50 protein-coding genes, 1 pseudogene and 1 riboswitch (2 of these 52 only partly in view) are annotated in these 57,671 nt (G+C 39.6%); of the genes and pseudogenes, 12 read left to right on the forward strand and 39 right to left on the reverse strand.

The annotated features are described in order from the left end of the window. The 4 genes in view from QLQ22_RS20340 to QLQ22_RS20355 are tightly spaced (at most 36 nt apart) and all read left to right on the forward strand, a layout consistent with a single transcriptional unit that may run on beyond the window. A protein-coding gene (locus QLQ22_RS20340) for an SDR family oxidoreductase (RefSeq protein ID WP_420828881.1) crosses the window boundary here: on the forward strand, nucleotides 1-765 show its 3' portion. It extends 9 nt beyond the left edge of the window; only the last 765 of its 774 coding nucleotides appear in the window; its start codon lies off the left edge, out of view; its stop codon occupies nucleotides 763-765. A 22-nt stretch (nucleotides 766-787) separates the two neighbouring features. Next, entirely contained in the window at nucleotides 788-1,210 is a 423-nt protein-coding gene (locus QLQ22_RS20345) for a hypothetical protein (RefSeq protein WP_223437557.1), read from the forward strand. Nucleotides 1,211-1,246: 36 nt separating this feature from the next. Further along, a complete protein-coding gene (locus QLQ22_RS20350; protein ID WP_284015429.1) occupies nucleotides 1,247-2,260 on the forward strand; it encodes an alpha/beta fold hydrolase in 1,014 nt (337 codons plus the stop codon). An 18-nt stretch (nucleotides 2,261-2,278) separates the two neighbouring features. Next, nucleotides 2,279-2,428: a hypothetical protein gene (locus QLQ22_RS20355; protein WP_223437560.1), complete on the forward strand. Its 150-nt coding sequence runs from the start codon at nucleotides 2,279-2,281 to the stop codon at nucleotides 2,426-2,428. Nucleotides 2,429-2,858: 430 nt separating this feature from the next. Here QLQ22_RS20355 and QLQ22_RS20360 read toward each other — a convergent pair whose 3' ends face one another. The 4 genes from QLQ22_RS20360 to tenA are packed head-to-tail and all read right to left on the reverse strand — an operon-like array spanning nucleotide 2,859 to nucleotide 6,438. Then, a complete protein-coding gene (locus QLQ22_RS20360) occupies nucleotides 2,859-3,596 on the reverse strand; it encodes an energy-coupling factor transporter transmembrane component T family protein (RefSeq protein WP_223437562.1) in 738 nt (245 codons plus the stop codon). Further along, on the reverse strand, nucleotides 3,586-5,181 hold the full coding sequence (locus QLQ22_RS20365) for an ABC transporter ATP-binding protein (protein WP_223437564.1): 1,596 nt from the start codon (nucleotides 5,179-5,181) through the stop codon (nucleotides 3,586-3,588). The genes QLQ22_RS20360 and QLQ22_RS20365 overlap by 11 nt, the downstream gene beginning before the upstream one ends. Then, nucleotides 5,159-5,755, reverse strand: coding sequence for an ECF transporter S component (locus QLQ22_RS20370; protein ID WP_223443630.1), 597 nt, complete (start codon nucleotides 5,753-5,755; stop codon nucleotides 5,159-5,161). The genes QLQ22_RS20365 and QLQ22_RS20370 overlap by 23 nt, the downstream gene beginning before the upstream one ends. Beyond that, on the reverse strand, nucleotides 5,755-6,438 hold the full coding sequence (gene tenA, locus QLQ22_RS20375; protein WP_223437566.1) for a thiaminase II: 684 nt from the start codon (nucleotides 6,436-6,438) through the stop codon (nucleotides 5,755-5,757). The genes QLQ22_RS20370 and tenA overlap by 1 nt, the downstream gene beginning before the upstream one ends. A 114-nt stretch (nucleotides 6,439-6,552) precedes the next feature. Further along, nucleotides 6,553-6,656: riboswitch (TPP riboswitch) on the reverse strand. Between the two features lie 572 nt (nucleotides 6,657-7,228). Here tenA and QLQ22_RS20380 point away from each other — a divergent pair. From QLQ22_RS20380 to QLQ22_RS25235, 7 genes and pseudogenes are all read left to right on the forward strand, one after another. Beyond that, a complete protein-coding gene (locus QLQ22_RS20380) occupies nucleotides 7,229-7,990 on the forward strand; it encodes a MurR/RpiR family transcriptional regulator (protein WP_284015431.1) in 762 nt (253 codons plus the stop codon). 309 nt (nucleotides 7,991-8,299) lie between these two features. Continuing rightward, nucleotides 8,300-9,859 carry a maltose/glucose-specific PTS transporter subunit IIBC gene (gene malX, locus QLQ22_RS20385; protein WP_223437570.1) on the forward strand — a complete coding sequence of 520 codons (1,560 nt, stop codon included), beginning with the start codon at nucleotides 8,300-8,302 and terminating at the stop codon, nucleotides 9,857-9,859. A gap of 18 nt (nucleotides 9,860-9,877) precedes the next feature. Then, a complete protein-coding gene (locus QLQ22_RS20390; protein WP_284015432.1) occupies nucleotides 9,878-11,071 on the forward strand; it encodes a MalY/PatB family protein in 1,194 nt (397 codons plus the stop codon). Between the two features lie 24 nt (nucleotides 11,072-11,095). After that, the gene (locus QLQ22_RS20395) at nucleotides 11,096-11,482 is read left to right on the forward strand and encodes a RidA family protein (protein WP_223437573.1); all 387 of its coding nucleotides are present in this window, start codon (nucleotides 11,096-11,098) and stop codon (nucleotides 11,480-11,482) included. 281 nt (nucleotides 11,483-11,763) lie between these two features. After that, on the forward strand, nucleotides 11,764-12,678 hold the full coding sequence (locus tag QLQ22_RS20400) for a class I SAM-dependent methyltransferase (RefSeq protein WP_223437575.1): 915 nt from the start codon (nucleotides 11,764-11,766) through the stop codon (nucleotides 12,676-12,678). Between the two features lie 253 nt (nucleotides 12,679-12,931). After that, on the forward strand, nucleotides 12,932-13,666 hold the full coding sequence (locus QLQ22_RS20405; RefSeq protein WP_252207311.1) for a polysaccharide deacetylase family protein: 735 nt from the start codon (nucleotides 12,932-12,934) through the stop codon (nucleotides 13,664-13,666). A gap of 162 nt (nucleotides 13,667-13,828) precedes the next feature. Further along, nucleotides 13,829-13,908 (forward strand): annotated as a pseudogene (locus QLQ22_RS25235) (Nif3-like dinuclear metal center hexameric protein); the annotation flags it as partial. 160 nt (nucleotides 13,909-14,068) lie between these two features. On the opposite strand, the gene QLQ22_RS20410 reads toward QLQ22_RS25235, so the two are convergent. From QLQ22_RS20410 to QLQ22_RS20525, 24 genes are all read right to left on the reverse strand, one after another. Beyond that, complete coding sequence (locus tag QLQ22_RS20410) at nucleotides 14,069-14,194, reverse strand: hypothetical protein (protein WP_275976722.1); 126 nt, start codon at nucleotides 14,192-14,194, stop codon at nucleotides 14,069-14,071. 173 nt (nucleotides 14,195-14,367) lie between these two features. After that, nucleotides 14,368-14,703: a hypothetical protein gene (locus tag QLQ22_RS20415; RefSeq protein ID WP_223437578.1), complete on the reverse strand. Its 336-nt coding sequence runs from the start codon at nucleotides 14,701-14,703 to the stop codon at nucleotides 14,368-14,370. Next, the gene (locus QLQ22_RS20420) at nucleotides 14,703-15,248 is read right to left on the reverse strand and encodes a DUF4352 domain-containing protein (RefSeq protein WP_223437580.1); all 546 of its coding nucleotides are present in this window, start codon (nucleotides 15,246-15,248) and stop codon (nucleotides 14,703-14,705) included. The genes QLQ22_RS20415 and QLQ22_RS20420 overlap by 1 nt, the downstream gene beginning before the upstream one ends. A 520-nt stretch (nucleotides 15,249-15,768) precedes the next feature. Then, nucleotides 15,769-16,062: a hypothetical protein gene (locus QLQ22_RS20425; RefSeq protein WP_223437582.1), complete on the reverse strand. Its 294-nt coding sequence runs from the start codon at nucleotides 16,060-16,062 to the stop codon at nucleotides 15,769-15,771. A 95-nt stretch (nucleotides 16,063-16,157) separates the two neighbouring features. Then, the gene (locus tag QLQ22_RS20430) at nucleotides 16,158-16,316 is read right to left on the reverse strand and encodes a hypothetical protein (protein WP_284015434.1); all 159 of its coding nucleotides are present in this window, start codon (nucleotides 16,314-16,316) and stop codon (nucleotides 16,158-16,160) included. Nucleotides 16,317-16,496: 180 nt separating this feature from the next. Then, nucleotides 16,497-16,949 (reverse strand): SRPBCC family protein, encoded by a 453-nt coding sequence (locus QLQ22_RS20435; protein WP_284015435.1) that lies wholly within the window; start codon nucleotides 16,947-16,949, stop codon nucleotides 16,497-16,499. 30 nt (nucleotides 16,950-16,979) lie between these two features. Next, nucleotides 16,980-18,731 carry a M28 family peptidase gene (locus QLQ22_RS20440; RefSeq protein WP_223437584.1) on the reverse strand — a complete coding sequence of 584 codons (1,752 nt, stop codon included), beginning with the start codon at nucleotides 18,729-18,731 and terminating at the stop codon, nucleotides 16,980-16,982. Nucleotides 18,732-18,784: 53 nt separating this feature from the next. After that, the gene (locus QLQ22_RS20445; RefSeq protein ID WP_223437585.1) at nucleotides 18,785-20,221 is read right to left on the reverse strand and encodes a YfcC family protein; all 1,437 of its coding nucleotides are present in this window, start codon (nucleotides 20,219-20,221) and stop codon (nucleotides 18,785-18,787) included. A 60-nt stretch (nucleotides 20,222-20,281) separates the two neighbouring features. Next, nucleotides 20,282-21,478 carry a M20 family metallopeptidase gene (locus tag QLQ22_RS20450; protein WP_252207312.1) on the reverse strand — a complete coding sequence of 399 codons (1,197 nt, stop codon included), beginning with the start codon at nucleotides 21,476-21,478 and terminating at the stop codon, nucleotides 20,282-20,284. A gap of 212 nt (nucleotides 21,479-21,690) precedes the next feature. Further along, nucleotides 21,691-22,581: a LysR family transcriptional regulator gene (locus tag QLQ22_RS20455; protein WP_223437588.1), complete on the reverse strand. Its 891-nt coding sequence runs from the start codon at nucleotides 22,579-22,581 to the stop codon at nucleotides 21,691-21,693. A gap of 279 nt (nucleotides 22,582-22,860) precedes the next feature. Further along, nucleotides 22,861-24,432 (reverse strand): SagB family peptide dehydrogenase, encoded by a 1,572-nt coding sequence (locus QLQ22_RS20460; RefSeq protein ID WP_284015436.1) that lies wholly within the window; start codon nucleotides 24,430-24,432, stop codon nucleotides 22,861-22,863. Between the two features lie 24 nt (nucleotides 24,433-24,456). Continuing rightward, nucleotides 24,457-26,397, reverse strand: coding sequence for a TOMM precursor leader peptide-binding protein (locus tag QLQ22_RS20465; protein WP_284015437.1), 1,941 nt, complete (start codon nucleotides 26,395-26,397; stop codon nucleotides 24,457-24,459). After that, nucleotides 26,394-28,331: a putative thiazole-containing bacteriocin maturation protein gene (locus tag QLQ22_RS20470; RefSeq protein WP_223437592.1), complete on the reverse strand. Its 1,938-nt coding sequence runs from the start codon at nucleotides 28,329-28,331 to the stop codon at nucleotides 26,394-26,396. Before QLQ22_RS20470 ends, QLQ22_RS20465 begins: the two co-directional genes overlap by 4 nt. A gap of 164 nt (nucleotides 28,332-28,495) precedes the next feature. Further along, nucleotides 28,496-28,792 (reverse strand): heterocycloanthracin/sonorensin family bacteriocin, encoded by a 297-nt coding sequence (locus QLQ22_RS20475; RefSeq protein ID WP_223437594.1) that lies wholly within the window; start codon nucleotides 28,790-28,792, stop codon nucleotides 28,496-28,498. A 275-nt stretch (nucleotides 28,793-29,067) separates the two neighbouring features. Further along, complete coding sequence (locus tag QLQ22_RS20480) at nucleotides 29,068-30,147, reverse strand: Gfo/Idh/MocA family protein (protein WP_284015438.1); 1,080 nt, start codon at nucleotides 30,145-30,147, stop codon at nucleotides 29,068-29,070. Between the two features lie 4 nt (nucleotides 30,148-30,151). Further along, nucleotides 30,152-31,030: a sugar phosphate isomerase/epimerase family protein gene (locus QLQ22_RS20485; protein WP_223437597.1), complete on the reverse strand. Its 879-nt coding sequence runs from the start codon at nucleotides 31,028-31,030 to the stop codon at nucleotides 30,152-30,154. Nucleotides 31,031-31,049: 19 nt separating this feature from the next. After that, on the reverse strand, nucleotides 31,050-31,865 hold the full coding sequence (locus QLQ22_RS20490) for a carbohydrate ABC transporter permease (RefSeq protein WP_223437598.1): 816 nt from the start codon (nucleotides 31,863-31,865) through the stop codon (nucleotides 31,050-31,052). 18 nt (nucleotides 31,866-31,883) lie between these two features. Next, a complete protein-coding gene (locus QLQ22_RS20495) occupies nucleotides 31,884-32,831 on the reverse strand; it encodes a carbohydrate ABC transporter permease (RefSeq protein WP_420828799.1) in 948 nt (315 codons plus the stop codon). Between the two features lie 65 nt (nucleotides 32,832-32,896). Next, complete coding sequence (locus QLQ22_RS20500; RefSeq protein WP_223437599.1) at nucleotides 32,897-34,153, reverse strand: ABC transporter substrate-binding protein; 1,257 nt, start codon at nucleotides 34,151-34,153, stop codon at nucleotides 32,897-32,899. 10 nt (nucleotides 34,154-34,163) lie between these two features. Further along, the gene (locus QLQ22_RS20505; protein ID WP_284015439.1) at nucleotides 34,164-35,147 is read right to left on the reverse strand and encodes a Gfo/Idh/MocA family protein; all 984 of its coding nucleotides are present in this window, start codon (nucleotides 35,145-35,147) and stop codon (nucleotides 34,164-34,166) included. Continuing rightward, nucleotides 35,144-36,127 carry a Gfo/Idh/MocA family protein gene (locus QLQ22_RS20510; protein WP_284015440.1) on the reverse strand — a complete coding sequence of 328 codons (984 nt, stop codon included), beginning with the start codon at nucleotides 36,125-36,127 and terminating at the stop codon, nucleotides 35,144-35,146. Before QLQ22_RS20510 ends, QLQ22_RS20505 begins: the two co-directional genes overlap by 4 nt. A gap of 43 nt (nucleotides 36,128-36,170) precedes the next feature. Further along, nucleotides 36,171-37,163, reverse strand: a complete 993-nt coding sequence (locus tag QLQ22_RS20515) for a Gfo/Idh/MocA family protein (protein ID WP_284015441.1) — start codon at nucleotides 37,161-37,163, stop codon at nucleotides 36,171-36,173. A gap of 12 nt (nucleotides 37,164-37,175) precedes the next feature. Beyond that, complete coding sequence (locus QLQ22_RS20520) at nucleotides 37,176-38,018, reverse strand: sugar phosphate isomerase/epimerase family protein (RefSeq protein ID WP_284015442.1); 843 nt, start codon at nucleotides 38,016-38,018, stop codon at nucleotides 37,176-37,178. Nucleotides 38,019-38,062: 44 nt separating this feature from the next. Further along, entirely contained in the window at nucleotides 38,063-39,274 is a 1,212-nt protein-coding gene (locus QLQ22_RS20525) for an ROK family transcriptional regulator (protein WP_284015443.1), read from the reverse strand. Between the two features lie 1,202 nt (nucleotides 39,275-40,476). Between QLQ22_RS20525 and QLQ22_RS20530 the strand changes: the two genes are divergently transcribed. Then, nucleotides 40,477-41,835, forward strand: coding sequence for a glycosyltransferase family 2 protein (locus tag QLQ22_RS20530; protein WP_284015444.1), 1,359 nt, complete (start codon nucleotides 40,477-40,479; stop codon nucleotides 41,833-41,835). 158 nt (nucleotides 41,836-41,993) lie between these two features. Here QLQ22_RS20530 and QLQ22_RS20535 read toward each other — a convergent pair whose 3' ends face one another. The 11 genes from QLQ22_RS20535 to QLQ22_RS20585 all read right to left on the reverse strand — a co-directional run. Continuing rightward, on the reverse strand, nucleotides 41,994-42,287 hold the full coding sequence (locus QLQ22_RS20535; protein WP_284015445.1) for a hypothetical protein: 294 nt from the start codon (nucleotides 42,285-42,287) through the stop codon (nucleotides 41,994-41,996). A gap of 139 nt (nucleotides 42,288-42,426) precedes the next feature. Then, nucleotides 42,427-46,119: a GH32 C-terminal domain-containing protein gene (locus QLQ22_RS20540; RefSeq protein WP_284015446.1), complete on the reverse strand. Its 3,693-nt coding sequence runs from the start codon at nucleotides 46,117-46,119 to the stop codon at nucleotides 42,427-42,429. Between the two features lie 100 nt (nucleotides 46,120-46,219). Beyond that, a complete protein-coding gene (locus QLQ22_RS20545) occupies nucleotides 46,220-47,188 on the reverse strand; it encodes a carbohydrate kinase family protein (RefSeq protein WP_223437614.1) in 969 nt (322 codons plus the stop codon). Between the two features lie 7 nt (nucleotides 47,189-47,195). Continuing rightward, on the reverse strand, nucleotides 47,196-48,668 hold the full coding sequence (locus QLQ22_RS20550; protein WP_223437616.1) for a glycoside hydrolase family 32 protein: 1,473 nt from the start codon (nucleotides 48,666-48,668) through the stop codon (nucleotides 47,196-47,198). Nucleotides 48,669-48,763: 95 nt separating this feature from the next. Next, nucleotides 48,764-50,368, reverse strand: coding sequence for an ABC transporter substrate-binding protein (locus QLQ22_RS20555; protein ID WP_284015447.1), 1,605 nt, complete (start codon nucleotides 50,366-50,368; stop codon nucleotides 48,764-48,766). A gap of 23 nt (nucleotides 50,369-50,391) precedes the next feature. Continuing rightward, a complete protein-coding gene (locus QLQ22_RS20560; protein ID WP_223437628.1) occupies nucleotides 50,392-51,270 on the reverse strand; it encodes a carbohydrate ABC transporter permease in 879 nt (292 codons plus the stop codon). An 18-nt stretch (nucleotides 51,271-51,288) separates the two neighbouring features. Beyond that, nucleotides 51,289-52,260 carry an ABC transporter permease gene (locus QLQ22_RS20565; protein ID WP_223437630.1) on the reverse strand — a complete coding sequence of 324 codons (972 nt, stop codon included), beginning with the start codon at nucleotides 52,258-52,260 and terminating at the stop codon, nucleotides 51,289-51,291. Nucleotides 52,261-52,726: 466 nt separating this feature from the next. Continuing rightward, nucleotides 52,727-53,221 (reverse strand): DUF2798 domain-containing protein, encoded by a 495-nt coding sequence (locus QLQ22_RS20570; protein ID WP_284015448.1) that lies wholly within the window; start codon nucleotides 53,219-53,221, stop codon nucleotides 52,727-52,729. 374 nt (nucleotides 53,222-53,595) lie between these two features. Next, the gene (locus QLQ22_RS20575) at nucleotides 53,596-54,939 is read right to left on the reverse strand and encodes an ABC transporter substrate-binding protein (protein ID WP_223437633.1); all 1,344 of its coding nucleotides are present in this window, start codon (nucleotides 54,937-54,939) and stop codon (nucleotides 53,596-53,598) included. Further along, nucleotides 54,936-56,552: a response regulator transcription factor gene (locus tag QLQ22_RS20580; RefSeq protein ID WP_223437635.1), complete on the reverse strand. Its 1,617-nt coding sequence runs from the start codon at nucleotides 56,550-56,552 to the stop codon at nucleotides 54,936-54,938. The genes QLQ22_RS20575 and QLQ22_RS20580 overlap by 4 nt, the downstream gene beginning before the upstream one ends. Then, a protein-coding gene (locus QLQ22_RS20585; RefSeq protein ID WP_223437637.1) for a cache domain-containing sensor histidine kinase crosses the window boundary here: on the reverse strand, nucleotides 56,527-57,671 show its 3' portion. 661 nt of this gene lie beyond the right edge of the window; the window shows 1,145 of its 1,806 coding nt (coding positions 662-1,806); its start codon lies off the right edge, out of view — the gene reads right to left on this strand; its stop codon occupies nucleotides 56,527-56,529. Before QLQ22_RS20585 ends, QLQ22_RS20580 begins: the two co-directional genes overlap by 26 nt.

Genomic DNA, 57,671 nt, shown 5'->3' on the forward strand with positions numbered 1-57,671 from the left:
CTTTCCTATTTCGATTTAAAAAACAAAACCGCTATTGTTACTGGAGGAGGTAAAGGTCTTGGATCCCAGATTGCAATAGCTCTTGCTGAAGCTGGCGCTAATATTGTCTTATGCTCACGTGACATAAAAGCATGTGAATCGATGTGTGATGAGCTACAGAAAACAGGTACAAAAACACTTGCCCTTAAATGTGACGTTACTAACCACCAGGACATAAAAAATGTATTATCTGAAACAATGAAGGTATTCGGAACAGTAGATATTTTAGTAAATAACAGTGGTACATCTTGGATATCTCCATCACTTGAACTGCCTGAAGACAAATGGGACAAAGTAATGAATGTAAATTTAAAAGGAGTATTTTTATTTAGTCAGGAAGCAGGAAAAGTCATGGTGAAGCAAGGAGGAGGAAAAATTATTAACATCGCATCTGTCACAGGTTTTGGAGGGACTGCTCCAGAGCTTCTCGACACAATTGCCTATAACACAAGTAAAGGGGCCGTTATGACATTTACGAAAGATTTAGCCGTTAAATTAGCACGCAGCAATATCCAAGTAAATGCAATTGCACCAGGGTTCTTCCCGACTAAGATGACTCAAGAAATTCTGAAAGGAAGTCAGAGTATATTGGGAAAAGTACCTGCAAAACGTTTTGGAAATGATTCAGACCTAAAAGGAGCGGCTATTTTCTTAGCATCTAATGCTTCCAATTATGTGACTGGTCATATTCTAGTTGTCGATGGTGGAATAACCGCACAAGTTTAGTTTAATTAAAGGGGGATAAAATTTGGACAACAAAAAAGATACTCCATTGGCCGATATTATTAAGAAATATGGACTTAAGACAGAGAGGGAACTAAACGCTCATATTCAAAAAAGATTAAATAATGAAAAGGTAATTAAAACACTTTCAGAGAAAAGCAGTTTACAAGCAAAGAAAATAGTTCAACTCCAACAGATTATGGAAATTATTTCTAATATCCTTAACTTTCCTACAAAGAACGATATTGCTAATACATCAAAACTCGTTATCCAATCTGAAGAAAAAATAGATTCATTGGAAGAAAATATGATGCAGCTTAATAAATCAATTGAGGATGTTAAAAGGCTCCTGATAAAAGAAGAAAAAGAAGGAATTAACCTTCAAGAGGACAAACAAAGAAATGATACTCTCATCCTAATGAAAAATACAAAAAGAAGAAGAGGCTAAAAAGCTAATATTATTGAATTGAAAAGTGGTGGTAAGATGAAAAATAAAAATCAAATATTAGGTATTAATAACATATTCTCTTCTATTGATACCAAAAATTCTAATTTGTCTAGATACTCTATATGGAAAAGGAATAAAGCTACTTTATGGTATTATCCATCTCCAGAAAAGAAATATATTACTCCTATTTTTCTTATATATTCTCTGGTTAACCGACCTGATATCTTGGACCTTCACCCTGGTCTCAGTGTGATCGAATCATTTATATTAAATGGATTTGACGTGTACTTGATTGATTTTGGAACACCTGGGTATGAAGATAAGGATATAACTTTGGATGATTATATTGAAAAGTACATTCAAAAAGGTGTTCAGAGAGCATTGTTACACTCTAATGCTAAAGAAATTACTGTAATAGGTTACTGCCTGGGAGGAACATTAGCTGCAATTTATACAGCAATTGCTAAAGAACCTGTAAAGAACTTAATTTTATACGTAACACCTCTAGATTTTAGCACAGTTCCATCCTTTGATACCTGGGCTAAAGCATTAAGAGAAGACGCTGTGAATTTTGATGAAATTATTACTGTTTTCGGAATCCTGCCGCCTGCATTTGTAAAAGTAGGAATGCGCCTTCTTACCTCACCTGTCTACATTACTCCTTACCTCTCCCTTATCAGCCGTGCAAATGATGAAGCTTATGTACGAAAGTGGCTGAGCTTTAACAGATGGATGAAAAGTTATCTTCCTCTTGTAGGAGCTACAGTTAGAAATCTTATGAATGACTTAGTGAAAGATAATAAACTTGTTAAAGGAAAACTTTTAATAAATGGCAAGAAAGCTAATCTAAAGAATATCACGTGTAATTTACTGGTTATATCTTCAGAGGAAGATCGGCTAGTATCAAAAGAGCAGACATATTCAATTATTGAACTTGCTTCCAGTAAGGATAAAACGTACGCACTAAGCAAATATGGTCATGCCGGCTTTTCAGTGAAAAAGGGACATTTACCTGAGTATATAGATCAATGGCTTCCCCCAAGATCTTAAGTAAGAAAGGAGATTAATTTGGAGAACATGTATCAATATTACGAAACAGATCCATACATTGAATTGACTGGGTTTTCTGGCATCGTATATTACAGTTTCCTTGCTGACCTCAAATTAGCTGCATTAAATAATAAATATGACATTCATTCACTAGCTTTCACTGTTTAAAGAAAATAAAGTACCATTTTACTGCATGTTCAAGGTGTAAGTGTAAATGTTCCATCAGGTGCTTCTACTATTAGATAAGTAAAGTAACACCTTTTAATCCAGGTTTTACTAAAGATCCAATATTTTTAATTAGGAGCGCAACAAACAACCCAATACGCCTAGCTGTTTGCTGCGTTTTCTGAATACTTAAGAAAAGTTAATTAACAATACCATAATGCCATTTACGAGCTTTATCTATTTTACAAATTCTGCTCTCAATGAAGAAGGGAGTCACCGCTTCATAAAGCGTTATTTAATGAAATTTTATTTGAATTGATTCTTTTTTAATAGCATTTGATGCGGGTTTAACTGTCCAGTTTACAAGATTAATAATAAGTATAATCAACTTTCCTCATTAGGAAAACTATCAGCCAGTTTGCGAAAGGCCTCATTATTCAATAAAAATAAGAATTCCCAGTACAACTATTAACAAAGAAAATAAATAGACCAAGTCTTTTGCTGCTATTTTAGTTGTTTGATAATACGTTCGGTGTCTTGTACCCGTAAATCCACGTGCTTCCATTGCTATAGCAATTCGTTCTGATTTTCGTATTCCTTGAGTAAACAGCGGTAAAGAGTACCTCATAAAAGCTTTCCAACTATTTTTTTGCTTATAGCCTCTTACTTTATGAGCAGTCTTCATTTGGTTTAGTTCAGATTGGAATAATGGGATAAAGCGGAACCCTGCTAATAGCCCATACGCCCATTTAGGTGAAAGTTTACATTGATGAATCAAACTCATAATGAACAAAGTTAAGTCTGTTGTAGAGGTGAATAATAATCCATACGTTACAAACCCTAACATACGTAATGCTAAAGTTAAGCCATGATTCATACTCTCTTGGGTAATATGAAACCAGGCCCATTTCCAAATTGTTTCTTGCCCTTCACCAAATGCCGCCATCATCCAAAATACAAGAATAAAAAATCCTAAATAAGGAAAAAGCCTTTTCATAAGGAATGAAATTCGCCATCCGCCTAAAAATATCCCGAGTAATACCGCAAAAAACCATATCAATAAAGTCACTTTTGGATGTGAAATTGTCATCAATATAAACATAATTAAAAAATGGGAAAGTAATTTGCATGAAGGATTTAGAGTAGCGAGAAATGAATGGTTAGCCTTCATAAAAAATACTCTCCTTTCGTGCATGCATCAATTGGTAATGGAGCGGCGGAATTAACGCACTTTTACATAGAAGATTTTGATCAGAAAACAACCGATATGGTGTCCCTTGATAGGTCACTCTCCCTTTGTTGAAGAGAATTACTTTATCTGAAAAATCATCAACTAAATCCATATCGTGAGTCACCATTACAATGGTTGTTCCCTGTTCCTGTCTCTCTTTCAGGCGTTTAATAAGCTCTCTGGCTGTCTTTTCATCCTGACCGAAAGTTGGTTCATCAAGTAATAATAAATTTTGATCAAACAACAACATAGTCGCTACACTTAACCGCCGTTTTTGTCCTAAACTCAATGTAAAAGGGTGAGCATTGTGATAAGATTCCAATCCAAACTCCTGTAGTAATTGGTTCGTTTTTGTATGAATCAGCTCTTCAGGCCAATTTCTTTGTCGGCCGCCAAAGGCAATTTCATCAAATACCGTATCCGTTATAAATTGAAGTTCTGGATTTTGAAAAACAAAGCCCGCTTTTTCATATAATTCTCGATCTGACCATTTTTTCAGTTCAGTATCTTGAAAGTGAATTTCCCCTTTTTTAATTGGCTCCAAGCGAATAAGACTTTTTAAGAAGGTGCTTTTCCCGCTTCCATTTTCACCTACAATCGAAATCCATTCCCCTTTATGGATTTTTATATTAATGTCTCTCACTATTGCCTTCTTCCTATAACCAATTTCAACATTTTCGATGCTGATAAAAATATCCTCTTTTTTGTATTCTTTGGTTTTTGAAATTGACTTCGTTTCTATCATATTTGAAAGTTTGATAGATAACGGGTGTGAGTTATTATGAACAACTTCCATCCATTTTTCCGGAAATAATTTCGGCCTCCAAATACCAGCTTCTTTCATTTGATTATTAAAATTCAGCAGAATCTCTTTCGGCTTCCCATCCCCGATAATACTCCCGCTTTCATTTATGATCACGACCCTATCCATCCATTCGATGCAGCCGTCTAATACATGTTCTACAAAAACCATCGTTTGGTTTGTCTTTTGCGAAATTTGATTCAATAAATCAAATATCTCGTTCCTGCCAGCAGGGTCTAATTGGGCTGTTGGTTCATCAAAGAACAAGACTTCTGGTTCTAATGCTAATAAACAAGCTAATGCCAACCTTTGTTTCATACCACCGGATAATGTTTCAATTGGTGTTTTCTTATCTATCTTTAGCCCTGCTTTATCCATCAAGTCAGAAATCATTTTGTCCATATCGTTTCGCGGAATAGATCGGTTTTCGAGACTAAAAGCAATCTCCTCACCCACATGAAGCATACAAAATTGAGAATCAGGATCTTGAAACATAACGCCGGCATCTTTCCTGAGGAATACTTCACCACTCACTTCTGCCTCAATATGCTCAGGGATAATACCTGCAAGAGCGGAAATCAAAGTAGATTTCCCACTCCCGCTAGGCCCTAGTATTAATACTTTCTCACCTTTATTTATTGATAATGTGATATTGCTTAGTATTTTTTCAGAACGATTATAAAAGCGAATAGATAGATCCTTACATCCCAGAAACATTTCCATTTAAGTGTTCCCTTTTCCTTTTTTCCTTCATAATTTCATATTGTTCTAAAACACCTGTTTTTGCCAGTGAGTCCACGACTGCTTTCGCTAACCAGCCACCGAGAATCATTCCGCTTATCACATGAATTACTAACGTAACAAAAAATACTTCTGTCGTGTAATATCCAAAACCGTTGGCGATTAAGTTATAGATCATGCTTCCAACCGCTGCAAGAGCCCCAGACAGCATTAATGTAAACAGGTTGTAGCGTTTATATCTGAATATCGCGAATGCGATTTCTGAACCAATACCTTGAAAGACGCCAATTAAAAGGGCCGATAGACCAAAATGACTTCCTGTTAATAACTCTACTGCTGCCGCTGCAACCTCTGCAATAAGCGCCGCACCCGGTTTTCGGATAATATACGCTACTATTGGACTGGCAATCACCCAAATCCCAAACATAAATCCTGCGCCCACCGGCCCCACAATAGCGGAAATCGGAATCCAAAGAGTAGACCATCCTAAATAAATAACTCCACAAGCCACCGCTAGAATGACAGCAAGAACTACTTCTTTCATCTTCCAGCTCATCACTTAACTACCTCCATTTTCACAGGCCATTCTTCGAGTTTATAGGCCATATCCCAAAACATATATTCAAGCTGACAACTTATTAAAAAATGTTCTTTCATCTTTTCTTTTTCTCTCTCTGTTGCTTCCTTTGCCCACTCATCTATCCGGTCACAAAATTTGGTTGTAATCGAATCTGTACGATTCCCATAAAAATTTATCCAATCATAAAATGGATGAGAGCGGTCTGGATTAACTTCATTTAATATTCTTTTCCCAATCTCCCAATATGTCCACGGACATGGTAATAAGACAGCTAAAATTTCCCCTAGTGTTCCTTCGTGTGCAACTGTAAGCATATGACGTATGTAATGATGGGAAGATGGTGATAACGGATACCCTTGTAATACTTCATATGGAACTCCCGCTACTTGACAAAAGTTATTATGCGGGTGGATTTCACTTTTTAATATAAATGAAATTTGCTGATTAAACATATCCATATCTTCACGATTCTCACACTTCGAGACCGCTATTCCATAGATTCTGATAAAGGAACTCAAATATTCAAAGTCCTGTTTAACATAATGAATTAATTGTTCCTTTTTTAATTCCCCATTGGCAATTCCTTGGACAAAAGGATGTTCGAAAATCGCATGAAAGATAGGATTTGCTTCTTTTCTTAGTTCTGCTGAAAAACTCATATATTTAGCCCCCTTATTGGTTATAACGGGAAGACACTATAGGGAGCGGCTACTATAAGTTAAATACGAAAAAAACCGCTCCAAAAATGGAGCGGCAGAATAATTGTATATATTCATACACGGACTCCACTTTCCTACGCTAGTATGAACTAGATCAGGTTCAAAGGGTCCAGGATAACTCCTGTCTCAGCCATAAAATGGCTCCCCTAGTGGTCTTCCTATTAATTTAATATTTACTGTACACATGCTTTCTATTAAAGTCAATCAATTTATAATTACAGGATTAGTATGAAACTTTGTTAACTCCATTTGTTAAAGAGCCCTGAAGTTATGATTAGAAGTTTCGGGATAATGAGACACCTTTAATAAGAATCATTTCAAAATCTCCATAAATCCCACAAGAAATTCTTCGATTAATTGGCCTCAATATAATTAAAGAGCGCAATTCTAGCTGTATATTTGCAGCTGACATCAGATTTTACAGCAATCAAAAAGTGCAGTTCTCACTGCTCTCAACATTGATGGCAGAATCTTTACGTGCTTACCTTTTAGTTTTCCTTCGGCAGGAATCAATTTATTATCCACCGTACCACTTTGATTCCATCAGAAATGATCCTGACTCTTTTTTCTGGAATTTGCATAAAATGACATTGGTAATGTGATTAACTAAAATGGAACTGAAGATGAAAAAAAGATGATCCCAAGATTACTGTATACCAATAAAAGCTTTTGTTTTAGAGTTTCATGGATATGCTATAGTATAAGGAATAATATAGAGTGGTGATGAACGATGAAAACATTCTTAAAGCGATTATCTCAACGCAGAGATCAATTAAGCCAGTTAGAGAAACAGGTATTAGACTATATTTTAATAAACCCGAATCTCGTTGTTCAGTCCAATGTGAATGATCTTGCCAAAGAATTATTTGTATCAACCGCAACGATTAGCAGAACTTGTAAACAGTTAGGCTACGAGGGATTCCAAGATTTAAAATACACGTTAAGTAAATATGTTGATTATGATAAAGATGATGAAAATATTATTTCTTCTAATACGATATTGACTCAAATAGATCGAGTAAAAAAAGAAATGGAGCAAACCTTACAGAATCTCAATGAAGAAAAGATTCAAAAAGCTGCAGCGTATATTAAAGAAAGTAATTATGTTGAGTTTTTTGGGGTTGGGGCATCACTTCCAACTTGTGTGGAAGCTGCTAGAAAGCTTACCTTTTCAGGAAGAATCTGCAGTGCACGTGAAGATTGGGATGAACTAAGATGCGTGGCCAATAGTTTATCTGAAAATGATTTAGCCATTTTAGTATCATATAGTGGAGAAACATTACATATACTAGAGTTTGCAAATATATTAAAAGAGAAGAACGTAAAGACAATAGCCGTCGTTGGCCGACGGAATAGCCGGTTGGAACAAGAAGTTGATCTCACTTTTCATGCACATATTACAAACGGATATTATGGCGAATTAGATATGAGTTCGAGATTTCCGTTAAGCATTATTTTGGATTTCATTATCCTGACGTATATGAATCATTAGTACTAAGAGGTTTCTAGTAAATACTAGAAACTTTTTTTTATGAAGGCAAAGGGAACGAAACTTAAAACTTCAATAAAAGAAACCCTTTCAGACTTAATTTTTGAGGTGAGGTAAAGAATATGAGAGGGATTTCAGAACTTCTATACTCTTTTTGTATGTAAGCTCGTTACAAAAAAAGTAACTGTGTACAACAAACATGAAAGCGATTGCAACACAGTACTAATAAAGCTATGCTATACCCGTAAGTTGATAGAAAACTTACATGAGCAGCTAGCTCGCAACCTGACTTTGGAAAAAGGAGAGTCCAGTATGAAAAAGAAAAGCATGAAATCGAATTTTTGGGAGTTTTTTCAAGGCTTAGGGAAAACTTTTATGCTACCTGTGGCACTGTTAGCATTCATGGGATTAATGTTAGGGGTCGGAAGTGCATTTACAAGTCCAACTACGATTGAAACCATCCCCTTTTTAGGAAATCCTATTTTACAAATACTCTTTAGTTTTATGTCTACAATCGGCGGTTTTGCATTCACCTACTTACCAGTATTATTCGCAATGGCCATTCCATTGGGACTTGTAAGGTATGAAAAAGGTGTAGCTGCTTTTTCTGGATTTATCGGTTATGTGATCATGCATTTATCTATTAACTTTTATTTAACTGAAACCAATCAGCTTGCTGAAGCAGAAAAGTTGCGCGAGGCTGGACAAGGAATGGTAATGGGAATTCAAACCTTAGAAATGGGAGTCCTCGGCGGGATTATTGTTGGGGTTATCGTTTATCTCCTGCACAATAAGTTTTACGATATCCAGCTGCCAGACGCATTTGCATTTTTTGGAGGAGCACGCTTTGTTCCAATTATTACTTCTTTGACATTGGCGGTTGTTGGGATTCTGCTTCCGATCATTTGGCCAATATTTGCACTTGGAATTGCAGGAGTAGGGTCAATCATTCAACAATCAGGCGCATTCGGCCCATTTTTATTTGGTGCCGGGGAGAGATTGCTGCTTCCGTTTGGATTACACCATATTCTTGTAGCGATGATTCGTTTTACAGAAGCAGGCGGTACGCAAATTGTTGATGGTCAAACGATATCCGGTGCATTAAATATTTTCTATGCTCAGTTAAAAAGTGGAGAAGCAATTAGTCCTTCCGTAACAGCCTTTTTATCTCAAGGTAAAATGCCATCATTTATGTTTGGATTACCAGCAGTTGCATTAGCGATCTATCATACTGCTCGGCCTGAGAATCGCAAGAAAATTAAAGGGCTATTAATTTCTGGTGTTCTTGCTGCTTTTGTAACCGGAATTACAGAACCTATTGAATTTTTATTCTTGTTCGTTTCACCAGTGTTATATGGAATTCATGTAGTCCTGACAGGATTAGGATTTATGGTTATGTCTTTACTTGGAGTGGTTATTGGCAACACGGATGGCGGTGTATTAGACTTTTTAATCTTCGGGATATTACAAGGCACCTATACTAAATGGTATCTCGTACTCGCAGTAGGGATCGTGTGGTTTGCTGTTTATTACACAGTGTTTCGGTACGCAATTGCAAAATTCAATTTGAAAACTCCTGGACGTGAAGAAGCAACCGAAGAAATTAGTGAAGAAATCATTACTAATAAGAAAAAAGGGAAATATGATGCAGATCGAATTTTAAGTGCGTTAGGCGGAAAAGAAAATATTGAGTCATTAGATAACTGTATTACCCGTTTACGTCTTGTCGTGAAAGATATGGATAAAGTAAATCAACCCGTCTTAAAAGAGTGTGGAGCACTTGGTGTTGTTGTACTTGATGAACATAATGTACAGGTTATTATAGGAACACAAGTAGCATCTGTTAAAACACAATTGGATAAATTAGCATAAAGATGAGGTTTGATTAAAATGAACTATTCATTTGATGAAGTAGTAAATAGATTAGGTACCTATTGTACTCAATGGGACTATATTGAAGATCGATTTGGAGAAAAGGACCTTTTGCCATTCTCTATATCAGATACAGATTTTCTATGCCCGCCCGAAATACTAACGGCAATAAAAAAGCGTGTAGACCATGGGATTTTTGGATATACGAGATGGAATCATCTAGAGTTTAAAGGTGCAATTCAACAATGGTACCTGAAGAGATTTTCTACATCAATTAAAGAGGATTGGATTATATATAGTCCTACAGTTATTTATACGATTTCAAAGCTGATCGAACACATGACAGAAGAGGGGGATCATGTCGTTGTCCAAACTCCGGCGTATGATGCTTTCTTTAAACTAGTAGAAGAAAATAAGCGGGTTTTTTCTGGGAACAAGCTGCTTTATGAAAATAGCTCTTACTTCATTGATTTTCAGGATTTAGAGAAAAAACTTGCTCATCCTCGTGCAAAAGTTTTTCTATTATGCAGTCCTCATAATCCGACTGGACGTGTATGGTCAAAAATAGAATTAAAAAAAATAATTGCTCTATGCAAGAAATATCAGGTTTATGTTATTTCCGATGAGATTCATATGGATATTGTAAGCAAGCCTAATGTGCATATTCCAATTGTAAATGCTGCAGAAAATCTAGATCATGTGTGTATCTGTACGTCAGCCAGCAAAACATTCAATACACCTGGATTAGGAGGATCCTATGCGATTATACCTAATCAAGAATTAAAGGAGCGTTTCCTCATAACCTTGAAGAATATAGATGGACTTTCTTCCACAAGTACTCTAGGTGCAATTGGATTAATGACTGCTTATCTTGACGGTGGTCAATGGGTGGATGAATTAAACGCTTATATTGAAAAAAACATGGAACTAGTGAAGGGATTTCTTGATACCCATATCCCTTCTGCCCATTTAGAAATTCCTGAATCAACCTATTTAGCATGGATTGACATATCTAGGCTGCCATATACTGATGAACAACTGCAAGATGCACTGATTCATCATGGTAAAGTAGCCATAATGCCGGGGGAGATGTACGGAAAAGATGGAAAAGGATTCTTGCGTATGAATGTGGGATGCCCCTCTTCAAAAGTAATCGATGGATTACAGAGATTTAAAAAAGCTTTAGATTATCTTGAAAATAAATATAAATAATTACCTTTAAGAGGAGAATGAAGCGTGTTAACAACAATTTTCACTAAAGAAGCACCAGCAGCAATTGGACCTTACTCTCAAGCAATAAAGTTAGATAAATTACTCTTTACTTCAGGCCAAATCCCAGTTAATCCTAATACAGGAGAAGTAGTAGATGGAGAGGTTACTGAGCAAGCACATCAAGTCATGAAAAATGTTCAAGCTGTTTTAGAAGAAGGCAATGCTTCGTTTAATACTGTGATTAAAACGACTTGTTTTATAACGAATATGGCTGATTTTGCAGACTTCAACAGTGTGTATGAGCAATACTTCACTGAGAATAAGCCGGCACGTTCTTGTGTAGCAGTTAAAGAGCTGCCTAAAGGTGTATTATGTGAAGTCGAAGTTATTGCTTTGGCGGAAGACAACTGACATCAGATCTTTGCTCCATCCAATGAAGGTAAAGGTTACTTCATATATGGAATGCATAATGAAGTAGGTGTAAGCGAAGTTGTTCAGGCTTCGCTTACACCCCTTTTACTAAAGATAATAAGAATTACGCCCTTTAATGGCAATATATTAGATTTAAAATAGGTATTTTTATTGACAAAAAAATTTATTTATGCTATAATTTACCTTTTAAAAATTCCTGTGTATAATAAGATTCTCCTGGCCGGGGAATCTTATTTTTGTTTATACGGGAGGATAATTGTATGAAGCATAATGAGTCCAGTTTAACTTCCATAATAGCAGCTTTTGGTCGAGCCTATCACAGTAAATATGACACACTAAAAATTTTCGATGATTTTATTTTAAAAGATCTCATATCCCAAAAAGAGTTTTCAGACATTAGTGAGAATATGATTCAAGGAATACAGTTTTTCAACAAAGATATTGCTCTAAGGTTTCAAAATGATCCAGATGAAATTTTAAAATGGATTACCCAAGTCCAGCTTTCTCCAACGCCTCTAGCACGAGCTGCGTATTGCGAAAAAGTATTACTTAATGAAGTAATGTTAGGATTAAAACAATATGTCATACTTGGAGCTGGGTTAGATACTTTTTGTTTCCGACATCCAGAATTGAAAAACAGCTTAGAAATATTTGAAGTTGATTATCCAGCTACACAGGATTTCAAAAAGAAAAAGTTGGATAATGCCAATTTTAAAATCCCGAGTAATCTTCATTTCGTTTCTATGGACTTTACCGATAAGTTTTCTTATCAAAATCTAATAGATGAAGGATTCAATAACAAAAAAACTTTCTTTAGCTTATTGGGCGTTTCTTATTATTTAACTAAAGAAGAAAATTCAAGCTTGATAAATAATTTATTTGCTAAAGTCCCATCAGGAAGTTCTATAGTTTTTGATTATGCAGACGAAAAACTCTTTAAAGAAAAAGGTATGTCTAATAGAGTTGAAAATATGGTGAAAATGGCTTCAGTAAGTGGAGAACCAATGAAATCGTGTTTCACTTATTTTGAAATCGAGAATATGTTAGAGAAATCAGGTTTACTAATTTATGAACATTTATCGCCAGCTGCGATAAATGACCTTTTCTTTAGTAATCGGACAGATTATTTGTCTGCATTCGAAACGATTCATTATATCCATGCTATAAAAAAATAATATTTCAGTGAAACAGACTTGCCTCTCAATCTATCCTTAAGGATTGGGAGGTTGTTTATTATTTAAGCTTATTCGCAGTCTAATATGTCTAAAATCATATGCTTTTTTATTGAAATAAACTGCTTATGTTACTTTAAGTTCAAAACTTTACAATCATGGAAGCTGAATGAAATATAGGAAAAATCATAATAGAACTATCCCTTTGAGGAACAATAAATAAAGAGAAATAAAAAGGATACAAACGAGGAGTTTTATGAAAAAGGCCGCAATTTTTTTCCTATGTTTTCTTATCTTAATTCTTCCATCCCAAGTATTTGCTCAACGAAAAGTACCTATTTTAATTTATCATTCGATTGACGAGTTTAATGGGCACGGTTCTAAAGAGTTATATGTAACCCCGAAGAATTTCGAGAAACAAATGATTTATTTACGAGACCATGGCTACACCTTATTAACTTTTGATCGTTGGCAAGACATTTATAAAGTAAACAAACCCATATTCATTACCTTTGATGACGGATACAAAAACAATCTGAATGCATTTGCAATCTTTCAAGAACTGAAAAACGAACGTTTTAAACCAGCTGGTACCATTTTTGTTATTTCTGACTTTATCGGTCGCTCCAACCGATTATCGAAATCGGATATAAAAATAATGGCTGATTCGGGTATAATCTCATTCCAGTCTCATACTGCTACACATCCTGATTTGACGAAAATAAAAAATTATGAATATGAACTTAAAGGGTCCAAAGATAAAATTCAAAAAATTACGGGCAAACCAGTTCATGCTCTTGCGTATCCATACGGTAACTTCAATAACAAAGTCACAGCAGAAACGAAAAAATACTATTTGTTTGGACTAACGACAACTCCTGAACCATTTTCTGAGAAGGGCATTAAAGACGAACTCTATCTTTTACCACGAATCTATATCAAGTATTCAACTACTCTTGATGACTTTGCAAAAATAGTTGACGGAGAATGAAGAAGGGTTCCTTTTGGAACCAAAGGGAACAGTGCATAATATCGTAAAAAACTTGATCAGTGCTTCAGAGGGCAGAAAATCGTGATCAATGGGTAACATATATCACATAATGAAGGCTGGTTATATTAGCGAGCGTATGGATTTATATTCACGGATTTTCAAGAACCCGAGGAAAAAGGGGCACAGGCATAATTACAGGAGAAATACATTGTCACATTGATAATGACTACGAAAATACAAAAACAACTGTCTGTTTCTCAAAATAAGAGACAGGCAGTTGTTTTAATGATTGTTATTTTTTTACTTAATCCCTAACGCACTCTTAATAGCAGCAATTGTTTTTCCTTTATATGTCTTTATTGGTTTAGGAGTAAGAGGCCCCATCAAGGGACCTCTTGTTCATTATTCCATTTGAACCAAGGAATCTGTTTCTTCTCCATCGATATAAGAACCGCTTACCTCATCTCCTTCCTTAAAGTCGCGGCAATAATCTCTTTCTTCTTCAACATTAATAACATCTTCATCCAATATATCTCCTTCTTGCAACCGGATATACAAGCAGCAACTAAAAGAAGGGTCACTGAGACCAATCGTTCACATCTGTTATTACTGCATTTGCAAATGGCCGCACTTCACCTTTTAACTTGCCACAGCCTGACACTATCAAAGTTAGCAATATCAAGGTCAATAATGTTTTCACGTTATACGGACACAGAATTATTTTTATTCTTTTGGGATCCGTAACGAGTGGCCATGATACCGGCGATCAATAAGAATATGAAAGCAAGAGCAAAGAATAACCCGTTCATGATTAAACCAATTACAGATATAGCAATTAATAACCAGCCGGAGATTTTAGACCATTTCCATGCTGTAAATCCAAGAACAATTGCTAGAAAGGATATGAAGAACACCCAGCCACCTGACTCGGCCATGTTTCCATCACCGAACACACCGCCAGCTACACCAACTAAAGCTCCACTAACTACACCACTAATACCGCCAAGGATTGCTAGAATAGGAATCCAAGTTTTCATTATTTAATCTCTCCTGTCGGAACAATCCATTTCACTTCTGCATTTTCTTTAAAAGTGAATGAAGGTTCGTAATAAATTTCATATGTCTCCGTTTCTGGAACATCAAACTCTAGAGCACCTGCTGATTGCTTTCCTTGTTTCAGTTCTCCACCAAACATATTTGCGTCATTGTTGCCGAAGTACATTTCTAATTTATTTCCTTCTTTATCGTAAACTTGGAATTCGCTAGAATCCACAAACCCATTGTCAGATGAATTATTTTTTGCTGATACTTCAATTCGCAAAATTTTCCCTTTTTCTGCAGGCACACCATCGATAGGTTTTCCCCAAGATAATGACTTAATCGTAACTTCCATTCCATCGATTGAAACAGTTTCACCAACCTTATATTCAGTTTTAGCTCCTGCTGCTTCTTTTTTGTTCGATTCATCTGTTTGTTTGTCGCCAGAGCTAGATACTTCCTTAACCTCTGCATCGCCACAACCTGATAGTAAACCGCCGAGTAAAAATGCTGTTGATAAAACTCCGAATACTTTTTTGTTCATTTCTCCTCTCCTCCATTAATTTTTTGGTATTCATCCCGAGAATAATGTTAGAATAAAAATTTCATATTAAGTACATATTTTCCACTTTTCCTAAAAAATTAAAATTCAAACCTTTTTGATAAAAAATGAACACTTTATCATAGTATCCATTAAAAAAAATTATGCGGCACTTCGAGCGAGATTTTTAATGATAGTATGACTATTCGCATAATTTATTAATGTCCCAGAAACGAACAAATATCTTACAAAGAAAAAGCTGTTTAATTTTATAGTATTTGTTTCAAAACCAATTCATTTAAAATTTTTAACTTCGAGCGATTTAATTTAGATATTTTTCGTGTATTTTTAGTGGAAATTAGTCTAAAAGATTGTCTATAACAAAAGGTATAAAAGATGTTAATTTAGTTTATTTATTTATTTAACTTAGTCAGATGTACACTCCTTAATTTTATCCTGTAGACCGCCTAATGTAAAAAGAAGATCCCAACCATTAACTGGTTGAGGATCTTCTTTTTTATGATTAAAAAACCCTTAGTTGCTGCTTTGTCTTTTCAAACTTAAGTCTTGCTTGATAATAAACTTCTATAAGGTTACTTATTTTTAATTTGATTTCTTCTACATTCCCATCACAATTTGAAATTACCTGTTCAATATTGCAGTGAAGGAATTCACTTAGAAGGTTGTTTATTCTTTCGCTGTAAACATTTTTAAAGTATTTTTCAGAACCAAATTCGACTTGTTCCTGCTCTTTTTCAAAAGTGAATAAATGAGGCAGCTCAATTTCTTCAATTGAAACGCTTTTTTCTGTATCCATGCAATCTCCCCCTTCGTAAACAGTACCATTAAGAATATGAAGGGGAAGATATCTTTATAACCTAAGATTTGACTATAGAATTGGAAACTGAAAGATCATAATTCATCTTGATTCTTCACCACAATTTCATTTGGATCAATACCGTTTTTCTTTTTTTTATTTTCAGCCCAATTTTTCACAAAAAATATTATGATAAAAATCCCAGCTAGGAACAGGATTATCCCCAATAAAAGCGGCACTGATATTATGTCCATTGATACCACACCAATCTTTAATTTGTCTATTATCATTGGCTGTTTTACAATTTTCATACAAATGAATGTGAAGTTTTACGAATTCAGATTGTATATGTGACTGCACAGTTTCATCCTGATATGCACTAAAAAAAGCCAACAAGTATATGTCGGCTTCATCCTATTGGGTGGTATGAATGTTTAGGACCTTTCCTTCACACGTATTTCCAACTGTTCAAGTACAATCGGCCAAGCTTCTTTGTGTTGAGTCCTTGACTCATCATCTGGAAACCCTGTGTGTGTAAGACGCAGTTTGGTTCCGACTCCATTTGGTTCAAACTCTACTTTGACAACTGTTTCAGCACCATTTGTTCCCCCAGCCCCAGTAACCCATGTAAGTTCTACAAGCTGGTCTTCCTCAATCCTTAAAAACCTTCCATAATGGGGGTGACGTTTTCCCTCAAATGAAGTCTCAAAGTAGAAAACCGTGTTGATTTCTCCTTGCATGATAACGCTGCCCGGTGCAGCGAACCAGATGTCAAACTGTTTCGTCCATGCTTTGAACAGAACCTCGGGTGATGAATCCATTACTCGTTCTACCGACAAAGAAAATGGTCTTAATGATAGATCAGGAATAGAAATTGACAATTTCATTTTCATCCTCTCGCATTACGTTTATATCTATTATGAGCTTGTAATTTTCAGGCATGTCAAATCAGACTTTATATATTCATTAATCTTCCAGCATGCCTCTCTGACTTCATTCACAAAACGATTTCTTTGCCTGACATAATAAGTTTTTGCAAACAAAAAATCTTCTGATGATATATTAGCCGAGTAGATATTTTTCACTTTTGCTAAACCTGGATATGGGTGAAATGGAAAGGTACTATCAAATTCATACTTGCTGGAATAAGAAAACATTAGTCTATTTAATGTTCCAGCCACTGCTTTTAACATGTTGTTATACGCATCAGCATGTACAATTTCAGTTTCTGAGAGTGTTTTTACTTGTTCTGTCAGTACATTGAGGGATTCATAAATCGGTGTGAAATCAAATTGCTCATCTGAATTCCCATCAATTTCTTCGATGATTTTTCTGCCATTATAGATAAATGCTGTTAGATTAATCGGCAGAGTTTCCAAATTGACTAGTTCATGGACAAGCGAAGCATGCATCTTCGTATCTCTCATTAATAGCTCTAAATCTATTTTGTCATACAAATCTTCCTCTGTATGCCACCACCAATTACCGCCAGGAGTATTATAGACTTTATCCGTTTCAATCGGTTCATACTTAAACTGAATATGAATCGGGACATTCGTCCCCCAAAAGGATTGGTCTGCCCCGCGAGGGAGGTATGCGGAATGATTTGGCTTTTTACCTGTAAAATAAGCGATAATGCTTTCTGGTAACCTTTCATCCTCGATGGAGCTTGACCTTGGAATGACATTGATTCCCCCCATGGTTCCAGGGAAATCCACATTGATGTGTGCCATACATTTTTCATTGATTTCATGCCAAAAATGATCACAATACCATGTAGAGCCTGCATATCTTCCATTTGAATGTCCAGGCCACCATGCCAATTTGATCCCTCGAGTCAAACCTCCTTTTTTATTCGAGAATATCCGTGCCAATTCAAGCAATAAGGCATTCCCGCCAGCATTATCGGTTGCGCCTTTATGCCATGAATCGTAATGACCTGAGACTAAAATGTATTGATCAGCCTTACCTGGTATCGATGCAATCGGTAAACTTACTCGTTTGATTCCAGTCTGTACGGCCGTTTTCACGACAACTTTGATTTCCTCTTTTTGCATCCGTTCCAATAATTTCATACCATCTTGAAAAGTAATCCCAACGACAGGTATTTTTGTTAACTGATCCACATTTTCAATTGTAGGCGTTCCCCATACTGCTCCAACCGTTTCTTCATGGATGACCTTTTCAGGTGATGGCCAAATATGAATTAACCCCCTCGCACCAGCACTTTCAATTTTCTTGACATAATCCTCATAAAAATTCCAGCTGACAACAATCTTCCCTTGTAAATGTGTATAACGATCAATTGGATCCGCACCGTTATGACGTTCTTCACTATAGAAGTCATAAACGGCATTTCCTTCGATGCCTTCTGGACAATGAAGACTAAATGATCGTGATTTTGCCTTTACACTAAAAATATCCGAAGAAATCACATTGACTTCTCCATGTAATGGATCACTGAAATATCCATCAAATTCATATCGATCATAATGCACGCCAAACTTGTTCAGCTGTTCTAAAATATAATCAGCTGCTGCTTCTGCCTCTTTTTCACCACTTAATCTTTCCCATTGGGTCAACGCTTTTACATGCTGATCCAATTGTTCTTTCTCTATCAATTGGATCAGTTCAGCATATTCTGAGGGATTGAATTTATAATTAACCAAATTTCTTCACCCTTTGCTTTCGTACAGAATTCATATTAGACATGTACCAATTTTTAATATTGAATAAAATCTGCAAACAAAACAAATCCAGCCCCAATGACCATCCAAATCAGCAGCAGCGGCCAGAAAAACTTGACCCACTCCTGATATTTAATTTTTGAAACAGCCAAACTTCCCATTAGCATAGCAGAAGTAGGAAGGATACAATTTGATAGGCCGTCTCCTAATTGAAAAATCAAAACCGTCGTTTGTCTTGTTACATTAATTAAATCAGCGAGCGGTACTAAAATTGGCATGGTTGTTGCAGCTTGTCCGGTTCCAGAAGTAATAAAAATGTTCATGATGTTTTGCACAATATAGATCCCTAAAACTTGGATCTGAGTTGGTAAATGAGCAATAGAGGTAAACAAACCATTAACTACAGAATCAATAATAGCTCCCTGCTCTAAGACGACAACAACCCCTTTGGCAATTCCGACGATAAAGGCGCCAAAGGTAATTTCCTTTGCTCCAATAACAAACTCACTGGCAATTTTACTGGGTCCATACTTTGCTAAAAATCCGACAATAATTCCTAATGATAAGAAAAACGCTGCAAGCTCCTCCATCCACCAGCCTTTGCTGGAGACACCCCAAATTAAGACACCGAAACCTGCAGCCACAGCAATGATTGTTAAATAATGAGCTGTTTTTATTTGTGGTAAAGAGGCTATTAAATCTGTTCTTCCCATCCCTTCTTCTTTTTCAAGTTCATAAGAAAAGCTGAGGGAAGGATCTTTTTTCACCTTTTTGGCATAGCGAATAATATAAGCACTTGTAACAGCTAATAAAATGACTAATAATATAACCCGCAGCCACATTCCAGAAAACAATGGAATCTCAGCAATCGATTGGGCAATCCCTACATTAAATGGATTTAAGAGCCCTGCTGTAAAGCCGCTTGCGGCACCTAACATAACCATCGCAGTTCCTGTTACCGCATCATATCCCAACGATCTTGCTATCGCAATTCCGATTGGCACAAACGCCATTACCTCTGCAGACATTCCCATTGTAAAACCGCCGACAGAAAATAAAGCCAGGAAAATAGGGATGACAACGAGCCCGCGATTCATAAAGGCTTTTCCGACCCTTGCTGTTACTGCTTCAATCGTTCCTGTAGAATTAATAATTTGGAACACTCCGCCAATAATAAATATGAAAAAGACTGTATCGCTGGCACTGGTCAGTCCTTGGACAATGGCTAATGGTACGTCGATGATACTTACAGGATCTTGTTCAACGGAATGAAACGTATTTTCAACAACAACGGTGTTGCCCGTTTCTTTATCCTCAACTCGATCAAATTCACCTGCCGGCAATATATACGTTAATAGCGCACAAATTAAAATAATAAAAACAATAATGACAAGTGTATGCGGCATTTTAATAAAGCTTGAAAATTTTGATGGAGGTTTTGATTTAGGTTCGATTGTTGTCTTTGTATTCAATATTAAAACCACCTTTCATAGAGTTTTTTTGGTTTTTACTATTAGGATTTCAACTAGTTCTTACTTAGATTGCTTTTTCTTCTTCCACTCTTCAAATTCTTTTCGGATCGCATGAAAGTAAGCTTGATTGCAGCATACGTCATAAGCTGTCATAGCTAATGTTTTTGCTGCTTTATTTAAGCCCTGCATGCCAGCCTCTGACTTAGCAGCTTCAACAAATTCGGGAGTATGTGTGATCGCATCATCCGTTATTTTGATATATGGATGGATCGCAGCTGTTACCTGTCCGACATTTCCAATGTCAGACGAACCAATTCCTCCTTTTTTGGGCGGTTCGATGACTTCTTCACCTAACAGTTCCAAATTCTCTTTAAATAGGGAGGCTAAAGTTTTATTATTATTTCGTTCCGCATAGACGAGACCCTCTGTTAGTTCGAGCTTTGCACCCACAGCCTCTGCAGCATGGCGAGCAGCTGCGTATACCTTGCGGCGAACAATAGTAAGATCTTCAACGGTCTCAGCTCTAAGTAAAAATTCAGCTTCACAATAGTCCGGTACAACATTTGTTGCTTCTCCGCCTTTTGTGATAATTCCATGAATTCTAACATCATCTTTGAAAAATTGTCTCAATGAGTTTACGGCAACAAAAGTGTTAATAACCGCATCAAGAGCACTAATTCCTTTTTCTGGAGCAGAAGATGCGTGCGCAGATTTTCCAAAATATTTAAATGTTGCATCGACACATGCTAATCCGCCGCGAAGCACCATTGACTGTTTTTGGGGATGGCACATCATTGCTGCATCTACATCATCAAATACCCCGTCTTGAACCATTAAGATTTTGCCTCCGCCTTCTTCTTCAGCAGGTGTGCCTAATACAACAATTTTCCCCTGCAGATTCGGATGAGCAGCCTTTAATGCTAAAGCTGCACCTACCGCAGAAGTTCCAATAATATTATGGCCGCATCCATGGCCGAGTCCTTTTAGGGCATCGTATTCAGCTAATAAGGCAACTGTAGGTCCGCCAGGTTGTCCTTCCCATGTTGCTCTAAACGATGTTTCCAGATTAGCTATTCCTTTTTCAATTGCAAAACCAGCTTTGCTTAAAGGCTCCGTCAACCATTCCATCGCTTGATATTCATGAAAACTAAGTTCAGGATTCGCATGAATCTTTAACGATAATTCACGCAGCTCAAGGTCAAGAGCATCTACTGCAGCCTGAATTGCCTTTTTCCCTTCCATTTCACCGATATTCATAAATATACAACTCCCCCAACATTCAGAAAATTCATGATTTTTTATTCATTTTACTTTCCTCCGATCTATAAGTACACATAATGTTTTTTTGGTTATTTATAAAATTTTTTTATAGTATAAATATACAAGCTCTTAATGCTTTATTAATTACTATTAAAAAATATTAAAAATAAAAAAAGAGAACACCACATGCAGTGTTCTCTTTCTCATTTTTAATATCTTTTCTTTATATAATTTACAATTGTCGAGACTGTCGCTAATTGCAAGGAAGACTCACGATAGATCATCCATGTTCTTCTTTTCAGTTCCTGACCATCTTTAAAAATTAAATCATGACTTGTTAATTCATCCATTTCGTGAATAAATGCCCTTGGTATAATTGCATACCCAAGTCCTTTTTTCACCATTTCTTTACACGTCTCATAACTGTCTACTTGCATGGAAATAAACGGCGGCTGATCGTATCTTTCATCCCACCAGCGATCTATGCTTTTATCTAATGGACTTGATGATACATTTTTATATTTCATTAAAACGGCTGGCTCTTTTCGATTAATCATCGGGTAGTTAGGAAGTTGCTCTAAATCCATTTCATTCTTAGAGATAAGGCATATATTTTCTTCATTAAGAAGATATTTTTGATCTGACCAATTATAATCCCCTTTTACTATAGCAACATCAATTTCCCCTTCTATGAGCAAATCGATCATTTCCGTACTAAAGCCTGTATCCACATTCACATGAACTTTCGGATATTGGTTCATTAAATATTCTAAAATCGAAGGCAATTCGTATAGACCAAAGTTGCTGCTCACGCCTATTTTAAAATTCCCCTGCACTTCATTTCCCATATTCAGTAAGTATTCTTTCGTACTGCGCAAGTCAGTAAGCATTTTTTTCGCATACCCGACTATATATTCACCAGCAGGTGTTATCTTAATGTTTTTCCCATTCTTTGAGAAGATCTGAATCTGAAACTCCTTTTCAATTTGCCGCAAACGGTAGGTCAAAGCTGGCTGCGTCATATAAAAATGTTCTGCAGCTTTTGTTAAATTCGGATCCTTATACAAATACTGCAAGATCAGACAATCCTTCTCATCCAAAACATTCACCTGCCCTATAGTTTATATAGATATTTAATAAGCTATCTTCTATTTAAACATAGAGTGAGGGTGCTGTCTTTACCTTATGGATTTAACCTTGATTCTAGGAATGAATAACTTCTGTGAAAATTTATAGAATCACTTTCCTTGTAAATCTTAACATTTAATCTGCAAATCTCCGCGGGTTACGAAAAGAACCACCTATCAGGTCAATGATAGATGGTTTTTCCATTTATTCCATTTCAGCATTGGCTCTGCAGACATCATTCTCGCCATAACTTAGCTTTGCAAACTCCCCTGTAACCAAGGGCGGGGCCGATAGGGACCGATCGGGATTTGGATCAGGCTGGTTTTTCCTTGATTATTCATCTTATAGATCTCATCACTCAATTTCGCTTCAAATCCTAGTAGTGGATGTCCTCCCATCTTAAGGGCTGACGCCACTAACAGTAATCGCTGCACGAGCATGCCCGCTTCCATTTGCTGAATACGATATCCTCTGTACCCCAGTTCCGATATGAAGTGATCTTTATCGCCTGCCACATGAAAGCAGAGCGGCACTTGGAACAAATTCACATTTCCTGCTGACATTCCGTATTGTAAATTAAGTCGATGATCACCAAGATCTGCCTGTCGTAAAGCATGATCAGCGCTATCATATTGATAAGCACCGTCCGGAATGCCCTCAACATTATTCAGACAGCCATACAGTGATACTCGTGACTCGAGCTTCTTATGCGGTTCATCCAAATCATTACGATACAAGTATGCGGACGTTGCTTCCTGCAGAAGAGTCGAAAGCTTCGATTGACTGACATTACCAAAAATGAAATCCATGTCCGGTGAAAATCGCTTTTGACATACCGACGCCAGATCATACGATAATCGCTTCATATGAGGGAGAGTTACCACTTGACTCTCCACATTCAACTTCTCACGCGTCTTTATTTGCCGAAACGATTGCGTTGATTCCAGCATGGACGCTTCATTCATCTTCGTTAACATCGGAAACGTCTTGATCCTCTGTGATTGGATGTAGTAATTAGTTTGAATCGCTTTCAGTTCCCGGCACAGTTCAGCAGCAGAAACAAGCTCATCTCTGCCGCTCCCATTAGTAAACCAGCTCGTAGGTTCAACTGTCAGCGGGATAACTGCATACACACTCTCCTCTTTTTCAGTTAGTCCAAGCAGATGATTGATCGCCCGATCAAGGTATTGGAAGTACACCCCCGAAGCAAAACCAAACCGTTTTGCTACTTCCAATAACTGTCCAATCAGCACCCCGGCATCTAACCCTTGAAGACGGTAGGCAAAATTATTGTATTTATAGAAGTTTTTCCAAAACATTGTCGACACAAAAACGGTGCCAAAACAAGCAGACACGTCACAGCGATTACCAAGAGCCTTGGCTATATATGAATCGAAATTGCCTTCTCGCAACAGCACCAAGCGATGGTGTGCCACATCATAATGGTAAACTCCAACAGGAAAATCCTCCGTCTTCAGATACACATACAATTCGTTTGGATATAACGCCCCGCCGGAAGGTACAAACCGCCGATACGACTGCATTAGTTCCGGCGCATGATCTTCAGTGGGAAAAGCTGACTGGGAAAATTGAGTAATGCCAAATACGTACCAGAGAAAGTGACTGATTTTCCGAAGGTTAGGCTGTTCTGGTTCTTCCCATTCTTCAAGCGTCAGCGGCACTTCCAGAGATAATGAAAAAACAGGCAAGCCACGGTAAATCTTATACGGAAGCGGTGCATCATCCCAATCCACTTCCCAGTCCGCTGGGCTTGCCTTGTCGATGTCAAAATGCAGATTGTGCAGAAATGTATCGAGACCCATCCTCCTGCCCCTCCTAGGTACCGTTTATGGAAACGGATGTGGATGTGGATTGAGCTGTTCAAGTGTGAGCGGCTGCTTGGTATATCCAAGTTCCATCGGTACCCTCAGCACCCTCTCAAGCCCTGTTACTCTTGTAAGGTGATGTCCGAATGTCATTGGCAGCATCCCTGGAATCAGCACTTTCACGCAATGCAGTCCGTTTCGTTTCGTTTCCGGTGTTGACTGATCCACCACAATCACATCGAGGTTCAATCGACGAAACTTCTGAAGAATGTCCTGCAGGTCATCGGTCAGATCTGCATGTGTCGACTTCCACTTGAATTCCTCATCAAACGACCGCAACGGATGATTATCGTCCAGCAAAAACTGCAGGCGCTCTTCCGCTTGCGGCAAACCGTACAGCATGCCGTGATCATCCATCTTCTGCACCAAGGAAGAATCTTGCAGCATTCGCACAAACTCATCCTGGTTCGTCTCTAATTTCTCATCAAGCGTCAGCATCATGGCAGCCAACTCGTGAACCGTGCTTTTCACCGCCCGGACTGGATCCAGATGAGCTCCGGCAGCACAGATGATATTCAATCCCTTTTGCTTCCTGTTTTTTGCCATCGCCCAAACGCTTGGAATTCCGTGCTCCATTGTCGAGTTATAAAAATGCAGATCATATCCCCCCACTGCCCGCACACGGTCGATCATTAACAGCAATTCTTGATCATTAGCCGAATAAGGGTCAAGACGCGGGAGAGGCAGCTCTGCGTACCAGGTCATCAGGAACGAATCACGTTCCACCACTTCCAAAATACCGTAGAAAATGGCTTCCTCCAAACTTCCTCCTAATGCGCATCCGTTAGAAGTTTCATAGACAAATCCATTTCCGCACCCTAAGCTGTAATAGGCAAGCAGCTCAGGAACCAAAATTGGACGTTCTTGCAAGAACGAATAGCCCCATACCCAATTTATCGGACGATCAGGGTTAAACTGTTCAAATGGAAAACCAGGACGGGCATACTGATCCTTCGCGTGCACTCCTACATTAATAGGATTGAGCGCTTGATCTTTCAGATTACGGTAACTATCATAGACCACCGTCCGTTTTCCACGGGGCGTTATACCGCAGGACCGCTCCAAGCCCTCCAAAATAGCAGTTAACTCACTTACTGCGTATGAATGAGTCCGGCCTGCTACTCCCTCGTCCCCTGAGAATAACGGCAAATTTACACCTACATCAGCAAAAGGCGGTACCAGGTCATACATTTTCCCATTAAAAATGCCCGTCCGGAGATCCAGATAGTCTTTAACTAGAACTTTACTCAGATCATCCATCGAACGGCAACGGTAACTGCCTTCCATTTTTGGACTTGGTTTTAGTGAAATTCGGGCCGCGTCCGGTGAATCGTCAGGTAATTGACTGCAAACCGGACATAACGGATCGGGCAGAAAAGGATGCCACGAACTCTTCAGTGTTTTCAGATTGAGTAAACATACCCGTCCTTCCGAGTGCGCCTCATCACCTTGCAAGATTCTTTGCACCTCCGCCCCAAGCAGGTTGGCTATCTGTAAAAGCCCCGTGCTCGATGCCCAAGCGTCACGCGGGATTCCTCCGTTCGCAGCTATCCTCTGCCCAATTTCCCACATCTCTTTACGGTCTCGTCCTGCCATGAGATGTCGCATATCCGCACATTGGGAGCACCCCTGTGTATCCGGGCGAACCAGCGGTCCTACCACGCCTTCTCCAAATGAGACGAATCCTCGCAGCCAAGGAATACCGGCTAAACGTAACACTTCTTCCGCTTTTTGATGAACGGAAGGATTCCAGGAATCGTGCAGCACTAGAACCAAATCAGTCGCTTCAGGTACTCCTGTCTCGAAATCCACATGACGAACTACCTGGTATTGTGCAGATAAATCTTCACACAAGTGGTCAGCTAACATTCCTTCTCCGACAACCACTACGACTGCACTCACAGGGATTCCTCCTCTCTCAGCAACGTACCATACACGCCTACCAGTTCCTTTTTCAAAATGGGTTCCAATCCCAGTTCGAAAACCATGATTCGCTTGCGGTTCCGTTTCAGGACCTGCATGGCTGACTGCAAAACCTCGGATATCTCTTCACTCGTACGGATTAAAAGGCTTTGCGGTGGCTTTTCTGCCAGAAACACGGACGAATTCGGCAACGCTGCTTGTTCCGATTGAATTTTTCCATCCATCAGCGCCTGCTGCAGCGCTTTTTGCAGCGCCATTGTTGAATTCAAATCTACACTGCCATACCATCGATCATTAGTACCGACCCATACCACAGGGAATCCGGAGACTTCCTTTCCCAAACCAATGATTGGTGCACCCTGCATGGTGGTCAGTGCTTGTAAATAATACCGGCAACGTTCATCTTCTACTTCACTTAACTGAACCCGGGAGACAACATTCTTCTGATCGGCCAGTTGTTTGCTCAGCTCCGCTGTTAAACACTTTTGCAATCCGCGGCAAACGCCTTCTGCAATTGTTTCTCCCGCTCCAACACCAACAATTTCTCCGGATTCAACTTTCTGTCGAAGAAGAGGAAGAGCGGAAACGATTACATCGGCCATTTGAGACACATACGCTTCAATACCAGACAGCCCCGCTTCCTTCCGTGCTTTCTTATGTGTCAGTTCTGTACAGACAATGCTCGGCAGAAGCTCTGCAGGTCCCACAGACAGCGGGTCAACTGCCTGTACGCGGCACTGTGCTAACGGTAACTGTTTTAAATCCTCCTCTTCTAAAATATGAAAAATACCTGATTCCGCTGATGTCAAATGGCTTAAATACAGAAGCAGCACGCCCAATTCCCCTTTGCCTGAACTCTGTTTGAGCCGCAAATCAAGATCTTGAATCCATTCAGCTGTAATGCGTCCGGTCACAAGCGGATGAGGCATGAAATCATGCCAATTACCTTCCATCGTATCCAGATCAAGCAGGAAGAATTGATTCCTCTGTTCTGATTCAGTAACTCCCGTAACGTTTTTAAACAATTCAAATACGATCACATTGGCCAGCATCGCTCCTGCTGTGGAAGTGAAACTGTGTAATTGCTCTTCTTTACCAAACACTGATTCGTGTATGCTGCGCCAAGCAGACTCCCAGCATCCTTCAGAGTCTGGATGAACCAGAGGACCTGCCAGACCCGCCTGGTGCAGAAATATAGCGGGGAGCAACAGCTTTTTCTCTTCCCTGCAAATCCTATGAAGAGCTCGCAGTTCCTCTACATTGCCTTCCTGCGACACATACAAAACCGAATCAAACGACTTCACGATCTCCCGCCAAGAACTTTCCCCCCCATTTTTCAGGATGACCTCCTCTACTGCTGCCTCGGGATCTGTTTTACGGGCATGTACCACCAATTCTTCTAACCGCATCCGATTGGTCGGTACTGAGTCCGTTATCAGCACATGAAACTTGGGCAATCCAGATTCAACCAGCGAAGAAACCAGCGAGACAAAAAAAGGGCCAGAGCCGATCGCCAACACTTTGGCCTGACGATAGGCTTGAAAACGGTACGCACCCGAATCAGCGAAACTTTCTAAAAATTCAATTTGAGAAGCATACTTTTTAAGAACCTGATCCGCCAATTGATGAGGACGGTCTTGACTTACATCCCGAACATACCCATTTTTATACAGCACTTCTGCAATTTCATATACACGATCTCGATATTGAACCGGCAATCCGTGTGTCAAATTCTCCAACGTGTACTCTCCATTGAACATTGGCATCAGCTTGTTAACCCACTGATGGATCGTACTGCCTTTCATATGGAATGAACTTACATTATTTCGAAAATAAACACCGCTGTCTGGATCAGGGAGAAAAAAAGTGTCCCTTTTCACTTTCAGACGCATAGAAGGGTTCAAATTTGTCATTCCGCTCCTCCTTACCCGTGAGCTGTCCTCAAATCTATAGCATCATTTTTCATTTCACTATAAGCCTATGTACCGTAATTTGTCTCTTATGTCTAATCTTTAAAGAGAAAAGCCCCTGCAATTCTGCAGGGGCTTTTCTCCTTAGATCACTTATACGAAAATTATCAACCGCCGCAGCGTCCCCCGCCGCAACGACCTCCGCAGCGACCGCCACAATTTCCACCGCATCTAAAGCAATTAGAGCACCGAAAACAATTAGAGCAGCGAAAACAATTAAAACAGCGAAAACAATTAAAACAGTTAAAACAGTTAAAACAATTAAAGCAGCTAAAAAAGACTCCAACTTGTCGATCTTCATTCATATTGTATTGATTGTATTGGTTTGGATCCCAATAAGTGGCCTCGTTAGCCTGGAAATCACCAATATTCAGCGATTGAAGTTCATTTTGGAAATTATTCATTTTTCATACCTCCGAATTTTAATTAATCATGTTTACTATCATAAAAATGATTAGAACGAAAACAACTGTGCAACAAGAGTGACTCAGCTAATACTTCTGATGCTTTCCTCAACAAAATATGACCACTGCTTGGGCATTGTTCCTGATTCAAATACCTATTTCCTTATTTTAAATTCCTGTTAATAAAAAAAAGGCTGACTCCAAAAGGTCACTTTAAGTGTCCTTTTGTGTCAGCCCCTTTTCACTAAATTTACTCCTTGTAATTAGGCAGATTTTTAGATTTGCACTTTTCCTTTATCAAACTGAATTTCAATCCCTTTTTGACTCGATTCATAAATCGCTGTTAATATTTTCATCATTTCAACGCCATCGTCTACTGAACTTAATGGGACTGCTTCACCTAAGCAGCTTGAGATAAAACAATCAATTTCATTTTGAAATCCTGAAGCGAAATCGAAACCTGCGCTGTCTACCTGTGGGGCGATGTTCAAAATTGTATTGTATTTTTCCGTAATGATTTTGAATTCAGGATCAATTTCTGCTCCACCTTTATCGCCATACAGTTTGATTATGCTTTCATCTTTTTGAGCATGGAGAGTATAACATACATCCACAACAAGAGAGGCACCGTTTTCAAAACGAATGATTGCATTCGCTAAATCCTCAACTGTGTTTTTGGTTGGATCATAATCAGCGGCTTTATAAAAAGAGAGATTTTTAATGTTTGAACGATTTCCAAGCTGAGAATACGTGTTTCCGCTAATCGATTTTACTTTTGGCCTCCCCATTAAATACCAGCATAAGTCAATGATATGGACTCCAACGTCAAGGAGCGGACCCCCTCCAGATATGTCCTTGTCAGAAAACCAGCCGCCTGGATTTCCTAGTCGGCGAAGTGAAGATGCCTTCGCATAATAAATGTCACCTAAATCTCCATTCTCGATGAACTTCTTTAATGTATGGATGTTATTGTCATAGCGGCGTACGAAGCCTACCTGCAATATCTTTCCACTGTTTTCAGCAGCTTGTTTTACCTTCAGCGCTTCGTCTAATGTTTTACTTAATGGCTTTTCCACTAATACATGCTTCCCATTTTCAAGTGCTGCAATTGCAATTTCTGCATGTGTATTATTCCATGTGCAAATACTGACTGCATCAATTTCATCGTCATGAAGAAGCTCTCTGTAATCCGTATAGACTTTTGAAGCGCCATACTTTTTTGCCTTTAATCTTGCCCGTTCTTCATTTAAATCACAGACGGAGGTAAGATCTGCCCGATCATTTTGTTCATAAGATTGTAAATGCGCATCAGAAATAGATCCTGTTCCAATTACTCCTATCTTTACTTTTCTCATATTATTATGCTCCCTTCGCCTTTACGTCTGAAAAGATTCGTTTCACATTTTCCAAGGAAATTCTTGCCCCTTTTTTGCATTCTTCGATCCCTTCAAACTCTACTGATATAAAGCCATCATAGGCAGAATTCTTGATAATCTTTATGATTTCGCGAATATCAATGTCCCCGTTTCCAGCAATTGCACCCCGCAAATAATTCGCTGAAGCAGTTTTAAACCAGCCTTCCCCGGGATTTTGAACAGCAGGACGATAATAAAAATCTTTAATATGAATCATGGAGGCGTATTGAATCGTCTTCTTTACAGCAGAAACAGGATCTTCTTCAACACAAAGGAAATTCCCCACGTCAAGTGTCGTTTTAAAGTTTGCTCTGTTTACGTCATCCACTAGCCTCAGCACCCGGTCACTTGCTTGGATATAATAACCATGATTTTCAACACTAGTTGTGATCCCATATTTTTTTGCATGATCTGCAATCCGTTGACAAGCAGCAGTAATTGCAGGCAAATCTTGTTCAAAATGTTGAATTGATGTTTCATTTAATGGGCGTGATGCTACATCGTGACGCATGAGTTTGACACCGAGCTGATTCGCTATATCTACTTCCTGTAATACTCTATCAATCTCAGCTTCATATGAATCTTCCGACTCTTTCACAAAGTTAGCCCCAATTGCATAGTTAGAAATTTCGATTCCGCTGTCTTCACAAGTCCTGCAAATTTGCTTGATGAGCGCCTCATTTCCATTTAAGGAAAAGTCTAAAGGAACAATTTCAATGTGTTCACTTCCATGATCAGCAGCCCAGCGTATCACATCTAAAATGGTCATTTCCCCTGATCGAAGCGCCTCTTGTAAACTATAGGAACTCAGTCCAAATTTCATTTTTCTCACCGCCTTTTCATTACTTTCTGACACCGCTTAGCGTAATTCCCTCAATTAGATATTTTTGCAGGAAAAGAAACAAAAGAATCATCGGTACAGTTGCCATTAATGCTCCAGCCATAAGCAGCGGATAATCTGTTGCATGCTGTCCCTGGAACGTTGCAATTCCAACTGAAAGAACTCTCATATCCTCTGAGTTCGTCATCGTTAATGGCCACAGGAAATCATTCCAAGAAGCAAGAATGGTGAAGATAGCAAGCGCTACAAGAGCCGGTTTTGATAATGGCAGGATAATTCTCCAATAAATTCCCCATAGTGTGCAGCCGTCAATTTTCGCTGCTTCATCCAGTTCTTTTGGAATTGACATAAAGAATTGCCGCAGTAAAAAGACACCGAATGCACTAAACATTCCAGGAACAATTAAGGCATAAAATGTGTTAATCCACCCTAGTTTGCTCATGATCACAAAGCTTGGAATCATGACTACTTGAGCAGGTACCATTAGAACGGATAAAAGGAGGATAAAAATAACATTTTTAAAAGGAAACTTTAAACGTGCAAAGGCAAATGCGGCTAATGAACATAATAATAATTGAGCAGCCGTTCTGCCGACTGTAACAATGATTGTATTTGAGTAATATTTCAAATAATCAACTGCTGTAAAAACTTCCAGATAATTATCGAACTTCCATTCTTTTGGAAAAATAGTTGGCGGTACTTGCATCGATTCAGTAAATGTTTTTAATGATGTTGATAACATCCACAAGAATGGGATCACCATTATAAAAGCCCCGAAGATTAACAAAATATGAATATACCATTTTTGTATTTTCATTTTCTATCTCTCCTTCCTTTAGGAATCATAGTGTACCCATTTATTTTGCAAACGCATCTGTATCACTGTAATAATTAAGATGATGATGAACAAAATGAATGCTTTGGCTGATGCATATCCCATTTCAAAGTATTTAAATCCGGATTCCCACACGCCATAAACAACTGTTCTCATTGGGTCAAGCAAAGAGGTCTCAGTCCCGACCATGATGAAGATTAAATCAAACATCTGCAGGGCGCTGATCATAGACATGACGAAGACGAAAAAAATGCTTGGCGTCAATAAAGGAACCGTTATATGAAAGAATTGACTTATTCTTGATGCACCATCCAGCTTGGCTGCTTCGTAATAAGAGGCGCCTATCCCTTGAAGCCCTGCAAGTAAAAGCACGATATTGTTCCCGATGCTCATCCATACACTTACTAAAATAATAGAGATTAGTGCAATTTTTTCATCAAACAGCCATTCAGGCTGAGGGAGATGAAAGATTCCGAGCACATAATTTATTAACCCGAATTCTGAGTTATACAGCCATTTCCAAACCATACCCACGGCAACAGGCATAGTGACAACAGGTAAGAAATAGAGTGTCCTGTAAATAACCATGCCTTTTATTTTTTGGTTCAGCAGCACAGCTACAAGAATCGCTAAGATGATAGAGAGCGGAACAGAAAGGAAAGTAAAGATCACCGTGTTTTTCATGGAACGAATAAACGTTTCGTCCTTCATTAAATTCATCATATTCTCAAAGCCATTGAAAACTGGTGCTGTTAACCCATCCCATTCTGTAAAGGATAAATAAAATGAAGCAGCTGCTGGTACCATATAAAAAATAAAAAGACCAAGGACAACTGGAGCGATAAACAGATATGCGCCAATCGCTTCCTTATTTAACTTCTTTTTTTCCGCTTTGATAACAACTGCTTCTTTTCTTTCAATCTTTAATGCTTTAGGATAGTTATTCAAGCTAAACTCTCCTTTCAAGGAAAGGTAATAGAATACAGCATTCTATTACCTTTCGTTTCTATGTTTTACTTTTCGTTTTTAAGAATGTCATCCATTTCTTTTTGTACAGTTTCCGCTGCTTCATCAATTGATTTTTTTCCTAAGAAGGCTTCCTTAAATTCTTTAACCTCAACATTTTGCCATTTTTCTGTATCCTTTGAAATTGGATAAGGAACTCCAAATTCTAAGGAATCTGTAAATACTTTAAGGTTGATTGAAGGGATTGATTCTACCCATAGGGATTCTGCCTCCTGATAAGCCGGAATGGAAAAACCAGATTCACCCATGTATTGACCTGCTTCTTTACCAGAAAGCTTTTTTAATAGTTCCCAAGCTAAGTCTTCGTGTTTTGTCTTGTCATTCATTGACCAGCTTAAGCCATGAACAATTGTTGCTTTTTGTTTGCCTTTAGGCAGAGGCGCTATGCCAAGATCTTCCCCCAGCATCTCATAATAGGTTGGAGCGATAACAGATATGGCCGGTGCCATGGCTGCTTTACCTGAACCAAAAATCTGATCGCCTTTTGTTTCAACCTGCGTTTTTGCGGAAGGTGAAATCCCTTTATCCATTAACCTTTTCGTGAATTCAAATGCTTCTTTTGTTTCTGGCAGGTTATATCCAGATTTTGTTTTATCCTCGTTAATAACATAACCGCCAGCCTGGTGAATTAAGTTGTAGTAGCCTTGCTGACTGAGATTTGAAGCAATATACCCATAGATTTTCTTATCTTTGTCCGTTAATTTTTCTCCTACTTCTTCAATTGTCTCCCACGTCCATGTTTCATCAGGATACGGAAGACCTGCATCATCAAACATTTTTTTGTTATAGTAAAGAGCTACTGAGTCTAAAAAGTAAGGCATTCCATATAAATGATCTTCATACGTATATAAGTCCACTAATGCCGGTGTATAAACACTTGTATCAATCTTGTCTTTTTCAATAAGAGGCTGCAGATCTTTAATCAAACCGTTTGAAGCATATTGATGAAAGTTTGGTCCATTCATCCAAAAAATATCTGGTCCGCTGCCGCCCGCTGCACTCGTTTTTAACTTTGCCCAATAATCAGCAAAAGGTGTATAGGTAATGTTCACTTTTACATTTGGATGTTCTTTCTCGAATAATGCAACTGATTTATCCACTACTTCACTCACATTTTCGTCCCAGAGAGCAACATTTAAGGTTACTTTTTCATCACCTGAAGATTTTTCATTGCTGCTGCAGCCAGCTAAAAATACTCCAAATACCAATATGATACTTAATAAGTACGCATAAGACTTTTTCATGTTGATCCCCCTATTCTCTTATTAATGTGATTGCTGATTTTTCCTTTGCAGATTGGTAAGCGGCTTGAACCACCTCTAATGTACGAAGACCGTCTTCTCCTGAAATCGATGGAGTCCGCATCCTTTGTACACAATCAATGAAGTCATTTACAAGTCCTGAATCCATATCGTCTCCCCATCCAATATGCTGCACCTTTTTCTGTTGGTCATTAAATAACACAAGATGCTGTTTAAAGGCATCGAGTGAGATTGTCCCTTTCGTTCCGACAATTTCCATCGTTACATCTCCCCATGTAGGGAATGTTTTGGGACGTGACCAGCTTGGATCAATCGTCACAATCGTACCGGACTCTAGTTCTAATGTGACAATTCCGCAATCCTCGACATCGATATTATAAAAACGGGTATCAAGTTCGGCATACACTTTTTTCACTTCTTCGTCTAATATCCATCTGATAAGATCCATAACATGAACAATATGGTCGACAGCAGCTCCTCCGCCTGATAGATCCTTTTGAACAAACCATCCCCCGGGCATTTGTCCATGATTTGTTGCATCAATTGCTACAATTTCTCCCAGTCCTCCGCTTCGAATCACTTCTCTTACCTTTTTGACAGCAGGAACAAAACGTACGGGAAAGGCCACTTGCAGGATCACGCCTTGATCTTTGCATATGCCGATCATTTCTTGTGCATCCTTGACTTCTGTTGAAATTGGTTTTTCACATAAAATATGTTTTTTAGCCTTCGCTGCTTCCATTACATGTTTTTTATGGTTCGCGTTTTCTGAACAAATGACAACGGCTATAAGATCTGTTTGGAGGAAGCTGGTGAGATTGGAATAGTACTGGCAGTTAAAACGTTCAGCCATCATGCTTCCTCTTTCAATATCCTCATCCCAAATCGCTGTCAGTTCGACATCTGCATGTTCAGTTAAATGTTCGGCATAACTCACGGCATGCATATGGGCGAAACTGATGATACCTACTTTCATTTCAACACTCCCCCTTTCTTGAGCTGGATTGGCTGGCCAATTTTCACTGATTCTAATGCAGCTTCTGCCACTTCAATCACTTTAACGGCATCTGCTGCAGTTACAATGGCACTTCTCATATTTTCAAGACAATCTGCGAAATGCTGAAGCTGATCTTCCAGAGGTGTACGTTCAACAAGATAGCTCGGAACCGCAACTCTTTCTTGCTTTCTGTCAATCTCGTGAAAAAGTTCTACTACAACAGGGTCTTGATCAGAACTTTTATACGTAATCATTCCTTCGCTTCCAGCAAGCTCAAAGGAAGCTGAAAATTTAGTAATACCCCAGGATAAGGTCACATGGGCAATTGCGCCTGAAGCAAAACGTAATGTGACAAGAGCATATTCAAGGTTTTCTCGTTTGATCCTTTTCGCCATTACACGTTCAACCTCACCGAATGTCCAAAGGAGCCAATCAAAATCATGAATGCCTAAATCTAATAGAACGCCACCGCTCTTGGATTCATCCCGATACCATTCATCACGGCCTTTTGGATATGGACAGCCCCTTGTTAATCTCATCACACCAGGCTTTCCAATTGCTCCATTTATGACTTGTTGTCTTGCTGCTTTGTATTCAGGAGAGAATCGCAGGACATGTCCAACGAATAGAGGTACATCGTATTTTTCACATAGATCCACAATTCTTCTTGCCGTTTTCGCATCAGCCGCTAATGGCTTTTCACATATGACCGCTTTTCCAGCTTGCGCCGCGATCTCAATGACTTCCTCGTGAAGGTGCGTTGGAACACAAACGTCAACAATATCAATAGGCAGCTGTTCAAGTGCTGTTTGTAAATGATGGAAACCTTTTACATTAAATTGTTCAGCAAGCTGAATGATGTTTTGTTCAGTCCGTCCGATAACAGCAACAGCTTCACAGCTTCCAGCATTTTTCCAAGCTTCCAAATGCAAAGTCCCCATTGTACCTGTACCAACCACAGCCACTCTCCTCATCATTCCACCTCATTTCTCATTTTATTGGTTAACACACGGAAGAAGCTGACATAAATTCTGATAAATGAATAGCCTTGCCTGTTTTACTGGATGCATTCGCAGCCAAAGTGACAGCTAACGTTTTCGCCGCTTCTCCGTACGGGGCCAACACTAACTCTTGATTGTTTAGGCGCACCGCATCAATAAAAGCTCGATCCTGCTCTCCATAAAAATCGTGGCTTGATTTATATGAAATCGTTTTTTCTTTATCAATGATGTGTAATGTTGAATTATCCAGCACTACTCTAAAGTCACGCCCTAATAGTTCAATGCCGGTATAATGATCTGCTTGTGTAAAGGAACTGGCTAGGTGTCCAATCGCACCTGACTCTAACGTCATGCTTACAGATGTTACATCCGGTATATCGATATCTGGAATATCTCCCATCAGCTGCAATGCCATATTTGCATATACAGTGGTCACATCACCTGCTAAATAACGGATTAAATCAAGTGTGTGTGTAGACTGCTCCACTAATTGTCCTCCTGACTTATTCATCAGACGATACCAAGGGGTTTGAACAAATGATGTAATATAATGCCCTCGAACCATTGCAATTTCTTTACCCCGTAAATAATCTTTTGCCTTTGAGACTGTATCCAAATAGCGCAGGCAATAACCGGTTGAACAAATAATTCCTGCTTCCTCGATAACTTTGGCCTTTGCTGCAACAATTTCCAAATCAAGTCCCAATGGTTTTTCAACCATCATATGAATACCGCGTGCAGCAGCTTTTTCTTCAATATCTCCGTGTGCAAAAGGCGGTACACAAATAAAAAGTGCATCAAGTGATTCGTTATCAAGCATCTCATCTACATTGGTGTAGCCATTTGCTCTATATTGATCTCCTGCTTGCTTAACCCGTTCGGCAGAAATATCACAGACTGCAGTGATTGTTGCATGTTCAATACTGCTGATATTTTTCAAGTGGACGGAAGCAATTCCGCCAACTCCAATAAATCCAACTTTTACGTTTGCCATTTTTTTCTCCCCCTATACTTTTTGTGCAGCTGTTCCGCTTGCTAAAATAACATCCATATGACGCGCCGTATCGTTTGCTAATTCATTTGGGGAAATATGATAAGGCGTTAATTCAGCTGTAATCACGTCATGATAGCCAATCTCGCGAAGTGCTTCCATTACCGAGGTCCAATTCACATCTCCAGATAAAAGCGGTACAAATCCTGTAATATTCCCCACTTGTGTTGAGAAATCTTTGACGTGTACTTTACGTATACGGTCCTTGAGTATTCGGATCCATTGTTCAGGATATCCGAATTGCAGGACGTTCCCGACATCAAAATAGGCACCTACATAGTCTGAATCAATCTCATCGATGTAACGGGCCATTTCAAGCGGTGACAATAAAAAGCGGTTCCAAACATTTTCAACACCAATATGTACCTCCTTCGTTTCTGCAACAGCTGACAGGTTCCGCAGCTCATTTTGACTAAGTTCATAACAGGCTTCATAGGATGTTTCTGCATTCACGAGTCCTGGAACAACTAAAATCGTATCGATCCCCATAACACTGGCCAGCTCTAATTGCTTCTTTACAATGTTCCTTCCGTGCTCCCGAATCCTTTCATCCGGTGATGAAAGAGGTGCTTTCCACAGGAGAGCTGTCGATAAGCTCGGAAGTTTTAGACCTTGCTTTTCTGCCAGCTTTACAATCATTTCTGCTTCCCTAGCGGTTGTATCTAATGTTAAGCCAATCCCATTTTTCTCATAAACATTCAGCTCCACCGCATCAAATCCAGCATTGGAACTATATTCAAAAACCTTCTCTAATGACGTCCCTTCTGGGTAACACCATTGGTTAATTCCCTTCAGCATATAAACCCCACCTTAATTTAAATATTCAGATTTTTCACAGTGTGCTAGATTACAGGCGATTGAAATTTTTCTTGCAATAGAACAGCAGCGGCGCCCAACATTTCAAATTCTGTACCAAGAGTCGTTGGACGAATCGTTATGTCTTCTCTTAAAACCGGAATGACATGCTTTGAAACATGCTGTTGGATCGCCTCTAAAAAGATTGGATTACCTTGAACAATCTCACCGCCAAGAATAATGACTTCCGGATTAAATAAATGGATATAATTAATGACTCCTGCAGCTAAATACGAAACGACTTCCTCTAAAATTTTCAGACATAGCTCGTCCCCCATATTTAAAGCTTTGATAAAAATAGCTGGAGTAATTTGGCTAATATCATCAGGCACAAGTTCTTGAATCTTCGTAGACTGTCCCCTTGTCATAATCGCGGATAAGATTTTCGAATAAATAGCCGGCCAGCGTACATAGCTCTCAAGGCAGCCAACATTCCCACACTCACATCTCACTCCGCTTCCGCGGTCAACCGTTGTATGACCCAATTCTCCAGAACTGCCTTTATGTCCCCGGTAAATTGAGCCGTTAATCATAAGTCCTGATCCTAGACCGTCACCAACTGTAATATAAAGCAAATCTTTAAACTGATCATAAGGCCCAAAATGTTTCTCTGCTAAAACGAAAGCATTCGTATCATTTTCTAAATAAGTCCGTAAACCAAATTGCTGCTCAACTAATTGTTTTAAAGGAACATCACGCAGATCCAATTTTGTATTATAAGAAATGATCCCTTTCTTGGCATCAACAATCCCTGGAGTAATAATAGTAATACCGACACATCTATTCATATACTCTGTTTTTTCAAGAAACTGCCTGATCAGTTCCAATACATGTTCAATGACCGATTGTCCGAACAGAAGATTGGTTGAATAGATTTCCTTTCGGCGTATTTCAGCCTCTAAGTTCATTTCCGTAATCTTTATAAATGAATTAGTAATGGAGACACCAATTATAAAATGACTATTAGGATCAAAGCGCAGCAGCACTGGTTTTCTGCCCCCATTTGATACACCAATTCCATCTTCACGGACGAAACCTTCATTCATCAATTCATTAACAGCTGATGTAACTGTAGTAGGACTAATATTAATCCGTTTCGCAATTTCGCTTCTAGAAATAGGGGCTTGTTTTCGAATCATATCTAAGATAATAGAACGGTTTATCTCTTGGATTAGTTTTAAGTCCCCAGTTCTTCGCATTAAGGTATACACCCCTGACATATTCATTTTTCAATACATACTTTTTCCATTGGCTTTATTAAGATAGGATGATTAGGACTAGACTTATCATTCGTGATAGCAGAAGTAAATCTTTGTGATTTGAAGTGTGGTTTTTTCTTTAAGTGATGTTTTTCCAGCAGTATTTGTATAATCATGATGAGGGGAGAAGGATTTGTTGATTCCATTTGTGGTATATCTTTTGATGAAGGATGAAACACTTTCTTTTTCCAATGAGTTTATTAAGTGGAATTTCTCCTTTATTATAAACAGCATGTAATCTGCTAATAAATGGATAAATATATCTATTTTCTTAATTTTCTAAAAAATAGTCATTATAGTTCATCAGCCATGTATCTCTTCTTATTCTTTCTCTAGTTCTCATCCTCTTCCGATACTTAACTATAGAAAAAAACGTATTTTTTAATTTATGAATACCTATGCAATCTAGTTACATATGGGATTGATTTCATAAAAGCTCAAATTTATATTTTATCTCTGTGAGTTCAATATCTGTAAACAATTAACAATTATATTACCTTGCGGTTATCCTCTCACTTTTATTGCATTAGTTTAATAGCTCAAAGAAATACCTGACTTAAATTACAAGCGCTACAATGATTAGTGTCGCTATGCGTGCCTTTCCTAATAAAAGGAAATGACATTAATGACAAAATACCTATTTATCAAAACGAAAACGAAATCCTGGATGATTTCTAGTAATTTAGCAGCGTGATTAGACCATTTTTTAAATGATTCTTCAATATGATTCAAAAATGTATACTCAGTTACATTCCCAATTGACTCCTAACGTGATTTCTCAAATGCAGCGTACTGTTGATATTTTTAAAATGCACTTCCGAGTGGACTAATGGTTATGAAGTAATCTATAGAGGTATCTAAAAAATATTAAACTGCTGTTATTCAGCTTACTAATTGAAGAGTTTATGGCACAAAAACGTTATACGGATCAAAGTATTAAGCTTTCTTTATACATCTACATGCTTTTAGAGGGATGTCTCTTATATGAAGGCATTAATCACCCCTATCTGCGAAGGTTTATACTAAAGTTTCCTATCGATAAATCAATCAAGTCTATTACCCTTCTTACAATTACCCTCACAAAAAAACATTCTCCAAGAACATATATGATATCTTTTCTTTTTTAACGAAGGAGTGTTTTTTTGGATTTTTACAGTTTATTGCTCTTTTCTTTATGTATCGTATTTCCAGTGATTCATCTGATTCATAGTTTGCCTTGGTTCAAAAGGCAGACTGAGAAGTTAAAGTTTCCTGCAAAAGAGGATAAGGGCATCAGCATTTTAATTCCCTGCTACAATGAACAGGGAATTATTGACACTTCTATTTTCAGTATGAAATCTCTGTCCTACTCAGAGTACGATGTCATTTACATTAATGATGGGTCTACTGATGACACTATGCTTCTGATGAATCAATTCCTGCAGCTGAAGCCAAGCTCTAAGCAGCCGCTTAGAAAAATAGCCCACCAAAAGATTCTGGGATTTTATCAATCTGAGCTTTACCCGAATATTTATGTAATAGATAAAGTGAATGGGGGAAAGGCAGACTCTTTAAACGCCGGAATTGAGCTTGCACAAAAAGAGCTGGTGATTACTCTTGATGCAGACACGATTTTGACAGATAAGGCGCTTCCTGTGGTGAATGATGCTTTTGAGGATGAGAACGTTGTTGCTGCAGGGGGAATGGTTCATGTGCTTCAGACGAAAACTGCTGAACCGTTGAAATCTTTATCTCTGCTTCGTGCAAATCTTCTTGTCAGCGTTCAAGCTCTCGACTTTCTTAAAGCCTTTTATATTACCAAAATGTCGCTTGCCCGCTTCCATGCTTTAGCGATCATTTCAGGTGCTTTTGGTATTTTTAAAAAGCAAGTGCTGATCGAAGTCGGAGGATTCAGAACGACGATAGGAGAGGATATTGATATTACCTTGCGTATCCATAGACATATTTCCAATCATAAAAAGAAGAAAATTATCTTCATACCTGAAGCGGTCTGCTATACGGAGCTTCCGGAAAATTGGAAGGATTTATTTAAGCAGCGGATCCGCTGGCAAAAAGCCTTTATCGATTGCGTCATACATTTCAGGGGATTTCTGGGGAAAACCCTGTTTAAGAAACCTGTTTCATTCTTTTATTTGATCGAATCCTTTCTGGCGGGAACCATTGCAGCTTATGTAATGACTGGATTAATTGTTGTAAACGGAATGATTCATCCCCCATCTTCCTATATGGACTACTTGTTGTTTTTTTTCATTTACATACTGATATTCGGTTTGATATATGATCTAGCTGCCGTTCGAATGAGCAGACATTATGGCATTTCTTTTAAAAAGAGAGAAATTCCGAAATTGCTGGTGGCGATTCTTTTTGACGTACTGATCTACCGGCTCGCCACGATGATATTCATTATGTACGGCAGCATTGCCTATTTCTTTAATCAGAATTGGAATAAGGTTGAGAGAACAGGCAGGGATTATCAGACTGATTCAGAAACAGCGGCTTAATAACAAAAAAAGGTGCCAAAACCGGCACCTTTTTTTCAGTTTAAATTCCTGCAGCCTCTTATTCTCAAAATCTACGACATACAATTTCCACTCTGATCCACCGCTATATCATGCGGAATCCTCAATTCGCCTTCTTTCTCACCCCAACTTCCAAAACGCTACAGGATATTTTTATCAAGGACATGACTTGGCTTGTGAGGTTTTCCTTCGCTCCGTTCAAGAAATTTCCGCCGTCCGCTCCATATACTTTTTCCTACTCTACTTGCTTCACCTTCTGCTTTTTTCTCTTCTTCCGTTTGTGAACAGAATTCCCCCGCTGTAGGATTCCGGCTCTGGTATCTCCACTGGTTTTTCTTTAAAATAACATCCGATCCTCTCTGGCAGAACCACACAATCAGGCGAGTCAGGCTGAGTGCTGCAGGAAGCAGAGTTTTCATTTTATTCAGCTGCATTTCCCTCCATAAAAGTAAATGATTAATATGGCTATTAAAACTAGACTTATAGCATGAGAAAACGGTTTGCAGATTGGAATGAGACAATACTTAGAAAAAATAGACACCCAGTAAATCTGAGTGTCTGAAAAAACTTTCATCATGGGGTATCTGAAGCATCAATTAGCTTCCATTCCTGAAACTCCCCTTCCCCTAATTCTTGTATTTCCACAAGTGTACCATCCTCTGGCCGGTTATTCTTAACTCCCAGAACTTTGCCGCTGTTAACAGCACTGAAACGATACGTTCCATCCCAGTGATCGGTTATTCTCCATTGCTGGTTGCCGTAGCCCAGATACTCCCAAACTTGCACATCGTCTCCGGGAGTGATTCCGGATGCATCCAGTACGAACTTGCTGTCACCTGCGTGAACTTTATATGCTCCAGGGGAAACCCCATCAATCTTCCACGTTTGCTCCCCGTCTGTCTGAAGTCTTGCTTTAGAACCATTTGAATTCCCTTCAGGTGTAAGGATTTTACCGGCTGTCTTATCAGCAATCTTAAAGGCCGCCTTGCTGTCAACGATTGTTCTGCCGATAAGCTTTCCATTATTTGAAGTAGCAGTAATGATGCTTCTGCCGTGCCCTGTCATCCTGACTTCTGCACTGCGTTCATCCAGTTTCTTAACTTCGGCTGCATCTGGATTACTTGATTGCCATCTTATTTTTTTATGCTTGTCTGCTGCCGGAAGGATAGCTGCCGAAAGCTTGTGCGTTCCGCCGAGTGGGAGAACAAGCTTTTCATGGTCCATGAACATTTCAGAAGGAGCTGCACCTTCATCCTTCCAGACTCCTTTTAATGGATAAACATCGAGGGAAACGATTTTCACATTACCGCCTTTTGTATAAAAGCTCATGCCATCGCTTGCCCCGTCAGGAAACACAACATTCGAGAAGACTGCCTGGCCATCATTGCCGAATACCTCAATAGAAGATTCGTCTACAAAAATACGCATTTTCACTCGGTTGTTTTTTTGTGCTGCATTTATTTCATGATAAGTGGAAAACTTGTCAGAAAAACTGATGTCTCCTGATTCAGACCTGTCAAAGAATATCTTAGCCTCTGCTGCCTTATAGCCCACAACGGTTTTCTGAGAGTCAGATTCCCTTAGCCTGAATCCAAATTCTGCCTGGCTGTTTTCAGGCAGTTCAACTTCTGCAGCAATTTCATAGGATGTACCTTTTTCGTTTGCCATCAGATTGGCATCTCCTGGCTTTACTGTTTTGCTGCTCCATGATGAAGCTGATCCTCTTAGCTTCTCCAGTTCTTCAATCGGCTCCTGGTACAGTCTGATTCCTTCACCAGGAACAGTCTTCAATGTAAGCTCCCGCGGAATGGACATTTGCCCTTTCCATGGTGAGGTGGGAAAACTGAATGGATAATCCCAGTTGCTCATCCATCCTAATGAAATTCTGCGTCCGTCTTCGTCTGGAATGTCCGAAAAAGACATCGCTGCATACATTTCTTTGCCAAACTCATTTTTCAGCACAGTGCCTGCAGGGTGATCGCTGACGAAACGATTTCCGTCAAATGTCCCCACAAAGTATTCTGAATCTGATCCGCCGGTTTTAGGATTCGCTCCAGTACTGATGGATAGAACCCATTTTTTCTTGTTTGGATCTCCGTCAACCGGCAGCTGGAAGAAGTCAGGGCATTCCCACACTCCCCCTCTGACGAAATCCCCGTACCCAAATGATTCAATCATTTCCCAGTCAAGGAGATTTTGAGAGGTAAAGAAACGGATGTGATCTCCCCCGGATATGACCATGACCCATTGCTTATGATCCTCATCCCAAACGACTTTCGGATCCCTGAAGTCCCAGCCCTGGCCGCCATAAAATTCACCGATATTCGGTATGATCGGGTTGCCATCATAAAATTCCCATGTACGCCCCTTATCTTTGCTGTAAGCAACGCCGATTTTCTGATCGCCATTGTGCTTTTCAGGATTAAACGATGTGTAAAAGGCAATCAGCCCCGATCCTTCCTCGTTAAATAATCCGGACGCATTGGTTTTATCAACGACAGCAGAACCTGACCATGCATGTCCCATCTCATTCCATGGAATCGCGATCGGCAGCCTCTTCCAGTGGACAAGATCCGTGCTTACCGCATGTGCCCATTTTCCGCCGTCCTGATGGAAAAGGTGATATTCCCCTTCATAATAAACTAAGCCGTTCGGGTCACTTGCATAGCCTCTTGCCTGCGTAAAATGATACTGCGGCCGGTATAGCTCAGAATAATAGTCGTCAAATGGAGTGGCGTAGACATGCTGAAAATACGCGGTTCCATTATCGACATTCAATCCGAATTTTCCGCTTGAGTAGGCTGAGTCTTTTACAGAAATCACCGGATCGGCATATCCATCGAAATAGATTTTCATATCATTTCCATCAGCATGAATTTCAAAATGATAGGTTTTGCCTGTTTCTATCTTCCGCTCAGCCATTCCCATAGTACGATCTCCTTTCAAATCAAGGAGACGGATCCTGTTCAGATTGGGATCCAGAGTTAGCATATATCCTTCCCTGCCATCTCCATTTCCTCTGAATACAAGTCCTGCCGTACCAAAAGGAGCTTCATCTTCATCATCTACCTTTACATCTCCTTCTAAGACGAAATCAGCTCCCGTTGTTTCTGCCATCCGGTAAGTATTTTGTTCTGCAGGGCTCTGCCCCATCGTCCCGTCAAGATGCGGAGTCCACTCACCATTAATGGATTGCCACCCTTCTAAATTGGACTGCAAATCACTCACTTGAATGTTTTGAAAAACGGCATCTCCGCTTGCATGTAAGCCAAAAAGCCCTCTTGTGTAGGTGTCGTCATCTGCCTTCAAAACTGGCATCCCTCCATTCTGCCAGAAGACCTGCAAAGAAGAACCTTCCGCTTTTACCTTTATGCGGTAAAGGATTCCGGGTTCAATCGGCATCTTTGCTTCCGAAAGAACTCTGTTCTGATTGACATCCTTCAGCTGCAAAATGTCTTTTCTTGCATCAGCCTTTACTTGGTATGCCTTTAATCCTGCTTTATCAGACCGGAATAACAAGGAGCCGGTTGCAGTTTTGTCTTTTAGGAGAAGATCCGATTCAAAGGTGAAATCAGCAGAAGAAGTCGTGGAAATGGAATAGATATTCTCTCCTTGCTCAGGGGTAGCCTCTAACCCTTCAAAACCTGCCTGCCATTTGCCGGTTTTTGTTTTTAACCCTGTTAAATTCGTCCGCACTTCACTCATTTGAACCTTGCTGAAGACAAGCTTTCCGCCCTCCGCATGAAAGCCTGTAAATCCTTTAGAATGACTGAAATCCTTAAGGTCCATTACCTTTTTTTCATCCACAAATACGCTAATGGACGGACCATCTGACGTTATTTTCACTCTTGTCTCAGCATTCGCTTTCACTTTGAACGGAACACTTTTCAGAATACGGTCCTCATCCAGTGCAGAAAGAAAAACGCGGTCCCGTTTGGAATCCAGACTTACTTTATATCCTTCTGTGCCTGTCTGATTTGCGCGGAAGACGAGTGACCCTGCGCTGTTCTTAGCGAGTTTTATCGTTGCTTCATAGACCAGATAGCTGCCTGTTTCTGAAATTGATAGAATAAGTGCAGATTTATTTTTAGCTGCAACCCCTTTAAGAGAGCCATCCGTTTCCTTATTCCAGCTTCCCGACAAAGCGGTGTAGCCGAATATCGCCGTTTTATGTTCATCGGCTTCTCCTCTGAATCCCTCCAAAGAAAATACTGAAAAGAGCAGGGCAGCAGCGGCCGCCAGTTTAACCAAAGTCATTTTTTTCATCTATATAACTCCTTCCAGTTATAATAAAGCGCTTTCATTCACTTCTAAAAAAAGAAGGGATTGAAGAGTAACTTTCAACAATCCCTTTAAAAACAATATGTCAGCTGATGACGACTTCTTGATTTACTATTTTCAAAGAAGGCATGGCAGATACCGCACCTACTTTTGTACAGACGATCGCTCCAATCCGATTGCTGAAGGAAACCATCTTTGTGACCAAATCCATATTAGCTGCAGCCATCTTCGGATTCTCTGAATGTGCGATCTGATATAATAATGCGCCTACAAATGCATCACCGGCACCTGTTGAATCAATTGATTTGACGCAGATGCTTGGGACAGCCTTCTTCTCTCTTCCATTTGAAACGATGGTCCCGGCGCTCCCTAATGTGACGGCAATCAGTCCTTCGCAGGTTTCCTGAAGAGCATCGAGTCCTGCAGTGACACCATTCACTCCTGAAATCAGTTCAAGTTCGTCCGCACTCATTTTAATAAAATCAGCCAGCCCCATTGCCATTTTTGCCAAGCTGATAAACTCTTCTGTGTTTGCTTTCCACAGATCGTTTCTGAAATTCGGATCAAAGGAAATGAATTTCCCTTCGTTCTTTGCTTTTTTCATCATGTCAAAATAAAGCGTTCGAAACGGGTCTTCCAGCAGTGCTGTTGCTGATCCAAAATGAAGAATGCCCGCTTGTTTTATTTTTTCCTCATCAATATCCTGCTCAGATAAAAAAGCATCAGCCCCTCTGTTAAAAAGGAAATCTCTCTCTCCATCCGCCTGAAGCGATACAAAGGCAAGCGATGTTTTGTGTACAGGATCAAATACAACCATAGACGTATCAACGCCCGCTTCATCAAGCGTTTTCTTCAGAAAAGAACCAAAAGGGTCGTTTCCCACTTTTCCGCAGAAGGAAGCCTTGCCTCCTAATTTAGCTATAGCCGCACAAACATTGGCAGGAGCTCCTCCCGCTTGTTTTTCAAACTTCTTTCCTTCCATTAAATTAATATCTGTTTCCGTGCAGAAAAAATCAATCAGCAATTCCCCGATGCAAATAACAGACGAACCCACCTTGCTTTCACCCTTCCTTGTTCCAAATGGAAGACAGCTCATGCAGCTCAAATGATTTTACTTTTATGCTTCCACCTGAAGCGGCCAGGTGCAATTCGCTCTTTTCAGATGAAGGGAACACAAGGCTCGTAATGGCGCATTCACCGTCATTGCCGAAAAGTTCAATGGAAGAGGCATCTAAAAGCAACTGCAAACGAACGCCGTTTTTCTTCATCTTTAAGGGTGCAGCCTGCACCGCAGGGAATGAAGATGAAAAGTCAGATTCACCTGAAAGTGTTCTGTCTGCTGACAGGATTTCCGCTTCTGCATCATAACGGATGACCGTTTTTTCTGAATCAGAATGCTGAATCGTCAGTTCAGCAATGGAAGCGTCCTGAAATTCAACTTCCAGATTTAGTTCAAGCAATGTGCTCTCCAAAGGAATGGAAAGCGGCTGATCCGGTGTTAAAAGCTTATCCTTAAAAGTATTGCTCCTCTTTCTCAGCACTCTTGCTTCTGAAACAGGTTTTTGAATAATGCGGACTCCATCCGCACTTGAGGCTAGGGATAATTCCCTCGGGATCGTCATGACACCCCGCCACTCTTTTGTAGGAACTTGATTGGCATAGCGCCAATTGCTCATCCACCCGATATAAATTCTTCTGCCGTCACTTGATGGCATGTCAGACCAGCTGACTCCAGCGTAGTTGTCCCTTCCGTAGTCCAGCCAGAGAACGGTCTCTTTGTCATGATCATTAATAAAGGTCTCTCCATCGAAATCTCCTATAAAATACTGAGTCCAAGAGCCTTCTGCATGTTCGCCGGTATCCCCCAGGCTGACAAGCATCACCCATTTCACCTTGTCTCCATCAACCTTAAGGGGGAACAGATCAGGACATTCCCAGAACCCGGCATGAGAGCCTTCTCCAAACTCACTTGCAAACTGCCAGTTAATTAAATTGATAGACTTGTAAATCGTCACGCTCTGGCCTGTAGCAAGAACCATTATCCAGTGCTTGGTTTCAGAGTGCCAGAAAACTTTAGGATCACGGTAATCTGTTTTTGTTTCGTCAATAAGGACCGGATTGCCGCTGTACTTTGTCCATGATCTCCCGTTATCCTTGCTGTATGCGATGCATTGGCGCTGACGCGGCCTTTCTGAGTCAGGATACGAATCATGGCTTGTATAGATCGCAACCAGCCCAGGCTGATCGTCGAAGAAACCGGTCGTATTATCCCAGTCGACGACTGCGCTTCCTGAGAAAATGGCTCCATGTTCATCAGGATGCAGCGCGACAGGAAGATGCTCCCAGTGAATTAAATCCTTGCTGACCGCATGGCCCCAATGCATCGGACCCCAGATTGTACTAAAGGGATGATGCTGGTAGAACAGATGATACTCACCGTTAAAAAACACCATTCCGTTAGGATCATTCAGCCATTTTCCGAGTGGCGAAAAGTGAAAATGGGGACGATATTTTTCTGTTAAAATCGGTTTCACGAAAAAAACTCCTTTTCCATAGATTAAGAGACTGCAGAAAAGAACAACAGCCTCTTTAGTTTAATGTTTAATGTTTAATGTTTATTGTTTATTGTTTATTGCTGATTGCGGTCATAGCCTGTCTGTTTGATTTCAAGCCACTCCTGAAGTCCTAAACGGTCAAGTTCAGCTAAATATTCCTTCCATTCTGCTTCCGCTTTTCCGTTTGTCATCCATTCAGCGCGCTTTCTGTTAATGTAAGCAAATAGATCCGTTTCAATGGATGATAGCTTATCCAGCTCTTCAATAGAGAAGAAGACTTTTGGATACGTATTTTCAGCTTTCATATGAGGAACCATAACATCTTTCATCAAGTCCAGTCTCCAAGCAGCATCATCCGGCTTCGTGGTAACGGATCCATAGTATTCATCTAAAATTGCAAGAGGTCCGTTAACACTTGTTTTTTGACGAACTTCAACTGGTGCAGCTCCTTCAAGCGGCAGATGCTTCAGCATATTTGCAGATTCGTCATATTCAAAGATGTTTTGCTGTTTGTCATCTCCGTATGTTCCCCAGTTGTTCTGAACAGACTGCAGCGGATCATACAGCTGGTCAATCCATTTAGCGGTAAGCTCAAGATTTTTATTTGAACTTGTAATGACCATTCTCCCTCTGTCAAAGCCCATTCCATTTGTTCTGGCAACGTTTACATTTCCATCCGGTCCAGCTACTGGAGACATAAGGTCATATTTGTCATTCATGCCGGTAATGTTTGCTTTGTCCCAGGTAAAGTACATGCCGTACCGTTCATCTTTTCCTTTTGCAAGATACGTGTTCCAGTCGTGTTCAAACGCTTCTACATCAATTAAGCCTTCCTTATAAAGATCGCTGAAGTACATGATGGCATCTTTATACCCTTCCTCAGCTGCTGTCAGGATCACTTTGCCTTCATTGCTTACAACTGTATGATCCCAGTTATCTCCAAGGCCGAATGCTCCGAATAAGAAGGCAGGATCTTCACCGCCATGATTAATGATGAAGGACATTGGAATTTCGTCCGCTTTTCCGTTTCCGTTTGGATCCTGAGTCTTAAAGGCAACTAATACGTTCTTTAGCTCTTCTGTATTTGACGGCATTTTTAAGCCCAGCTTATTGAGCCACTCCACATTAATCCACGGAAAATCATCAACTGAATGAATATTCTCTTTGCCTGTCCCAAGCTCTTCAATCCATGGGAAGGAATAGATATGACCGTCAGGAGCTGTCATCATTGCTTTATATTCTGGTGAAGAATCGAGCACTTTTTTCAGATTCGGCATGTGTTTTTCAATTAAATCCTCAACTGGAATAATCGCTCCATCTTTTGCAAGCTTCAGCAAGTCATAGTCGCCGTAGCCTGCATCCATAATGGCATCCGGCAAATCACCGCTTGCCATAGCCAGATTTCTCTTCTCCGCAAACACATCGTTCGTATAGTTTTTCCACTGGATTTGAACACCCGTTTTTTCTTCCAGTCTCTTATAAATGAGTTTATCATTTGGATCTTTAGGCGCAAGCGGCGAGCTTTGCGTGATAAATTTCAGCGTAACTTCTTCCTTAAGCGGGAAGGAGACATCTTTTAGTTCATAGTCTTCTGAAGATGAGACATTTTTGCTTGTGCAGCCGGATAATAAAACAGCTGCAATAGCGGCAGTTCCTATAGCTCTCTTAACATGTTTCATTACATTTCCCCCTGTATCATTTGTTATTTTAATGAACCGACCATAACCCCTTTTTCAAAGTACTTCTGGAAGAATGGATACATAATGATCAGCGGAAGGCTTGAGATCACGATCGCCGAGTATTTAATCATCTCTGAAACCTTAGCAAGCTCTGCCATTGCCAATTGATCGCTGATCATGCCGGGTTCAGCCTGGTTCTGAATTAAGATGGATCGTAAAACAAGCTGCAATGGATGCATTTTAGGATCTTCAAGATAAATCATGGCATCGAAATAGGAATTCCATTGGCCGACAAACGCATAGAGCGCGAGAACAAAAATAATCGGTTTAGAAAGCGGTATCACGATTTTGAAGAAAATAAGCAAGTCCGAAGCCCCGTCCACTTTAGCTGCTTCATGCAGTTCATGCGGTATCCCCTTAAAGTAAGTTCTGGCAAGTATGATGTTCCACACATTGACTGCTCCCGGCAGCAAAATCGCCCAGACCGTATTTAACATGCCGAGATCTTTGACAACCAGATACGTCGGAATTAATCCGCCGCTGAAAAACATCGTAAAAAGAAAGAATGTCATAAAAGCGTTTTTACCGACAAACCCTTGAGTCGCCAGAGGAAAAGCAGCAAATATGGAGACAACGACGGTAATAATGGCAAATCCTGCAGAGTAAAGCATGGCATTTATAAATCCCCTAACCATTGAATCATCGGATAGAATCCGTTTATATCCCTCTAGGCTCCAATCAGACACTTTAAACGACAAACCCTGATTCAGAAGAACATTTGGATCCATGAATGAAGCGATGACGACATAAACGAGCGGGACCAGGACGGCAAGGACAGCCAGACAAAGAAATACAGCATTCAGAGACAGGATGATCCGGTCTATTCTTGTGTGTTTAATCATATAAATCCTCCTCTCAGATTAATAAAGTCCTTCTCCTTCATTCAGTTTTTTGACAACAAAATTCACGACAATAAGCAAAATGACGTTGATGACTGAGTTGAACAGGCCAACTGCAGTTGAATAAGCGTAATCTCCTGCCTGCAAACCAATTTTATAAACGTAGGTCGGAAGAATCTCCGATGTCGGCAAGTTCATGGCTGTCTGCATCAGAAAAGCTTTTTCAAACCCAATCGCCATGATACCGCCTGCACCTAAAATAAAGATAATAGCCATAAGCGGCTTTAAAGCCGGCAGATCAATATGGATCATCCGCTGAAGAATGTTTGCTCCATCAATCGTCGCTGCCTGGTGCAATTCAGGATCCACGTTCGCCAAAGCGGCAACATAGACAATGGACGACCATCCTGCAGCCTGCCAGATTCCAGAGATAATATAAATGGATCTGAAGTATTCAGGATCAGACATAAACATGACCGGCTTACCGGTTAAAAACGCAAGAAAATGATTGATCGGACCCGTCGGAGCCAAAAAGATAAACAGCATCCCAACAATGACAACGACAGAAATAAAGTTTGGCGCATATAAAAACAGCTGAATATTTTTCTTAATGGCTGCTCTTCTGACCTGGTTCAGCATTAAGGCAAGAATGATTGGAATGGGAAACCCAAGCAAAAGCCCGTATAAACTGAGCTTAAGTGTGCTCATAAAGATTGTTTCGAAATTAGGCGAGGTCAAAAACTCTTCAAAATGTTTAAAGCCGACCCATTCGCTGCCCCATATCCCTTTAATTGTGCTGAAATCCTTAAAAGCAATGATGGCTCCGTACATCGGAACATATTTAAAAACGATTGTCAGAATAACAGCAGGTGCGATCAGCAAGTACAAAAAGTAATTCTTTTTTATATAATCCCATTTGTACTTTGCTTTGGTCTTCTTTTCCGGCCTGCTAATGACAGCGCCATCATCTTTGGCCTTCACTACCTCCTGCATGCAACTCCCCCCCTTGATAGAAAACACTTATAAGCGCTTTCATAATTTGCGTTCAGAGATTTCTATCTGTGTTCTCTGTAATTCCACTTTATCAAACAGGCATTTTGAAAAAGTTTGAATTCTTTGGATGAAGGAGTTTAATATTTTTGGCATTTAAAAAAAGGAAAAACCCGAGTCCGAAGACTGCGGGTTCCGTTAAGTGAGGGAGAACCTAAAATCCATCCTATAAAAATCAAAAATACCAGTACTGTGAATCAAAAAGCCGATCCCAAATGGAACCGACTAAACGTTTTAGAAACAGGAGTTGTTTTTTACTCACTTTCCCCTATGACTGCAAACTAGTTCTCTTCACCATCGGCAAAGTTAAAAACTCTGCCAGAGGCATCTCTGCAATTTCTCCGACTGTGACTTTTTTGTATATTAGCGTCGATGTAATTGATTGAGATACTAATCAAAACTTTAAGCCCTAACTTATACTGCCTGATTCCATCATTCTTTGATCTTTAAAGAATTTAGCAAATATATACCGAACTAAAGGTCCCATAATGATAAGCTGCAGAGGGAAAGCAAAAATTAAATTTTTAAACACAAGGGAAAAGTAGCTTATAAATAATGATTCTTCGCCTAGGCCGTTATAAAAATAAGCAGTCCCTAATCCATAAAGAGACATAAAAAGAACCATTCCAACTACCATAAAAAATGAAACAGATAGAATGACAAAGATCTTTTTAGATTTGTCATATGGCAAAGAAAAAGCAATTTTCTGTGCCGCTGGACCGACAATAAATAGCTCCAGTAAGAAAGCAATAATAAAACCCAGCATAAGTTGTATAAGTATACCTTTAATGGGTACCATTCCAATCAAGCCATTTATCAATAAATTATAAAACGTCATGACTACGACCATGCCCAAGCACATGATTAGCCCAAAATAAAAACTTTCTCTCTTAGTTGTCGGCAAATTTTCCTACATCCCTTCTTTTAAGTACCTTGCTATTATAGCGAAAAGGGAAATCTCTTCATAAGTGACTATTTTGTGAACAATGTATTATCTGCTTTACTCATTTATTGTTTTAGCCTTTTTCTTCTACCGTCATCTTGCCCTTTAACTTAAGAAGAAAAAAATCTAATCCTCCTAATAGAATAACGGAAACCACTATATTAACTTTTATTTCCAACGACAGAATAACCAGCCCCTTTTTCTGGCGGGCTGGTTATTCTATGTTTTATTCATTTTAAATGGAAAAATCCCTGTGAATCGTATGCAAATTTGTTTTCAAATGAAAATTGTATTTTTCTCCTTTAAAATGGAACACCTTGTGCAGCGACCCCATTTCATTCCTTGTCATTTATATCATCCAGCCCGCTGTTTATTTTCGCCACTGCCTTATCTGCAGATGCTTTTACGTCTTTCCCGCCTATGCCGATTTCTTCAAATAATTCCTTAAGAGCATCGCTTATAACTGGGTATGCAGGTGAAACAGGCCGGTTTTTTGAGTACTTCAATGCCTGCTGCACAAAGATATTTTTTGGATAGGCTGTCAGCTCAGGAAATGCTTTTGAGACGGAAAATCTCGCTGGCATATCGCCAGTTATATCCACATATTTTTTTGAGCCCTCAAAGCTTGTCATATACCTGATAAACTTCCATGCCTCTTCCGGATGATCGGATTTAGCCGAAATGCCGAGTGCCCAGCCTCCATTTGGAGTAACCTGATAATTTCCCTTTGGCAAAGGAGCTACTCCGAAGTCCTCACCCAGTTTAAAATCAGGGTTATTCCGTTCAATTTCCCCAAGCATCCATGATCCCAAGACAGTCATGCCCAGGTGTCCTGTTATAAACGGATCGGGAGGCAGATCAACAGACGCCACTTTGTAGCGGTGATAGAGGTCCTGATAGAATTGCAGGGCCTGTACCGCGTTTTTAGAATTAAGATAACCGGAGGCAGTTTTTCCATCAGGGCTCAAAACATCCGCACCAAATTGCCATAATAAAGGCGTTTTGAAGTAGCTTGGAGATTCCCCGTCGCTGAATCCCTGTGCAGGATCAATCCCGAAGATTTCATTCCCGGGATCATTTATTTTTTTGGCCATTTCCACTACCTCGTCCCATGTCATTGGGGAAGCAGGATCATCGGATGGAAGAGGCAATCCGGCTTTTTTAAATAGGTCAATATTATAAAATAAGGCCACACCTGATTCTGCAATAGGAGACAGATAGATTTCATCTTCAAATTTCATGCCTTCAAGTGTTGAAAAAGGAATATCCTCGATCTCTCCTTCTTCTTTCATTTCCTTGTCAATCGACAGCAGCGCACCTGAATTGGCATAGAGGGCGAGGTTAGGACTGTCGATCGACATAATGTCAGGCGGGCTTCCGGCCGCAATTTCCGTTCTCAGTCTTAACTCATAATCACCATACGGGATGGCATTCATTTTAATCGTGATTCCGGGATGAGAGGACTCAAAGGCTGCTATCAGTTCTTTATAAGCTTCATTTTCTAGCTTGGTGCCATAATTCCTCCAGAAAGTCAGTTCAATGTTCTCTGATTTCCCGGAGAGCACTCCCGGATTGTTATTTTCCTCATCTGAAAACAAGCTGAATGAAGAAAAGGCATAATAGCCTGCTGCAATGAACAGCAGAATGACTGGTATAAAAATGGCAGCTCTTTTTTTCATCGTCTTTCCCTGCCTGCTATTTCATCCATGTTTAGTGCAGCCTTCCGATATTCTGCAGGAGTCTGTCCGGCGTGTTTTTTAAAAACGGTGCTGAAGTAGCCGGAATTGGAATAACCTGTCAAGTATGCGATATCAATCACTTTCAGCTGTCTGTCTTTTAATAATTCACATGCATGCTTCATCCGTACCTCCACTAAATAATCACTGAAGTTCTGGCCGACATGAAGCTTAAAAAGTTCAGATAAGTAGGCACTATTGATATGAAATTGTTCAGATAAAGAGGTCAGCGTGACTTCATTTGCAAAATTCAGATCCAAATAACGGCGGACATTTTCAACAATGGCCAAACCATTTGGCGAAGAACGTGACTTGCTTACCAGAAGGATAATCCTGTGAGCAAATTCAGTTACTTGCTCAATGACTTTTTCATGGGCGGTCAGTTCTCCGATGCTCTGCTGACAAGACCACATCGTCTGATTGATTTCCGCTCTGTCCATATCATATTTCGCAGCAAGTGATTCAAGCAGAAGGAGAAGCCGATTGGCTGCAAAAGAAAAAGACAGCATGGACCCCGCCTTTGCTTCAAGCAGAAGGTCATTTATCAGCTTCCTGCCTTCCTTCAGGCTGCCATTTTCAATCAAGTTTGCTGCTTTTTTCTCCTTATCAGGAGAGAGTTCGAAAACGTCCTTATGATGCGTTCCATCGATTACTTGTGATTTCAGTCCCGGATCACTCTGGCTCCAGGCAAGCAAAGAAGAAATATAGCCTGTTTTTAACTCCGTCAGATTACTTACCTTCTTGCCCATTCCGATCACTGTTTCAGCTTTGAGATACTTTTTAACATACGTTTGTACCTTTTTCACAATACTCAAGGTTTCTAAAGGTTTCTTTCTATCTATGCAGTGAAGAAAGTGAAGCATGTTTGAATAGCCCGCATCATAATATGCACAAGTCCCTTCATACTGTTCGGCTATTTCTTTGCAGAGCATCCTAAACGGGAGCCAAAGCTCTTTTACTGAATGTTCTTCTGACGCCCTAAGTTCAACTGTGAAGAATTGAACGTGTTTTTCTTCCTCCGCTAGAAAGCCCAGCTTAAGGTGCTGGAGTCTTTCTGCAGCGAGAAATGGTTCAGACCATTCTTCCTTTACCAGCTGCAGCAAGTACTGTTCTTTCATTTCTTCCAGCTGTGTGTGAACCATCCTGGAGATTTTTTCGGATTCAAGCAGCTGCTTTTTTTCAAGGACAATTTCTTCTTTCACTCTTCTCAAAGCTCCTGCGAGCTCATCGGGAGCTACAGGCTTCAGCAAGTAATCTTTCACCCCTTCAACAAGAGAAGATCGAACATATTCAAAATCTGAGTACCCCGATAAAACGATGACTTTTACATGGGGAAATTTCCTGTGGCACCTTCTAGCGAATTCAATTCCGTCCATGACCGGCATCCGTACATCTGTTATGACCAGATCTGCTTTTATTTCTTCCACTAATTGAAGCGCTTCCTTTCCATTTGATGCTTCTCCGGCAATCTGGAATCCCTCTTCTTCCCACTTTGCTTTCATTTTCAGCCCTCTGCGGACTTGAATTTCATCATCCGCTATAATGACCTTCATCATGTATATCCCCCTCATTTCCCTTTATACATAATGCAATTCTTGTCCCGGCTCCTTCTTCTGACTTGATTTCAATTGAAAAGCGGCTGCCGCAGAAGAGCTTCAATCTTCCAATCACATTTCTAAGGCCAATGCTGCTTCCGCTGCTGTCCAATACGCCCATGGTTTCATATTCTTTTTCTTCTGCCAAAAGCTGCGAAATCATCTCCTGGGACATGCCTATGCCATCGTCTTCTATCGCTATGGTTAACCTGTTTTCTCTCCATTCTGTCCGAATCAGAATCTCTGCATCTGTTTTTTCCAGTAAACTGTATTTCACTGCATTTTCAACAAGCGGCTGGATAATAAATTTACAGATTGGAAACGAAGCAGCTGCTTGATCCTCCTCAATTCTAAACTTGATGGCACCATCGTACCTCAGCTTCAGGATTTCAATAAAATCCCTGATATAGGTAAGCTCCTCCCTTAACCTGACTATGTCTGATTTGGTGTTTAACGAGTATCTCATCATTCTTCCAAGATAGATGCTCACATCCAGAACTTCCTTCTGTTTATTCTGCAGGGCGAGACTGCCGATAACTTCAAGCGTGTTGTTTAAAAAATGAGGATTGATCTGAAGAAGCAATGCTTTGTATTCAGCATCTTTCCTCCGGAGATTCGCCTTGTATTCTGTCTTAATTAACTCGTTCAGCTTTCCGATTGTATGATCAAAAACTTTTATAGCATACCCGACCTCATGATTATAAGATTTAATTGTCGGCATAAACTTCCTTGCACCATCAAGATCCCCTTTTTCAACGAACTTCATAGCATTTGTAAGCTTACCGAGCGGTCTTACGATGTTTGAGGATAGGACGTAGGAAGCAAGGATCGTCAGCAGAAAGATGATGGCACTGAAAACCAATAAATTCTGCTGGAGCTTATCGATTTTGGCAAACAGTTCAGATTTTGTAATTTCGCTGACCAGCGTCCAATTTCCTATCTTCAGTTTTTGAAAAAAGACAAGATAGTCTTCATCGTTGTACGCTGTTTCTATTAGTCCATTAGGCTGCTTCATTCGCTGAATTTTTCCAAGACTGTCATTTATAACAGAAGATGGAGTTTCTACCTTTCCGGATAAAA

Origin of the sequence: Metabacillus hrfriensis (assembly GCF_030127205.1) — a bacterium.
In the GTDB taxonomy this organism is placed as follows: domain Bacteria; phylum Bacillota; class Bacilli; order Bacillales; family Bacillaceae; genus Bacillus_P; species Bacillus_P dongyingensis.

Coding starts and splice junctions, on each gene's coding strand:
- QLQ22_RS20390 (WP_284015432.1), top strand. CDS start 9,878: ATGAACTATTCATTTGATGAAGTAGTAAATAGATTAGGTACCTATTGT.
- QLQ22_RS20575 (WP_223437633.1), bottom strand. CDS start 54,939: ATGAAAAAAAGAGCTGCCATTTTTATACCAGTCATTCTGCTGTTCATT.
- QLQ22_RS20420 (WP_223437580.1), bottom strand. CDS start 15,248: ATGAACAAAAAAGTATTCGGAGTTTTATCAACAGCATTTTTACTCGGC.
- QLQ22_RS20360 (WP_223437562.1), bottom strand. CDS start 3,596: ATGAAGGCTAACCATTCATTTCTCGCTACTCTAAATCCTTCATGCAAA.
- QLQ22_RS20540 (WP_284015446.1), bottom strand. CDS start 46,119: ATGAAAAAAATGACTTTGGTTAAACTGGCGGCCGCTGCTGCCCTGCTC.
- QLQ22_RS20505 (WP_284015439.1), bottom strand. CDS start 35,147: ATGAAAGTAGGTATCATCAGTTTCGCCCATATGCATGCCGTGAGTTAT.
- QLQ22_RS20500 (WP_223437599.1), bottom strand. CDS start 34,153: ATGAAAAAGTCTTATGCGTACTTATTAAGTATCATATTGGTATTTGGA.
- QLQ22_RS20475 (WP_223437594.1), bottom strand. CDS start 28,792: ATGAATAATTTCCAAAATGAACTTCAATCGCTGAATATTGGTGATTTC.
- QLQ22_RS20460 (WP_284015436.1), bottom strand. CDS start 24,432: ATGGGTCTCGATACATTTCTGCACAATCTGCATTTTGACATCGACAAG.
- QLQ22_RS20525 (WP_284015443.1), bottom strand. CDS start 39,274: ATGCGAAGAACTGGGGACTTAAAACTAATCCAAGAGATAAACCGTTCT.
- QLQ22_RS20515 (WP_284015441.1), bottom strand. CDS start 37,163: ATGGCAAACGTAAAAGTTGGATTTATTGGAGTTGGCGGAATTGCTTCC.
- malX (WP_223437570.1), top strand. CDS start 8,300: ATGAAAAAGAAAAGCATGAAATCGAATTTTTGGGAGTTTTTTCAAGGC.
- QLQ22_RS20560 (WP_223437628.1), bottom strand. CDS start 51,270: ATGATTAAACACACAAGAATAGACCGGATCATCCTGTCTCTGAATGCT.
- QLQ22_RS20405 (WP_252207311.1), top strand. CDS start 12,932: ATGAAAAAGGCCGCAATTTTTTTCCTATGTTTTCTTATCTTAATTCTT.
- tenA (WP_223437566.1), bottom strand. CDS start 6,438: ATGAGTTTTTCAGCAGAACTAAGAAAAGAAGCAAATCCTATCTTTCAT.
- QLQ22_RS20415 (WP_223437578.1), bottom strand. CDS start 14,703: ATGAAAACTTGGATTCCTATTCTAGCAATCCTTGGCGGTATTAGTGGT.
- QLQ22_RS20450 (WP_252207312.1), bottom strand. CDS start 21,478: ATGAATATCGGTGAAATGGAAGGGAAAAAGGCAATTCAGGCTGCAGTA.
- QLQ22_RS20580 (WP_223437635.1), bottom strand. CDS start 56,552: ATGATGAAGGTCATTATAGCGGATGATGAAATTCAAGTCCGCAGAGGG.
- QLQ22_RS20370 (WP_223443630.1), bottom strand. CDS start 5,755: ATGAGCTGGAAGATGAAAGAAGTAGTTCTTGCTGTCATTCTAGCGGTG.
- QLQ22_RS20380 (WP_284015431.1), top strand. CDS start 7,229: ATGAAAACATTCTTAAAGCGATTATCTCAACGCAGAGATCAATTAAGC.
- QLQ22_RS20480 (WP_284015438.1), bottom strand. CDS start 30,147: ATGAGAAAAGTAAAGATAGGAGTAATTGGAACAGGATCTATTTCTGAT.
- QLQ22_RS20490 (WP_223437598.1), bottom strand. CDS start 31,865: ATGAAAATACAAAAATGGTATATTCATATTTTGTTAATCTTCGGGGCT.
- QLQ22_RS20430 (WP_284015434.1), bottom strand. CDS start 16,316: ATGGACATAATATCAGTGCCGCTTTTATTGGGGATAATCCTGTTCCTA.
- QLQ22_RS20435 (WP_284015435.1), bottom strand. CDS start 16,949: ATGAAATTGTCAATTTCTATTCCTGATCTATCATTAAGACCATTTTCT.
- QLQ22_RS20565 (WP_223437630.1), bottom strand. CDS start 52,260: ATGCAGGAGGTAGTGAAGGCCAAAGATGATGGCGCTGTCATTAGCAGG.
- QLQ22_RS20520 (WP_284015442.1), bottom strand. CDS start 38,018: ATGCTGAAGGGAATTAACCAATGGTGTTACCCAGAAGGGACGTCATTA.
- QLQ22_RS20470 (WP_223437592.1), bottom strand. CDS start 28,331: ATGACAAATTTGAACCCTTCTATGCGTCTGAAAGTGAAAAGGGACACT.
- QLQ22_RS20425 (WP_223437582.1), bottom strand. CDS start 16,062: ATGGATACAGAAAAAAGCGTTTCAATTGAAGAAATTGAGCTGCCTCAT.
- QLQ22_RS20400 (WP_223437575.1), top strand. CDS start 11,764: ATGAAGCATAATGAGTCCAGTTTAACTTCCATAATAGCAGCTTTTGGT.
- QLQ22_RS20365 (WP_223437564.1), bottom strand. CDS start 5,181: ATGGAAATGTTTCTGGGATGTAAGGATCTATCTATTCGCTTTTATAAT.
- QLQ22_RS20485 (WP_223437597.1), bottom strand. CDS start 31,030: ATGAAATTTGGACTGAGTTCCTATAGTTTACAAGAGGCGCTTCGATCA.
- QLQ22_RS20535 (WP_284015445.1), bottom strand. CDS start 42,287: ATGCAGCTGAATAAAATGAAAACTCTGCTTCCTGCAGCACTCAGCCTG.
- QLQ22_RS20555 (WP_284015447.1), bottom strand. CDS start 50,368: ATGAAACATGTTAAGAGAGCTATAGGAACTGCCGCTATTGCAGCTGTT.
- QLQ22_RS20350 (WP_284015429.1), top strand. CDS start 1,247: ATGAAAAATAAAAATCAAATATTAGGTATTAATAACATATTCTCTTCT.